Below are 57,671 nucleotides of genomic sequence, written 5' to 3'. Positions count from 1 at the left end.
TTCATGGTGTTCTGGGCGTTGAACCTGTGGGTCGTGATCCGTGGCGCCGAGTCGATCAAGTGGCTGGAAACACTGTCTGCGCCGCTGCTGGTCGCGGTGGGCGTGGGGTTGCTGGTGTGGGCGATGCCGAATGTCTCAATGACCGAATTGCTGGCGATTCCGGCCAAGCGTCCTGAAGGCGCTGGCGTGGCCAGTTACTTCGCCGCCGGGCTGACCGCCATGGTCGGATTCTGGGCCACGCTGTCGCTGAACATTCCTGACTTCAGCCGCTATGCGAAAAGCCAGAAGGACCAGATTGTCGGGCAGATCATCGGCCTGCCGCTGACCATGTTCCTGTTCGCCTCCCTTGGCGTGGTCATGACCGCGGCGTCGGTGAAACTGGTCGGTGTGACGGTTTCCGACCCGGTCACGTTGATCGGCCATATCCAGAGCCCGTTCTGGGTGGCGATCGCCATGGCGCTGATCATCATCGCCACGCTGTCCACCAACACCGCCGCCAACATCGTTTCGCCCACCAATGACTTCCAGAACATCGCGCCCAAACTGATCAATCGCACCACGGCGGTGCTGCTGACCGGCCTGGTGGGGCTGGCGCTGATGGCCCATGAACTGCTGAAAAAACTCGGCTTGATCGTCTCGGACCTCAGCCTGGAAACCGTTTACTCCAACTGGTTGCTCGGTTATTCCAGCCTGCTCGGGCCGATCGCCGGGATCATGGTGGTGGACTATTTCCTGATCAAGAAACAGCAACTGGACCTGGCCGGGCTCTATCGCGATGACGTGTATCCGGCCTGGAACTGGTTCGGGTTTATCGCCTTCGGTGTGCCGGTGGCGTTGACGCTGCTGTCGTTGGGCAGCGATGCGTTCAGCTGGTTTTACAGCTACGGCTGGTTCACCGGGTCGGCGCTGGGCGGGTTGATTTATTACGGGTTGTGCTCGTTTCGGCCTGACCCGTCCGTAGCGAAATCTGCGGTGTGACGGATGGCCTCTTCGCGGGCAAGCCCGCTCCCACAGGGGAATGCATTCCAAATGTGGGAGCGGGCTTGCCCGCGAAGACGGCCTCACCGACACCAATGAAACGTCTGAAGAAACCTATAACAACTGCCTGAGGAGATCACCATGAACGCTGCCGTAGACGTTCTGCAATCCACCCATCAGCACATCAACCGCGACCGCTTGTGGGCCTCACTCATGGAGCTCGCCAAACTCGGCGCCACGGTCAAGGGCGGCGTCTGTCGCCTGGCCCTGACTGACCTCGACCGTCAGGCCCGGGACATCTTCGTCAACTGGTGTGAAGACGCCGGCTGCACCGTCAGCATCGATGCCGTGGGTAACATCTTCGCCCGCCGTCCGGGGCGCAATCCGAACCTGCCACCGGTCATGACCGGCAGCCATATCGACACCCAGCCTACCGGCGGCAAGTTCGATGGCTGCTTCGGCGTCCTGGCCGGCGTCGAAGTGCTGCGCACCCTCAATGACCTGAAGATTGAAACCGAAGCGCCGCTGGAAGTGGTGGTCTGGACCAACGAAGAAGGTTCGCGCTTCGCGCCCTGCATGATGGGTTCTGGCGTCTTCGCCGAAAAATTCACCCTCGAAGAAACCCTGGCCAAAGTCGACGCCGAAGGCATCACCGTCGGCGAAGCGCTGAACGCTATCGGTTACGCAGGCCCGCGTAAGGTCAGTGGCCACGCGGTGGGCGCCTATTTTGAAGCCCACATCGAGCAAGGCCCGATCCTTGAAGACGAACACAAAACCATCGGTGTGGTGATGGGCGCGCTCGGCCAGAAATGGTTCGACCTCAAACTGCGTGGCGTCGAAGCCCACGCCGGCCCGACGCCGATGCACTTGCGCAAGGACGCCCTGGTCGGCGCCGCGGTGATCGTCGGCGCACTCAACCGCGCCGCCCTCAGCCATCAACCTCACGCCTGCGGCACCGTCGGCTGCCTGCAAGCCTATCCCGGCTCACGCAACGTCATCCCCGGCGAAGTGCGCATGACCCTCGACTTCCGCCATCTGGAACCGGCACGCCTGGACTCGATGATCGCCGAAGTTCGCGAGGTGATCGAAAGCACTTGCAAGGCACACGGCCTGACCTTCGAACTCACCCCGACCGCCGACTTCCCGCCGCTGTACTTCGACAAGGGCTGCGTCGAAGCGGTACGCGGCGCGGCGCAAGGGTTGGGCTTGTCGCACATGGACATCGTCAGCGGGGCAGGGCACGACGCGATCTTCCTCGCCGAACTGGGCCCGGCCGGCATGATCTTCGTACCGTGCGAAGGCGGCATCAGCCACAACGAAATCGAAAACGCCGCGCCGGACGATCTGGCGGCCGGGTGTGCGGTGTTGCTGCGGGCGATGCTGGCGGCCTCGGCGGCGATTGCCAAGGGGGAATTGGCGGCCTGAAACGCCTGACGTGCGCTGAGAAAACACAGCGCACGCCACTTGATCGTCTGGCGTCATGTCTGTGATTTCAGTGCTGCAAAGTGCGCCGCGCTGGCCTGGACCGAAGCTATGGCCGTACACAGGTTCTTCGCACGATCCCAGCCCTGTGCGGTCGTAATCTTCACAAAGCGCCGCTGAACGTGTGGAGATCCGATGAGCCAGGACGTCCTGAGCACTGAAACCAATCGTCGCCAGTTGCAGCAAATCATCGCCGGATTGACCGATGGCGTCATTCTGCTGGAACTCGACCAGAGCCTTCTCTGGGCCAATGACGCTGCGCTGGCCATGCACGGTATCGGGCAGATCAGCGAACTGGGTGCCAATGCCCGTGAGTACGCCAAACGCTTCATCTTGCGCTATCGCAACAATCACCCGGTGCCGAAGGAAAACTACCCGATCAACCGTGTCGCCCGGGGTGAAACCTTCAGCGATGTGCTGGTGGAAGTAACGCCGTCCGACGATGAAGAACGCACCTGGGTGCACAACGTGCGCAGCATGGTGCTGGCCGACAGCGCCGGTGAACCGCAATCGCTGGTGTTGATCATCAACGACGTCACCGAGTGGGCCGGCGCCGAGCGGCGTTTCGAAAAAACGTTCAATGCCAACCCGGCTCCGGCCGTGATCTGTCGCCTCAGCGATTTGCGTTACATCAAGGTCAACAGCGGCTTTTTGGATATGACCGGTTTTGCCCGCGATCAGGTCATCGGCGCGTCGGCCTATGAATTGGATGTGCTGGAGGGCGCGGAAAACCGAAACCTAGCGATTGAGCGTTTGCGTGACCAAGCCACGATTCCGCAAATGCAGGCCCAGTTGCGATTGCCTGACGGCGGCAGCAAGCAGGTGATCGTCGCCGGGCAGCCGCTGGAGTTGAACGAAGAAGCCTGCATGCTGTTTTCGTTCGTCGACATGGAGCCTCGGCACAAGGCCGAAACTGCCTTGCGCCAGAGCGAGGAACGTTTCGCCAAGGCTTTTCGCCTGACGCCCGTGCCGACGTTGGTGTGCAGCGCCGAGGATCAGCGAGTGCTCGACGCCAACGAAGCGTTTTATGTGACCTTCGCCTATCCCCGCGAAGAAGTGCTCGGCAAGACCGTGGAGCAACTTGAGTTCTTCGACGACTCGGGCATTGGCACACGCTTGTTTTCGACGCTTGAGAACGCAGGGAGTCTGGACCGGGTCGACGTGAAAATCCGCAAGAAAGATGCGGGGCTGATTGATTGCGCGGTCTCGGCCGACACCGTGAACATTCAGGGCAGTCCTTGCTACCTGCTGGTATTGATGAACATCACTGAGCGTAAACGCACGGAACTTGAACTGGTCACGGCGATCGAGGAGGTGATGAAAGACGCCTCCTGGTTCAGCCGCACGCTGATTGAAAAACTGGCAAACGTGAAAAACGTCAACTCACCCCAGGTCCCTGGCGCGTCTTTCACCGATCTGACGGCCCGGGAGCGCGATGTACTTGGCCTGATCTGCGAAGGGCTGGCTGACAAGGAAATCGCTGCACGGTTGAAGCTGGCACCCAACACGGTGCGCAATCACGTCGCGACGGTGTATTCCAAGCTGAATGTTCACAGTCGCAGCGAGGCGATTGTCTGGGCACGCCAGCGCGGTTTGTTTTCCATTGAGTGGCGGCCCAAGGGCCAGCGCTAGAGTGCAAATGCACTAGTGGAGACAGTGCAAATTCATGTATTGGCGCATGCCTCTCTTTCTTAGGCTGTCAGGGTGCGAAACGGATTTTCAGCCGTTGTCGCATCCACTGCGTAACCGCTTAAGGAACCGTCCCATGTTTCGCCCTTTCAACAGCGTTTCAGTCGATAAACGTGCCCGTCAGCCAGCAGGTGAATCTTGATGATTTATCTGACGCAATTGCGCGATCAACTGGAGCGGCACTTTTCTCCCCGAGCCTGCGAATGCAGTGTGTCAGGCGACAACTCGGTGACGGTCAAGCTGTATCACCCAGCGTCGGGGCAGGTCGATCTGGTGGTCAGCGGGTTGAAGGTCACGAACCTCAGTTCGCCGCAAGCGGTGGCGTTGTTGATTGAAGAGCTGCGTTATGAGTTGGAGAGCAATGGTTTGCATCAACCCGGCGAGAATGCTTAGAAACTGTCGTTTTTTGCGGTAAAAATGAGGCTAAGTGCCTAATTTGCTGGCATTGGCCGGTGAGTGGACTATAAGAAATGCGAGGGTAAAATTTTCTGTGACCGGTCCGCGGCTTCGCGGTGTTCTTGTCGTGTCGCGGAAAGTCTCGATTACTTACCGCGGGTCAGCTTATGAACAGTCTTGGAAAACGTGCTTTTTCGCCGCTGTCGCTCGCTTTCTGCGTAGCGATCCTCAGTGGTTGCTCCAGTCCGCCACCTCCACCACCTCCTTTGCCACCTGTAGAACGCACCTGCGAAACCCTGGACAAGACCGATGTGATGGGGGACGCGAAAGGAGAGGGTGAAGTGACTCGGGTCACCACCACCACCCGCTGCATAACCCAATAGCCCAGGGCGCTTCGGACACCCATGATGAGCTGAAAAACATCCATGAAAAAGGCAGCCCCAAGGCTGCCTTTTTCTCATCCGGCGAATCGAATCAGGACAGGAACCCGCCGTCCACATTCAGCGAAACCCCAGTGGTGTAGCTCGACGCATCGCTCGCCAGGTACAACACGGCACCGGCCATCTCGCTTGGGTCCGCCACACGCTTGAGTGGAATTTGTGCCAGTGCGGTTTTCAGGATCGCATCGTTCTTGACCAGTGCCGAAGCGAACTTGGTGTCGGTCAGGCCTGGCAGCAGGGCATTGCAGCGGATGCCGAATTGCGCGCATTCCTTGGCGAACACTTTGGTCATGTTGATCACGGCCGCCTTGGTCACCGAGTAGATGCCCTGGAAGATGCCGGGCGAAACGCCGTTGATCGAGGCGACGTTGATGATGCTGCCGCCACCGTTTTCGCGCATCAGCTTGCCGGCTTCCACCGACATGAAGAAGTAGCCGCGGATGTTGACGTCGACGGTTTTTTGGAAGGCGCTGAGGTCGGTGTCCAGGACGTTGCAGAACTGTGGGTTGGTTGCCGCATTGTTGACCAGAATGTCGAGGCGGCCAAACTGTTCCTTGATGCCGGCGAAGACCTGGCTGATCTGCTCCATCTCACCAATATGGCAAGCCACGGCGGTGGCTTTGCCGCCGGCGGCGATGATCGCGTCGGCGACGTGCTGGCAACCGTCGAGCTTGCGGCTCGAGACGATGACGTGGGCGCCTTGCTGGGCCAGGAGCTTGGCGATGGCTTCACCGATACCGCGGCTGGCGCCGGAGACGAAAGCGATCTTGCCGTCGAGGTCGAACAACTGAGTCTTGGACATGGGATTCTCTTATGAAAAGTCTTGTTATTGGGCCAGGAGCGTAATCAAAGGCTGGATTTCTGGATGACTTGCAGGCTCATTTGCTCCAGCAGTTTGTTCATGTGAATGAACTGCGAGAAGCGTTTGTCCTGGGTCTGACCATGGAAGAAACGGTAGTAGATCTGCTGCACGATGCCGGCCAGGCGGAACAGGCCATAGGTGTAGTAGAAGTCGAAATTATCAATCTGAATGCCTGCGCGCTCAGCGTAGTAGTCGACGAATTCACGGCGGGTCAGCATGCCCGGTGCGTGACTCGGTTGGCGGCGCATCAGTTGCACCGGTGCCGGGTCGTCAGCCTGAATCCAGTAGGCGAGGGTGTTGCCCAGATCCATCAGCGGGTCGCCCAGGGTTGTGAGTTCCCAGTCGAGCACACCGATGATTTGCATCGGGTTTTGCGGGTCGAGGATCACGTTGTCGAAGCGATAGTCGTTGTGGACGATGCTTGAAGTCGGGTGATCGGCCGGCATCTTGTCGTTGAGCCAGGCTTTGACCGTTTCCCACTGTGGAGCATCTGGCGTCAGGGCTTTCTCGTAGCGGTCGCTCCAGCCTTTGATTTGCCGTGCGACATACCCTTCGGGTTTGCCAAGGTCACCCAGGCCGTAGGCGTTGTAGTCAACGCGGTGCAGTTCAACGAACTTGTCGATGAAGCTTTTGCACAAGGCTTCGGTTTTCGCCGAATCCAGGCCCAGTTCCGGTGGCAGTTCGGAGCGCAGGATGATCCCGTTGACCCGTTCCATCACATAGAACTCGGCGCCGATCACCGATTCGTCGGTGCAGTGCACGTAAGCCTTGGGGCAGTACGGGAAGCCATCGCGCAGTTGATTGAGGATGCGAAATTCGCGGCCCATGTCGTGAGCGGATTTGGCTTTGTGGCCAAACGGCGGCCGGCGCAGGACGAATTCCTGTTCCGGGTATTCCAGCAAGTAAGTGAGGTTCGACGCGCCGCCCGGAAACTGGCTGATCTGTGGCAAACCACTGAGGCCCGGAATGTGCGCCTTGAGATACGGATCGATCAGGCTGGCATCGAGTTCTTCGCCAGAGCGGATACGGGTGGACTGGTCAGTAAGCGCCATGCTTATCCCTTCTGCTTATTTTGGAGGCCAGACATCATTGGCTAATCTAATGGTGCGCCGGGGGAGCCACAAGTGCGGCACGGTCTTATAGGTTAGCGTGTTGCAGGATAATCAGCGTTCCTGATGTGCGGGAACAGGGACGGCGGGCTATGGTTCAGGGGGTACGGTGCTTCCAGGAAGGAGCGTTGAAATGGGCTGTCCGCAAGTCTGTGCCACCGCAACCCTGCAATGCAGTTTCGGCGCGGCACCCGCCGTGCTCAATGTGTTGCCGGTAAATCGCACCCTGACCGCTGGCCTGCCAGCGGCGAATATCATGGACCACATCCCGTTGGTGAATGTCATGCCGTTTGGCATGTGCACGAGCCTGGCCAACCCGATGGTCGCGGCGGCCACTGCGGCGGCACTTGGGGTGCTGACGCCAATGCCCTGCATCCCGGCCACCGCCAGCCCGTGGATCCCCGGCGGTGCGCCAACCGTCCTGCTGGGCAATATGCCGGCGCTCGACGCCAACAGCACCTTGATGTGCAACTGGGCAGGGGTGATCAAAATCGTCATGCCGGGGCAGATGCAGATGCTCATTCCCTGAGTCAGCTACGCCTGCTCCGGATCCGTCCAGCGTCGAAACCACCAGCGCATCCGCGAAATCGGTTTGCCCTCGGCATCCAGCGGTCGCCCGTCACTGGCAAAACCCTGCTCCGGTTCAACCAGTTGCCCATTGAGGTAACGCGCATCAACCGCTGGTTTACCATTGGGATGAAAGCGCTGATAACGCCCCTCGCGTACACCATCGCGGTAAAACTCCGACTCGGCGATCTGCCCATCGGGGAAATAATTAGTCGCCTCACCCTGCAACAAACCCCGGCGGTAGCTGGCCTTGCGCTGCAGCCAGCCTTCAGGCGCATAAAAACTGGCAATGCCCTGCAATTTATCCTGCACATAAGGCAACTGCGCCGATACCTTGCCGTTGGGGTGATACAGCACGCTGGGGCCTTGGAGTTCACCCTGGCTGTAATTCAGATCAGCCTGTGGCCGACCATTTTCCTTGATGTGCAGCGGGCCCTCCAGTCGATCATCGATCAGGCGTCCGTCCATGTGGCTGTCACCACGCTGCAAGTCCACTTTGCTGGATGTCATCGTCATCCGTCTCCTCAGTTGACTTTCACCAGCCCGCCCTTGAGGGTCAGCATGCCACCGCCGTCCACAGTCTGCTCGGCCCCGCCCTTGTTCATCAGACTGACCCCCGCATCGTTGGTCAGCGTGGTGCCGGCCTTGTTGGTCAGTGACGTCCCGGCCTGATTGGTCAGTGCAGTGCCGGCTTTGTGCGTGACGGATGTACTGGCTTCAGCCGCGAAGTCCGCGCCACTCTTCATCGAAAAAGTGCCGCCACTTTCCAGGGTCAGGGTGCCGGTCACTTTGATGGTCAGATTGCCGTCGACCATCAGGCTGTAATTGCCCGTGACCTGGTGCTCGTAGTTGCCGCCGGTGCTGTGCGTCTGGTCGGCGCCGACCTTCACCGTGCGGCTGTCCTTCACGTCGAGCGTGTCGCTGCCGGTCTGGATCGTCACGCTGCGTTTGCCTTTCTCCAACGTCACGGTTTCGTCACCGTCCTTTACCGTGCGTGTGCGAGCGTTCTGCACCGTCAGGGTTTCGTCATGGCCGACCGTGGCGGTGGTGTCGTTGAGCACATTGATCTTGAAATCCTTTTGCGCCTGCAAGAACACCTCTTCGGCGTCTTTCTTGTCCTCAAAGCGCAATTCGTTGAAACCGCCGCCGCCCTTGGATGATTGAGTCTTGATCCCGGACTGGGTCTGATTCGCCGGCAAGGCATAGGGTAGGGCGTTGTCACCGTTGTAGACGCAACCGGTCACCAGCGGCCGATCCGGATCGCCATCGATAAACGTCACGATCACTTCCTGGCCGATACGCGGGACGAACTGCATGCCGAAACCCTTGCCACTCCAGGGCAGCACGACCCGAACCCAGCACGAACTGGTTTCATCGTTCTTGCCGTCGCGATCCCAGGGGAATTGCAACTTGATGCGGCCATATTGATCGGTCCAGATTTCTTCACCGGCCTTGCCGACGACGAGGGCGGTCTGAGGGTGCATGCGGGGTTTGGGTGTCGTGCGTTGCGGGCGGAACGGTGTGGCCTTGGGGATCGCTTCGAAGCGATTCTGGTAGTTTTCGTGACTGGCTTCATGAGTGACCGCCGTCACTACCCAATCGATATTCAGCGTCGAGTCATCATGGCCGGCGAGGGTGAACCAGTGCCCTGGCACCAGCCAGCGACAGTCACTCTCGCCGACAAAACGTTTCTCCTGGCTGCGCAGCCCGTCGACTCGCTGCTTGGTCAACGTATCACCCCGAGCCTTGGCGTTGTAGCTGCCGGGGTGCTCGTACATCGAGCGCGGCCCGGCGACGGCTTCGGCCTGGCTGTAGAGCGACGTGGTCGGCGTCGTGAACTCGTAATCTGTTGCACGAAAAAAGCCGGCTACGGCTTGCATGCACACCTGGCCGGAGCGAATGCCGTGCAGTTCGCGCTCGCCCATTTGCTGGCCGAGGTAGTTGATCTTCGGTCCGTTGGGGATCTGCGCGAAGGCATCGTTGCTGTCCCCCAACACCAGCGTGTGCTTGCCTTCTTCGTGGGTGAAAAACCAGAAGATCCCTTCTTCTTCCAGCAACCGCGAAACGAAGGCGAAATCCGTTTCGCCGTACTGCATGCAGTACTCGCGAGGGGTGTAACTGCCGGTGAGTTTCAGCGCGAAGTCGGTGAAACCGTGAGCCTTGAAAATCGTGGTGACGATGTCTGAGGTGCTGAGGTTCTGGAACACGCGGTTGTTGCTGGCCAGCGTAAGCCACCAGAGCCATGGCCGCAGTACAAGCTGATAACGCTCTGCGGTGGCGTCGGCGGGGAGTTGGCGTATTTCGGCGACCAGTGCGTCGAACGCGCGACTTTGTGCGTCGTTGTGCAGGGTGGTGGTGACATGTGTGGCGACCGCAGAAGCCAGGGGCAGGGCGGAACCGTCGTTGAGGCCGTTGAGGGTTTGCGAGCCGAGCGAGTTGAGCGCTTCTTCGCCGGACAGCGACTCAGGATAAAGCGCCGACAGCGAGGTGGCGGTGAGGGAGAGGGTGGTGTTGCTGTCGGTGGTGCGTGGCATTGAACGCCTCAGCAGTGATCAATTACTTGGATAACCGGCACCGCCAGCAAAGTGTCTTCGATATTAATTATCTAGAGGCCTGTGACGTCGTATCCCTTTGAGATCAGGATGGTTTTTAAGTGGCCGGGGAACTCTTGGATTGCGGTCACTGCTACTTTGTAATAACTGTCATCGCCTTTTCCCGTTCGACTCCAATCGACCTTGTGGGTGACCTGGTTATTAAAAAAAATAATACTGATGGCCCTGAATTTATCTTTGGTGCCATGGCTTCCCATCTCGTCAAAGTTTTTACCTACTTCAAACAGGAAGTTTTGAGTGTGTGCAACGCCGGGCTGGTCGGCAATTTTGGTTGTGGTGGCCGTTCTTGAGCAGGCACCTCCTTCGTCGTAGTAGGGGTTTTTTTTGTCGCTGGCTTCTCTCGGTACTACGTCAACATCCCAGTCGAGTGCGTCAGGTTTGAAATAGCCTTCGATGTCGGTGACATAGTTATCTACTTGAGGGCCTTCCAGCCATTTCATGGTTCTGGACTTGAATTGAATCATCTTGCCGTTGGGGGACTTGATGGTGAATACAATTCCGTTGGTCAACGCCTGACTAAAACTTTGACCTATCGCCGATATATCCTCGTCAACGTCGACTCTCAATTGGGCATCGTCAAATTTCATAGGCATACGTTTGACCTCCATGAATTAATTGCTGTCCATGCCGCGGAGTTTTTCACTGGCGACACTCGGCGGCGAGTGCAGTCGTATCCGGGTTGGATCGGGTTGATTAAATGGGTGACTCGTTATAGCCACCTGGACTGGTCTGGGGATTGGAGCGTTGTTGCCACTCAATGAATGATTCGCCATACACGTCGAGTGACTCAAACAGGTGGCCAACGCCAAATGCTCCTGGCGGGTTCGCCACGCCTGACAAGATGGCGGTTATTGTTGGCTTCAATGCTCCGCCCAGCAGATTGACCCTGGCAGCGAATATTGTGACCCGACGAGGGAGGAAGGACATGGAGGCATAAAACCGCTGATATTCACGTTCGACCCAACGCAGCGCCCTGCATGTCATGAAGTAGATTCTTTCGGGATTCAACATGCTTAAAGCATCTATCAAATCTTGTGAATGCACGCATTGGGCGGGAGGAGTCGTCATGGGGTGGCCAGCTCTCAGAGGAACTTTTATTCCCGCATTTCCATGCCCCATCCAGAACACCAGGTTGGGACCAGGGTAGGTCATGGTCACGGTGCGTATGTGATGGAGTGTGGCTGGTGATATCCGGCTACCAACGAACAGAACATTGATCAGAACGGCCCCGGTACCCGCAAACAGCGCCGGAGCACGGCCACCTTGATCATCCGAATTGTGCAACACGATAACTGCCATGATCCTGAAACTCCTTTGAGGGTGCCTGACGGCACCTGAATAATCATTTACTCAAGCACCCACTCCGCCAACTTCCCCGTCACCTGCGTCATCAACACATTTTCAACATCCCTCGCACCCGCCGCACTGCACTTGGCCAACACTGCCTGGACAATCCCGGCATCAAATTCGAACTGTTTTCCAGTCGCGGCTTTGTATCGGCCACGCAGTTTCTCCAGCTTCGCCAACACAATCCCTTCCAGTGTTGCCTCATCCAGTGGCCGATACGCCACCACCGTCATCCGCGCCAGAAACGCCGGGCGAAATGCTTGCAGCAGCACTTTGTGCAACGCTTCGTTGAAGGCGTCGGTGCCCAGTTGCGCCACGGGTGTGTCGAGCAACAATTCAGCACCGACGTTACTGGTGGCGAGCATCACAGTGTTTTTGAAGTCCACCACCAACCCGGTGCCGTCCTCCATGACGCCTTTGTCGAAGACGTTGTAGAAGGCTTCGAGCACATCCGGGTGGGCCTTTTCAATTTCGTCGAGCAGCACCACCGAATAAGGTTTACGCCGCACCGCTTCGGTGAGCACGCCGCCGCTGCCATAACCAACATAGCCGGGCGGGGCACCTTTGAGTTGGCTGACGGTGTGGGCTTCCTGGTATTCCGAAAGGTTGATGCTGATCAGGTTACGTTCGCCGCCATACAGCGCATCGGCTAGCGCGTAAGCGGTTTCGGTTTTGCCGACACCGGTGGGGCCGACCAGCAGGAACACGCCGACCGGTTTTTGCGGGTCGGTAAGGCCGGCACGGTAGGCCTGCAGACGCTGGGCGATGGTGCCCAGCGCAATGCTCTGGCCCATGACGCGCAAACCCATGCGCTGGCCGAGGGTGCGTACGGCGTGGGCTTCGTCAGCGAGCATTTTTCCGACCGGGATGCCGGTCCAGCCGGCGATGACGGCGGCGACGGTTTTGGTATCGACCTGTTCCGGCACCAGCGGGTCGTCCTGGCGAATGGCATCGAGTCCTGCTTCCAGTCGTACCAGTTCTGCAGCCAGGTGATCGATACGGCTGTCGATGGCTTCGTCCGGTTTGTCGCTGTCGGCGCGCTCGCTCAAGGCCAGCAACTCGCTGCGGGTTTCCAGCAACTCGCGCACGGCGACTCGCTCTTCGTTCCAGCGGGTTTCCAGTTCGCGAATGGCCTGCACATTGCCGGTCGATTCGCTTTCCAGCAGGGTGATGCGCTCACGATGATCGAGTCCGGTCGCCTGTTCGCGGCGTAGGCGTTCGACTTCATCTTTGAGGCTGTTTTGGCGGTGGCGCAGGCTTTCCAGTGGCGGTGGCACGTCGTGCTGGCCGAGGGCGACACGGGCGCACGCGGTGTCGAGCACGCTGATTGCCTTGTCCGGTAACTGGCGTCCGGAGATGTAGCGGTGGGACAGTTTCACCGCTTCGTGAATCGCAGCGTCCAGCACCTGCACACCGTGGTGTTGTTCGAGTTTGGCAGCGACACCACGGAGCATTTCCACGGCGGTGGTTTCGTCCGGTTCTTCGACTTGTACCAGTTGAAAACGCCGGGCAAGGGCCGGGTCCTTCTCGAAGTATTTTTTATACTCAAGCCAGGTGGTCGCGGCGAGGGTGCGCAGTTCGCCTCGGGCGAGCGCCGGTTTGAGAAGGTTGGCGGCGTCGCTGCCGCCTTCGGCACCGCCAGCGCCAATCAGTGTGTGGGCTTCGTCGATGAACAAAATGATCGGTTTCTCGGCGCTGCGCACCGCGTCGATCACGCCTTTGAGGCGTTGCTCGAACTCACCTTTGACCCCGGCGCCGGCCTGCAACAGACCAAGGTCAAGCACCCGCAAACTGACTTCCTGCAACGACGGCGGCACGTCCCCGGCGGCAATGCGCAGGGCCAGGCCTTCGACCACCGCAGTTTTGCCCACGCCCGGTGCACCAACAAGAATCGGGTTGTTCTGTCGGCGGCGCAGGAGGATGTCGATGCATTGGCGGATCTCGCCATCGCGGCCGACGATGGGGTCTATTCGCCCGGCATGAGCGTCGGCGGTAAGGTCCTGGGTGTACTGGTCCAGTACGCCATCGTGTTTTGGCCCCGGGTTGCCAGCCCCTGGAGAACGTACCGCCCCCACGTGTTCCCGAGAGCTTTCGGTCCATTCCAGCAGATTGTTGCGCAGCGCCTCGCGAGGGATTTTCAACAGTGAGGAAGCACTGTTGAGCAGCAGGCTGCGGCGCTCGTCGCGGTCGATCAATGCCAGTAGCAGTAAGCCCGAGCGAATGCTGTCCAGCCCTAGCACGCTGGCTTGCACTACCGCATCTTCGAGCAGGCCGGTGGTGTGCGACGACAATGCCGGGGTGCGTGTGCTGCCGGATTTGAACAGGTCCAGCGCCTTGTTGATTTCCGCCGTCAAGGCATCACGCTCGAGGCCGAAACGCGGCAGCAGATAAGCGAAGTCACCACCCTCGATGTCCAGCAGTTCCAGCAGCAAGTGCTCAATTTCGACGTAGTGATGGCCCCGTTGCAGACAGCGTTGCGCGGCTCGTTCGAGGGCGCGGCGGTTGTCCGGGTTGAGGCGTCCGATCAGGCTGGCCAGTTCCATGTTCAGGTGATCTCCGGCTGACGAAGGCCGATGGTGATCCGTTGCACGGCAAGGCTGGCCTGACGTTGCAGACCGCCATTCCAACTGAGCACTGGAGGCGCTTGACGTCCAAGTTTCATTGGGCCGGCGCCACGTACCAGCAGCACCAGCGTGCAATCCAGATCCGGACCGAAATACAGGGCGCTGAGGCTGGCGAGCGCAGCATGAGATTCGCCATCGGGCAGAAACCGCGCGGCCTGGGCTGACGTCAGCGGGCCGAGGGTCAGGCGATAACCTGCGTGTTCATCCCAGACCCGAGTGCCGGCCACTGCGCTGACGCCCAATTGCAGATTGCGCCCACCCGGTTGCAAGCGGCTGCGACTGGCGGGCGGGATCTCGCGCCAGGCACCTTGAAAGGCACTGAGCTCTACGGGTAGTTCGAACTGCTCACGTATGATCGCGGCAAATCCGGCAAGGGAGCGGCGTCCATCAGTAAACAGGGCGGTGCACGCCAGCACGGCGCAATCGGGGATGGCCTGTCGTTCCTGCAACGCTTTGGGCAGCAGTCCGGTCAGTGCCCGCAATTGCACCTGCACCGGGGAGACTCCGGGTGCGGTGAAACCTGCGGCGATCCGGTGTTTGCGCATCACTTTGTACAGCAGGCTCAGCAGTCGATGCTGGAACAGGTCAAGGAATTCGGCGGGGGCATGATCCTTGGCCCGTGCCCGTTGCTGCAGCCATTCCTGATAGGCGTAGGGCAGGGGGCCGTCGGGGCCACCAAGGCCAAATACCGGTGTGCTCAGGACCGGCTGCTGGCCGGGTTCCTGGGTGAGGCTTTCGATTTCACTGGCCGAGAATAGTGGCGTCAACGGCCCCCGCAAACGCAGTGCTTCCGCTTGCGGGGCGGTGCCGCTGCCCAGCGATTCGGCCTGCGGGTGTTCGCGTTCCAGCAGCAACAACGCCTGCAACAATTCGAACGCCTGGGGTTCCTGACGCAGTCGTTGGCTCAGGCTCAGAGGGACAGCGGCATGCCGGCTTGGGGTTGCCATGCTTTGACCTCCTTGTCTGATTGAACCAGTACCGTGCGCACAAAGCGGTTGGCGGTGGCATAGAGCGAAAAGAATTGCGCCAGTACCGCTGAAAACAACACCGCGCTGCTGCCGACGAAATGCTGCGGATCAAGCTGTAACCGCACTTCAAGTCCATTGCGCCAGCCGCGCCAGGCGTCTTCGCCGACATGGGCGATGACCCGTTCGCAACCGAGGCCACGCAAGCCTTCGATCTGTCGCCAGGCGCTGGCCTCGTCACGCAGGTTGTGCAATTGCAGAATTTCCCTGAGTGCATCCAGAGCCTGTGGCCCTTCGACCAGCGACAAATGATTGAGGCTCAGTTGCGACACCAGCCGCCAACGCGATTCTCCGTCCAGGCGCGGCAAACTCTGTGGGCTTGGAGGATTGCGCAGGCGCGCCCAGGCTACCGGGCCCGGACGCTCAAAGCCTAACGGCGTGCCGGCGGGAAGGCTCTGAGCCAGGTGTCGGTTTGTGCAGAGCAGTTCGGCGGTGAGGCTGTATTCGATGGCGTCCGTCAGCGGGTCGAGTCGGGTATCCACCAGGCTCAGCAACAGGTCAGTGCCGAGGCGATTCGGGGTCATGCCGCTAACGCGCCGGGCGTGCCAGTAACACTGTTTATCGTTTCCGCTGTGCTGGCTGCCGTAATAGGCCGGTACTCGCTGTACGCCCTGGCGGGTGCTGGCCCGCATCGCCCGGATGCTATGGATCTCGACGCTGTTTTCCCGATGACTGTCGGCCACCAGGCGGTATTCGCTGCGGGTGCCGTCCGGACGCAGTGGCTCTGAGGTTCGCGGAAACAGGTTGATCACCGGCGTGCAGCCCAGTGCAAAATCGCTGGCCTGAAGGTGCATTCGATTGCTCGGCGCACGGTCAAAGACGATGTACACATACAGGGCCTGGTGATCGCTGGTGACACCGGCCAGAGGCAAATCAAAGAAGTTGAATTTGTCTGGGAAGGCAAAGTATTCGGCTAACAAGCGCATGCCAGGGTGCACGCCATCCTCGTCTGGTAGCAACACTTCATCGCTGGCAAAACCGACGATGTGTGGCAGCCCCTCAAGCCCCTTCGGCACGCTGCCGATGGGGCCGGCCAGCACCTTCACGGCATGAGCACCGAGCAGGTCATAGAGACAAGCGTTGATCACCGGCGAGGCGCTCAGGTGGATACGCAATTGTTCGATGCCCAGCGTTGACCATTGACTGTCGCCCAGGCAACGCAGGCCCAGACGCAGCGCCGAACGAGCCTGAGCGACGCCCGTCAGGGCCTGGGCTTCTTCGCTGCCCAACATCAATGCTTCATTGATTTCCAATGGCCACAAACGAACCGCCGCAGTGGTGCGAAAATGGATGCTTTCGCCTTTGCTGGTGGTGACGAACAATGGCGTATCGCGGGGCAACGGGTAACCGTCGTCCAGATTGCCTTTGCTGGGGTCCGGTTCGAATTGCACGATGGCGCAAGATGGCAGGGGGCGCATCGCCAATGGATACAGTTGTTCCAGAAGCGCATCGCTGAATTCGGCGTAGTCGTCATCCAGTCGCCGTTGCAGGCGCGCCGCCAGAAGCGCAAAACCCTCCAGCAGCCGTTCGACGTGCGGGTCGGGGCATTCCCCGGGAGACAGCTCCAGGCGCCTGGCAACCTTGGGGTAACGTTCGGCGAAAATACTTCCCGCATGGCGCAACCAGGTCAGTTCCTTCTGGTAATAGTCGAGCAGTTGCGGGTCAATCGAGTCGCTCATGACGCACCTCAAGGCCATCGCTGACCCGCTCGATAAAAAAGGCCACCGGCCAGTGCTGACGGCCACTGCGTAGCTCCCCGACCAACCGAATCCTCAGTTGCTGCGGTTGACCGGGCACTGGCTCGACCTGAACTTCGCCCAGTCGCAGGCGCGGCTCAAAATGGGTAATGGCCTCGCGCACGTCCCGCGCCAACTGACGACGGTCATCGCTGCGTTGCTGTTGCAGGGCGGTCCAGTCAGCGATGCCGTAGTCGAGAATGCTCGGCGGTGAGGTGAGCGCGTGTGGACCGCGTCGGGTGTTGAACAGGCGCAGCAGTTCCGTGCGGACCGAGTCGAGCAGGCCTTGAAGGTCGAACACGCGCAGCGTGTCGACCTCGCTTGAGGCGAGTCGCTCGAACAGCGGCGGGAGGAAGCGGCTGCCAGCCATGGCCGACGCGTGCGCTTACTTGACGAGCTTGTTGGCAGCCAGATCCCAGGTCGAGGCGGCCGTGCCTTCCTTGGTTCCGTCGTCCTTTTGCGCAGTCAGCTCCCATTTGATCTTGGTGAAGTTCAGGGACAGGGTTTCCACCGGTTTGCCACCCGTTCCGCCGCTGACGCTTACGTTGGACAGCACCACGTTGGTCAGGGTGTAGATGATGAACGGCATCAGTTGGCCGCTGCCTTCAGCCGCGTTGCGACCGATGATGACCTTTGCTTCCGGAATCGGTTTGCCGGCGCAGCAATATTCGTTCAGAGACGGAGTCGAGCTGTCGACGAACTTCGTCAACGTGAACTCACCTATGTGTGGCTTGCCGGAAGTCCGTTCCGAGTTGCTGACATCGTTGGTCACCTGCATGGCCACGTTGTGGCTGTAGGACATGACTTCGATCTTGTCCTTATAGCCCTCAAGCAGGCTGTCGCCTTTGATGTCGCCGCCGAGGTCGAGAATGATTGCATCCATCGCATGAAACTCCTGAAGGTTATCGCAATTAAGTGGGGTGAACGCCCATGCCGATCAGTCGAGCCACCGATTGAGCCCCGTGGCGAGGAAGCAAGCCTCCTCGCCACGGGTCAGTGGTCAGGCGGCTACCGGTGGCGGCAGGGTGGCGACCAGGCGGATCGAGGCGGTCAGCTCTTCCAGCTGGAAGTGTGGCCGCAGGAACACCGTGGCCTTGTAGGCGCCCGGCTTGCCGGCGACTTCAGTCACATCCACACGGGCTTCACGCAACGGGTACTGCGCCTTGATTTCTTGCGGCGCGTTATCGTTGATCAGCACGTAATCGGCGATCCAGTTGTTGAGGTAGGTCTGCACGTTGTCACGGGTCATGAAGCTGCCGACCTTGTCGCGCATGATCACCTTCAGGTAGTGCGCGAAACGCGAGGCGGCGAGCACGTAAGGCAACATCGCCGAAATCCGCGCGTTGGCGTTGGCCTCGTTGGTGTTGTACAGCTTGGATTTGTTGGTGGTCTGGCCGCCGAAAAACACCGCCACGTCGCTGTTTTTCTTGTGGCACAAGGCGATGAAACCGAGGTCGTTGAGCTCTTTTTCCCGGCGATCGGTGATTGCCACTTCAGTCGGGCACTTGAGTGACAAGTCGCCGGAGGTGGTGCGGAACGTGTGGGCTGGCAAACCTTCGACTGCGCCACCGCCTTCGGCCCCGCGAATCGCCGCGCACCAGCCGTACTTGGCGAAGGCTTCGGTGATGCGTTGCGACAAGGCCCAGGCGGCGTTGCCCCACAAGTATTTACCGTGGTCGCTGCCGTTGACGTCCTCAACGTAATTGATGCCTTCGACCGGCGAGGTGTCCGGGCCGTACGGCAGGCGCAGCAGGAAATGCGGCAACACCAGCGACACGTAGCGCGAATCTTCGCTTTCACGGAACGAGCGCCATTTGATCAGTTCCTGGCTCTCGAAGACTTTCGACAGGTCACGTGGCACGGCCAGTTCGGTGAAGCTGTTCATGTCGAACAGTCGTGGGCTGGCGGCGGCAATGAACGGGGCGTGCGCCGCTGCGGCGACGTTCGACAGTTTCTCCAGCAGGCCGATGTCCTGCGGGTGACGGCCAAAGGTGTAGTCACCCACCAGCAGGCTGAACGGGTGGCCACCGAAGGTGCCGTATTCTTCTTCGTAGATCTTCTTGAACAGCGCGCTCTGGTCAAACTCGACAGCTTTTTCCAGGTCGTTCTGCAGCTCTTTCTGAGTCACATTCAGCAAGCGCAATTTGAGCCTGGAGCTGGTTTCGGTGTTTTGCACCAACAGGTGCAAGCCGCGCCAGGAGGCTTCGAGTTTCTGTAAGTCGGGGTGGTGCAAGACTTCATTGAGTTGCGCGCTGATCAATTCATCGATCTGGCTGATGCGGTCGTTGATCATCGCCACGGTGTCCTTGTCGATGGCCATGCCTTCGTCGAGAACCTGGGTGGCGAACTCCGCGAGCATGTCGCGGGCATAGTTCTGCTGGCTATCGTCATGGGCCATGCGGCCTTCGGCGATGATGCGGTCGAGCAAGGACAGGCTTTGAGTAGTGCTTTCACTGGTGTTGGCGCTGGCTGAAGCGGGCATGGCGACGTCTCCTTAAGTGAATAAGTGATCAGGCCTGCGGTTGATCGGGGGCATCGCTCGGTGCTTCGCTGTCACCTGCGGGGGGAGCGGTTTCCGGGCGCGCAGACTTGATCTCTTGCAGGCCTTCGGTGTTGGCGATGACGTCGCGCAACAGCTTGTCCAGGTCATCGTTGCCGTCGAGTTTGGTCAGCAGGTCACGCAAACGCTGACGGGCTTCGAACAGACGCCGCAACGGGGTCACTTGCTCGACCACCTTGACCGGGTCGAAGTCGTCGATGTGTTTGAAGTTGAGTTCGATGTTGAGCTTGCTCTCGTCACCGCTGAGCGTGTTGGTGACCTGCAAGGTGGCGCGCGGGGCAATAGAGGCGAGCACTTCGTTGAAGTTGTCGCGGTCGATCTCGGTGAAGCGCCGTTCGTTCAACTTGGGAAGTGGCTCGAGTGGTTTGCCGGAAAGGTCGGCCAGAATTCCGACGACCAACGGCAATTCTTTTTTCTCGATGGCGTTGCCGATTTCGACGTCGTAGGTGATTTGCACCCTTGGCGGGCGGACCCTGTCGAGCTTGTGCTGAGTACTTTCTGCCATGTTGGCTGACTCCGATGCATGAGCGGGCGCAATGCATCGGGAGGCCCGTTCATCGCTTTCCCTTGCTGGACCGTAGGTTAGAAAGGGTGGCAGATGGACCTGTCGTTCCTTTGACAAACCTTCCACATTCGGCATAGGGGGGCCGAACTACCCAAGACGCTAGAACAGGTCTATAAAAAAGCAAGCGAAAAACAATCTTGGACCGCCTCGAGAAAAGGACAATTCACTTTGTTTGCACGTTTTTTTGCTTTCGCCCTGTTCCTGACCCTATCCGGGTGCTCGTTTTTCGGGCCTCGGGTGGACCTCGACAACCTGACCCTGGACGTCGCGCCCAAGGCCAACGACGACACTCCGATCGCTGTGGATTTCATCGCCGTGAACGACCCGGACTTGCTCAAGCAGTTGTCCGGCATCACGGCGCGGCAGTGGTTTGCCGAGCGTGATCAATATCAACGCGACTATCGGCAGTTGATAACGGTGTGGGGGCTGGAGCTGGTCCCCGGCCAGTTCATCGACAAACAACCCTTCCCGCTGGGGGGCAAGCGGGCGACTGGACTTTTGGTCTTCGCCAGCTATAACACTCCCGGAGCACACCGATTACGGCTCGATGATCAGAGCGATGCCTGGCTCAAGTTCGACAGCCGCGAGATGACGCTGGTCAACAACACTGCGCAGTGAACCCATTGTCAGTGCGCCGTTTTGCGCGGTGATGTAGACGTCGAAGGGAGTCGTATGAGCCTGTTACCTGACGCGGTTTGTTGGCACGAAGGCATGCAGTTGCTGCCCCAGCATTTCCAGTTGCAAGGGTTGCGCGCCGAAGCGTTGGTGGCGCACTTTGCCCAGGCCTGCAATCCGTGGTTCTGGGGGGTGAGCCGGGTGGAATTCGACCCCGGTGCACTGAGTGCCGGGTTGGTGCGCCTGGTCAGTCTGCAAGCGACGATGCCGGACGGCCTGCCGGTCAATGTGCAGGTGGGTGTCGGGCCGACACTGGAGCTCGATATAAGCGAAGCGGTCAACGCCTCGCAGAACGCCACGGTGACGGTGTATCTCGCCGTCAGCCCATTGTGGCGTGCCGGGCAGTTGTTGCCGCTCAAAGGGCGACTGCAATCGGTGGTCGGCGATGCGTTGCCGGATTTGACCAGCGGCGAGTACCCCGAGTCGATCACGGTGTGGCGGCCGAACCCGCGTTTGTGCACGCAGTTGAACAAGGCCGATTCCGTTTGCTTGCCTCTGCTGAAAATTCGCAAGGAGGGCGGTGGTTTTCTGTCCTTGCCCTACACGCCGCCCACGCCATGCCTGTCGCCGGAATCGGTGTTGGGTCGCCGGGTCGCCGGGCTGTGCGCCAGGACGCGAGAGAAATGCATGTTCCTCGCCGGCCGTTTGCGCCAGGCGCAACAGGCCGGAAATCAGGACGATGCGATGGAAATTCGTCGCCAGTTGACGGCGCTTTGGGCGCGTCTGCCGGAGGTCGAAGGAACGTTGAACAGCCGACTGGCATCGCCACAGGCGTTATACGGGGTGTTGCTCGGGCTGGCGGGAGCCTGGTCGGCCCTGGACCCGCTGGCGGGCGTGCCGCCCTTTGCCCCGCTGGACTTTCTGGAGCTGCAACAAGGCTATGAGCCGGTCCTCGACTGGCTCGACAGAACCCTGGAACTGATTCGCGCCGGCTATCGCAGTGTGCCGTTTGAACGCAGCGAACAGAGCTTCTCGATTCAACTGCCCGACGATCAGCCGAGCCAGCGTCTGGTCATCGGTTTGCGCATGCCCAACGGTGCCAGCGAGCAGGCGGCCAGCGAATGGCTGAGTGGGGCGATCATTGCCTCGGCGCCGCATATTACGTTGTTGAGCCGGCAACGCATGAGCGGTTTGCCCCACCAGGCCATGAGCCGCAACGAGCAAGTGGCCTACAGCGTCGGCGAGGACACGCGATTGTTTGTGGTGACGGCCGATGGCCAATGGTTCGACGGGCAATTGCCGTTACTGATTGCCGCGCCGGCCTCAAAACCGGCGAGCAGTCCATGGCAAGTGGTGTTGTTTGTGGCCCAGGCGAGTGAAGGTGCTTGATCCAGGAAGGGGCGTCGAATGTCTGAGGGAAATGCCGGGACGGGCACACGGAGCCTTCGTGAGGCGCCACTGAGCAGCGCCTTTCGCGAGGCCTGGTTGCAATGGTCCCAGGAATGGAATCAGTTGCCCAAGGACAGCGACGATGACGCGCTGGTGGAAGCGGTGGTCGATCTGTCGACGCAAATCTCCCAGCGGCTGTGGCGAACGGCATACGCCCGGGTCGGTGATGCGGCGACCGACCAGGTCAAGGCGCTGGTCTATGCCTTTGTCGCGTTGATCGACGAAACGCTGTTGTTTACACCCTGGCCGGGCCAGTCCGTGTGGCAGGAGAAGCCGCTGGAATCGCGGATGTACGCCAGCCGTCAGGCCGGTGAAAAATTGCCGCTGGCGATCAAGGCTCTGCTGGACGAACAGATTCCCGCTACCCGCGATCTGGCCAATGTCTATTTGCAGTGCCTGGTGTTGGGATTTGAGGGGCGCATGCGTGGTGAGCTGGGGCAATCGCGGCATGAAAAACTGCGTCTGGCGTTGTTTACCTTTGCCTGGCAGCACGAACCTGATTATGCCGATGTCAGCGCCCGGCTTCAGCAACCCTCTGCGGTGCCACCGGTGCAGTTGCCGGTACGTCAATCGTTACCGGATGGTTTTCGGCTTGGCGTGGGGATTCTCGCCATGGTCCTGATACTGACAGGGCTGGGGCAGTTTTTCTGGCGTGACATCCGCCAGGAGCTTGATCCGGTGTTGCAGATGACCGACTCGGTCAGCACCTCGGAGCAAGACTCATGAGCGCGTTGGGGTGGGTGAGTCTGATCATTGGGTTGCTGTTGCTGCTGATTATCATCGGGGCCGTGGTCTGGTGGTTGCGCACCCAGAGCGGGGCGGCGGTCCGCAGTTTTTATACCTCGGTCCGCCATATGGAGCAGGAGCAGGGCGCTCAGGACCGGTATCAGATCCCGTGGTTACTGATGCTCGGCGACGAAACCCAGGGCACTCAATTGTGCAGCCAGTGGCGTCTGCAACCAACCGACAAACCCGCCTGGTTCGGGCGCTGGTGGTCGGACCCCGAAGGTGCGGTGTTGGTGGTGCCACAGGCGCTGTTTTTGCCGGAAGAAGGCATGAACCTGCAACGAGGCGGCTGGTGGCGTTTGCTGGGATTGATCTTGCGCTTGCGCAGCAAACGACCACTGGACGGGGTGATCTGGACGGTCCCGGTCAGTCGATTGGGCAATGTCGAGTTGGCCGCGAGCCTCGGTCTGGCGGCCCGTCGGCGCTTCATCGACGTGCTGCAACGATTCGGCCTGAGCTTGCCGGTGTATGTCGTGATCACCGGTATGGAAGAGCTGCCCGGGTTTCAGGAGCTGATCACGGCACTGCCCGTTGATGCCCGCGAACGCACGCTGGGCTGGTCGACACCGTTTGGCCCCGAGTCAGCCTGGCAGGCGCAATGGAGCGATCAGGCGCTGGATCAGGTTAACCGTGCCTTGGCGGAATCGATCATCGAAATCGGCACATTGTCGGGCCATTTGAAGGGCGAGCTGTTCGGGTTGCCGGAACGTATCGAGGCGCTGAGGCGCAATCTGCAAACGGTGCTGGAGCCGGTGTTCCAAGGCAATGCCCAAGGTGAGGCGCCGCGTTTTCGTGGCGTTTATTTCACCGCTAACCAACCGACGCAAGACACGCCGGACGGATTTTCAGCCTACGACACCGGGTTGCAACAAAGTGCATTCGCCCGCCAATTGTGGCAGCGCCGGGTAGTCGCCGAGCGGGGATTGTCGCAAGTGGTACCGCGCCTGTTGCGCTTGCGTCAGCGTTGGCAGCGATTGACGGGGGTGGTGGCGCTGGTGGTCGGTGTGGTGTGGGCCGCGAGCATGCTCTGGGTCTGGCAGGACTCTGTCAAAGATGCGCATGAGCTGTCGCGTCTGTTGCAAGGTGCGCAGAAAAACTACCTGACGGTTACCGACGAGTCGCATCGGCTGGAGTCGACACGACGCAACGTCCAGGGATTCTGGCGGGTGTTGGAAAAGGCCCCGCGCTGGACCTTTACTTCCGTAGCGTTTCCCACGTCCTGGTTTTCTTCACTGGATGTGCAGCTGGAAAACCAACTGCGCCTGACCGCCCAGAGCCACTTATTGGAGCCCTTGCACGACTTGCTGAATGCGGAGCTGGTGAAACTCAAGGGCATCCGCAACACCGAGCGCCGTGGCAACGTCGAAAGTGAGGACCCGGCCCAATGGCAAAACTACGTCAAAGCCAAAGACCTGGTGGAGCGCGCGGTGCGCCTTGAGCAGCAGAATCAATGGTTCAATCAGGCGCTGAACAACCCCAAGGCCCCACTCGAAGACCTGGCGTTGCTGAGCAACAACGCCTTGTCCCTGAACCTCAATGTCGGCAGCTTGCCCCGTGCCGGTTTTTACAACCGGATGTTGCTCGATGCCAATGCTGGCGACTTGAAACCGCTGGACCTGGCCATGGAGCGGCAAGTCATCGAGGAAAATTTTTCCGGGCTGATGGAGCGTTGGCTTGACCAGTATTTTCTCGCTGACAATTTTGTCCGCCAGGCCGGTTACCTCAAGTTGCATCTGGAACGGTTGGAGGCAGGCAGCGGCAACTCCCTGACGGAGCTTGAGGATTTGCGCGCATTGATCGATGACCTGCAAGCGCTGGTCGGCCTGACCAACTCCGCCTGGAGCCGCGGTAAGGGGCAGGACCTGGTGCCGGGTTATCGCGAGATGATGGATAAAGTGCGCCAGAGCAGCTTGCTCGGCCCGCAGGTTGAACAACAGCTGGATCAGCAAGCGTCCAAGTTGCAGCAAAGCTTTCGTGACCAATGGATCGCGCAGGCAGGGGCCAGAGGCAACTTGCTGGTCCAGCAAGGCAGTGGGCAGCTGGCGTTGCAAGTGCATGTCAGCCAGTTGAACAACGCGGTGCAGGCGCTGTTCAAACGCGATTTCGTGGCCATCGCCTTGCGCGCAGACAAGACCGCCGATGCCATTGAGGGGCAAAGCGTTGATGGCGATGACCTCAGCACGGCGCTGAACTATTTTGCCAGCTACAAGAGTTATGCCGCCGAAGAGCTGCCGCGTATCCCGCCGGCGTATCGCGATGCATTGGTTCAGGCGGCAGAAGCGGCGGCAGCCAAGGCCATGTGGTTGAGTCTCAAGGATCAAAACGACCGCCCCCGTGGCGACGGTGTTTTCAATGTGCTTGCACCGCAAGCAGTGGCCCTGCAAAAAGCCTTCGCCGAAGTGCACCGCAATGATTTGGCGATGCGAGTGCAAAACGCATTAAACCGCCGCGCTATCGCTCAGGTTGTCGACGGTCTTGCGGAGATCACCGCGCAGCCATTGTTCGGCGGGCGCAGTGAAATCAGTCAGTGGGATGGCTCGAAAAACCTCGGCTTGCAATTGTACGGCGCCAGCGATGTGCAGGATTTGAAGCTGAGCCTCAAGCAGCAATTCAACACCATGCTCGGGATTACCGAGCGGCGCACCTCAGCACTGGAATGGTTGAAGACTCAGCAACAGAATCTCTCGGCGCTGGACTACGAGCGCGTTACCCAATTCAGTGCGCTCAACGAAGAGCTGCTCAAGTACAAGGACCAGAATCCTGCCAGCTCGCCGGCCCAGATCGAGCAGCTGGTGAGCCGCGATTTCATCGAAATGGACGCCACGTCCTGCGGTCAGATTTTGCAAACTGCCAACCTGTCCGGTGGGCGTGGGACCTTGGCATTACGTGCGCTGGACCTGCAACAAAGCGCCATGCAACGCTGTCAGCTCCTGCAGCAACAGCAAGCGGCAGCGGCATGGAACGACCTGGCCAATTATTTCAATCAGTACCTGGCCGAGCGCTTCCCGTTTGCCAATGGCGTGCAAGCCACCGACGCCGACCCGGCCCGGGTCCAGCATTTTCTCGAGTTGATCGACAAGCGTCTGCCCGTGGCTCAAGCCGGATTGCAGCTCAGCCAGACGCCGGAACGGGTGGCCGCCGAAGATTTTCTCAACCGTCTGAAGCAGGCCAGTACATGGTTAAACCCGCTGTTTGTGCGAGACAAGAGCGGCATCATTGGCGTTGAAATGGACGTGCGCTGGCGAACCGATCGCGAGGAGGAACGGGGCGCCGATCAAGTGATTGCCTGGGGTTTGAATGCCGGCAATCAACAGATCAATTACCCGGGCGAAACCCAGCCGAACCTGCGCTGGATGGTCGGGCAACCGGTCCGGCTGACCTTGCGCTGGGCCAGAAACGGCTCGCAACGTCCGGCCAACGATCCCTTGCAGCCCAATCTGATGGTGCGTGACTTTGAGGCCGATTGGGAATATGGCGGCCCGTGGTCATTGCTGCGCTTGATCCGTGCGCACCAGTCCGTGCAGCGCCAGCCCAATATGGATTTCACCGATTTTCCACTGGCTTTGCGCCTGCCGGTGACCGCGCAGACCAGCACGGCGCAACAGACGCTGATGTTTATGCGCCTGTCATTAATGAGCCAGGGTGCGAAGCTGCCGTTGTCTATTCCACCGCTGCCCACCCGGGCCCCGCGTTCTCCATTCATGCAAACCAGGTCGACCGCGTCCGCGACGGTCATGACTGAGGAGGAGGGGTTTTGAATCAGATTTCACCACCGTTGCCGGAACTGATTGTCCGACTGCTCGAACCCATTAGCGAGCAAGCACCTTGCGGCGAGGACTTGCGCTACGAGCGCGAGTTCGACCAGGCGCGTGAACTGCGTCGCGAGGACGACACCAGTCTGCCTACGGGCGTCTGGCAGTCGTCGATCAAGCGGGCGCAGTGGCCGGAACTGGAAAAACTGACGTCCACGTTGCTGTTGGAGCGCAGCAAGGACTTGATGCTGTGTGCCTGGCTCGGTGAGGCCTGGTTACATCAGGAGGGTCTGGACGGATTGCCGGGCAGCCTCGCGCTGGTCGCCGGTTTATGTGAGCGCTATCCCGAGCACCTTCATCCTCTGGCCGAAGACGGTGATCAGTCGTGGCGGGTGATTCCGCTTGAATGGCTGGCGCGACGCTACAGTGAGGTGTTGCTGACGCGCACGCCGTTGCTCGAACCGCGAAGTGGTGAATTCGACGGTTACTGCCTGGATGCCTGGCGGCGATTGCAGTTGCAACAGGTACTGGCCAATGACAGCAAGGCGGCCAAAACATCAGCGGAAACAGCACGCAGCGAACAGAAAAAACTCACTGGACTGATTCGTGCCACGCCGCTGTCCCACTGGTTGCGCCGTGAGGACAGTCTGTTGTCGAGCTTGCGACATCTGCAACGGCTCGACACATGGTGCAATGCCTATCTGGGAAACCAGGCGCCGGGCTTCAAAGTCTTGCAAGACGTGATCGAGGCGTTGTTGACACTGGTTCAGGAGTTCATTGCCATGCAGCCACGCCCGTTAACCGATGCGCCGCTGGAGGTACAGCCCGTGGCGGCGTCCGGACATGACGACGCGCCGCAAGCGGCACCGGTGCCCCAGGTGTTTCGTGAACCGTTGAGTCGCGACGAGGCCTACCGTCAGTTGCTGTTGATTGCCGAGTACCTGGCACGTACCGAACCCCACAGTCCCGTCCCTTATTTGATCCGGCGCGGTGTGGAGTGGGGCAACAAGCCATTGAGCGAGTTGCTGGGCGAGTTGATCTCGGCGGATGCCGAGTCTCGTCGCCTCTGGACGCTGTTGGGCGTCCTTTAGTCAGCGACTCAGCAGGTGGCGACAGGCAGAGGCAGGGCAATTGGTGTCAGTACCGGCTGGTTGCTGAAGAAAGCCACCAGATTTTTCCCGACCAGTTCAACGGTGCCCTGGGTGGCCTCCGGTGAAAGCCCGGCCACGTGCGGGGTCAGGATCACGTTGGTCAACGATTTGAGCGTATGGGGCACGTGCGGCTCTGCGTCGAACACGTCCAGGGCGGCGCCGGCAATGCGTCGTTGCTCAAGCGCGCTGACCAGGTCGGTGGTGACAATCACGCTGGCGCGGGCGATGTTGACGAGGAACCCGTTGGGTCCCAAGGCGTCGAGGACGGATTTGTTGACCAGGTGTTTGGTGCCCAGTCCTCCAGGTGCCGCGATAACCAGAAAGTCCGAGTTGCGCGCCAGTTCAGTAGGGGTGGAGCAAAAGGTGTACGGCACATCGCTGCGATGCTGGCGGTTGTGGTAACTCACCGTCATGTCGAAGCCATTGGCAGCGCGTTTGGCGATGGCCATGCCGACGGCGCCAAGGCCGAGAATGCCCAGGCGCTTGCCGGCCAGGGAGGGGCGCATGATCTTCGGCCACTCACCACGGCGCACGGCTGCATCGCAACGGGGAATGTCGCGCACCAGTGCCAGCAGCATCGCCATGGCGTGGTCAGCGACAGATGACGCATTGACGCCGGCACCATTAGTGACCGTGATGCCACGGTCGGCGGCGGCTTGCAAATCGACGTGTTCATAACCGGCGCCGATGACGCAGATGATCTTGAGGTTGGGCAGGGCGCTGATTTCATCGGCGTACAGGCCCAATGGCCCACGGGTCAGCACCGCATCGATCTGACCTCCATGCCGGCCAATGGCAGCAGCGCGCTCGGCTGGAGTCGGGGCAAGAATCAGATGAAAACCCTGATTTTCGAGAATCGGCAAGTAATCATTGATGGTTTCAACCAGTACCAGAACGGTTGCGGGCATGCTGCGCTCCTTTGGGCATCGGAATGTCGGGGTTCGAATGTCGCTTCAGATTGCTGATTCCCCGACAGTTTAGCAATGGCCGAGGATCGCCATGGGGTTGTTCAGTTTGATGCACGCTTTGCAGTCAGAAACGTGCTGGCGGCGTCGAGAATTTCATCCGACACCGTATCGCCCCGACTGGCGCGAGCGAGGGTCAGGGCGCCGAGCATCAGCGAATACTCCACCAGCGCCTGTTGCCGATCGGCTTGGGCATCGCCTGAATCCAACAGTGTGCCGTAGGCGTTCAACAACCGGTTGAGCCCCTCCATGAAGGTCTGACGCAAACCACTGTCGGCCGCTTCGTGGCACATGTCCCCGGCGAAGGCGGCCACCGGGCAACTGTCACCCGGATTGTCGCGGCTGTCCTGCGACAGGTAAGGCTCGATCAGCGCACGGCGTGCGGCGTCCTTGTCGTCTTTGTGATCGCTGATTCGCTCCCGCCAGCGCTCCGCCGATTGTTCAAACGCTCGGCCACTGGCCTCCTGCGCCAGCGCTTCCTTGGACTCGAAATGCCCGTAGAAGCCGCCGTGGGTGAGGCCTGCCGCCCCCATGACATCGACGACACTGATGCCATGCAGTCCTCGTTCGCGAAACAGCCGCGTGGCTGCCTCGACGATGATTTCGCGGTTGAGGTCGGCTTGCTTGCGGGAAACTCGGGGCATCAGTGGCTCACAGGTATAAAAGGTTTAATCAAAGGGCGTACTGGGCAATCCCGTTACCGAACGACCAGTTCTCTTTTTTCACTTCCACCAGATTAATGAAAACATCTTCCAGGCGCACGGCCAGTTCGCGATTCAGACTCTCGGCGATGGTTTTGTAGAGCAGTTTTTTCTTCTCGTCCGAACGGCCTTCGCTCAGCGTGATCTGGATGATGATCAGATTGTCGGTGCGTTGGATGCCCAGGTATTGGGGGTCGAAGATGAAATGGTGTTCATCGTGCTCCGCCAGAATCTGGAAATTATCGTTCTCCGGTACGGCAATGGCGCTGTGCATGGCAGCGTAAATCAGTTGTCCAACACGTTTGGCGAATGTGGGGTCTTGGTGCTTTTTGATGTCGACGCGAACCAGTGGCATGGGGTGTCTCCAGATAGACAGCCGGTCAATTGAAAATACATGACAGGTGTCCTTTATCAAGGGAAAGCTGCTATTTGGCGATGAAACACCCATGTAGCTTTCAGGAAGTAACACAGAGTGTCTTTAAGCACGGAAGTTAAACAGGTGAGCGCTTCTAAATAATCGAGGAAAATTCCGACAATTTTTGGAGGGTGAAATGGCCTCCCGCGTCCACGGATTCGGATGCTTTCAGTTGCCTGTTTCAGATTAAGGCCACAGTGGCCGACGGATATTGCCGCAGATTAATAGGGCGCCCGGAAACTATGGTCCTCCCGTTGCATGTCTCGCCGCTTGCGTGGGCCGTCAGATCAGAAGCTTCAAGTAACCCTTGGGCGAACACCCTGTCCGCTCCTTGAAACACCGATAAAAAGTCGACAATGAGTTAAACCCCGCAGCACTGGCAATCTCGTCGATCCGCGCCGCATGACGTTGCTCGTTCAACCGGCCCAACGCCTCCTCAAGCCGCAACTCATTGAGAAATGTATAAAATGTCTGACCTCGAACCTGATTCAGAAAAAACGAAATCTGGTTACGTGTATAACCCGTCGACGCTGCGACAAGCGACAGATCAAGTCGCGGATCGAGATAAGGCTTCGATCGCTCGAAGTACTGCTGCAGGTCATTGGCCAGCGCGCCGACCTGACGAGCCGATAACCCCAACCGGCTGACGGCGTCAGCGCTGTACGCCGGGCGAATGACCATTGGCGCCTGGGTGACCAGCACCGCGTGCTCGTTGACTTTGACAATCAACCCGTCCTTCACCGTCAGTGCTTCAACCGTACTGAATGAAACCAGGCCATCGCTGCCATTGAGCGTCACCCGGTACTGCAGGAACGCGGTGTTGCCATCGATGCGCAGGCGATCGGTGTAGGTCTGCAACTCTTCTGATCCTGACGGCATGCTTGCGCCGAGGTAGTCGCGCAGCTGTGCATAGTCGATGGTGCGGTTCTGGAAAAAATCGTGGTATTCGACGTCGGGGTGATACAGCGCCATCACACCGTCCAGATCGCATCGCTTCCAGGCCTGGTGATAACGCACAGTCACTTCATGAGTTTGCACACTCGACGGGTCCGCAAGGAAGGTGGGGGTGGTGGGTAAATCAGGTACTTCCACGACGGACTCCATGGCGAAGATCAGGACGAAGCCAAGAGTATTCCAGAAACCCCGGTTTTCCTCCCGTGTCCGCTGCGAGGTTTGCGCCTGTGAAAGCGTCGGCCATTGCTTTAGCGTCGGCCCATGAATTTTCTGGAGCAGGCGTGCATGACATTACCGATTGAAAACCGCTCTCTGGCTGAAGCCCGGCCTTACCCTGTCTGGCAGGAAACCCGGACGGATGCACCCGCCGCGCCAAGACAGACCGGCGAGTTATCGTGTGATATTGCCATTGTGGGCGGCGGGTTTGTCGGGTTATGGACTGCATTGATTGCCCGTCAGCGCTGGCCCGACGCGACGATCGTGGTGCTGGAAGCCGGGCAGTGTGGCGGTGAAGCCAGTGGTCGTAATGGCGGGTTCTGCGCGCCGAGCATCTCCCATGGCGTATCCAATGCACTGAAACGCTGGCCCAGGGAAGCAGAGCAACTGGTTCGGCTGGGTCGGGAAAACCTTGTGGCATTCGAGGAGGATTTGCAGTGTTATGGCATGGACGCAAGCTTCGAGCGTTCGGGAAAGTTGAACGTGGCGAGTCAGCCTTGGCAGGTCGATGGGCTGAAATCGATGCAGCGCAACTATGCGCGTTTTGGTATCGCCTGCGAGTATCTGGAAGGCAGTGAACTCAAGTCGTATCTCGATTCTCCGGTCTATGTCGCAGGGGTTTTCGAACCCAATTATGCGTTGCTGAACCCGGTGAAAATGGTCGCGGAACTGCGCCGCGTGTGCCTCGCACACGGGGTGCAGTTGTTCGAGCATTCGCCGGTGTCGACCTTGCGCGAGGACGGTCTTCATCAAGTACTGGAAACCGGTCTGGGGACCATCAAGGCAGCGAAGGTCGCACTGGGCACCAACATCGCGCCACCGTTGCTGGGCTCGCTGAAGTCCAAGGTCATCCCTATTTATGACTATGCCCTGGCAACCCGGCCCCTCGACGATGCTCAATTGCGCGCCATCGGTTGGGTCGGGCGCTACGGTATTGCCGACAGCGGCAATCAGTTTCATTACCTGCGAAAGACCGAGGACAACCGGATTCTCTGGGGCGGTTACGACGCCATCTATCACTTTGGCAGCCGACGTGATGAGGCATTGACGCAGCGTCCCGAGAGCTTCGCGACACTGGCGCAACAATTTCAATCGGCGTTCCCGGCATTGGCGGATGTCACGTTCAGTCATGCCTGGGGCGGCATCATCGACACCTCGGCGCGCACCACTATGTTCTGCGGCACCTCGCCAAACGGGCGCATTGCCTATGCCCAGGGCTTCACTGGACAGGGCGTGTCGGCCAGCCGTTTCGCAGCCTTGACCCTGCTCGACCTGCTGGAAGGCAAAGCCACTGAACGCACAAAACTGGCGATGACCTCGACCGCGCCGTTTCCGTTTCCCCCCGAACCCTTGCGTTACGTGGGCGTGTCGCTGGCGCAGCGCTCGCTGGCCCGCGAAGACCTGACTGGGCACCGCGACTGGCTGCTCAAAGGGTTTGACGCGCTGGGCATCGGTTTCGATTCTTGATCTGGAGTGACAATGACCATGAGTAAACCCGAACACGTCATCGACTTTGCCAACCCCGATTTGCCCGTCGTCGAGCTGGAAACCAGTGATCCCGCGCTGGTCGACGTGCCCTTTCGCAGCCGGAGCTGGCGGCATTTCGTGGACCCGCAAAAAAAGGCCACCGGTGGCATCTGGGAGGCGCCCGAACATCTGGAGCGTTGTGAGTGTGATTACGACGAGCTCTGCCATTTGCTCGAGGGGCATGTGCGTTTGACCGACAGCCACGGCATCAGCCAGGAGTTCAAGGCCGGCGCCACATTTGTCGTCGCCGCAGGGTTCAAGGGAACGTGGGAAAACCTGACACCGGTGCGCAAGGTGTTCATGATTCTCAGGGATTAAGCCTCCGTCCACCCGCGCAATCATTTCCGGTTCCCGCATCAGCCAGTCTGCAAGCGGTGGGTCAGGCGTTGGGCAGCGCCAAGATTGCCCGTGCGGCGATGTCAGTACCGCGAGTCGCCTGCATGTTTTTGCTGAAGGCTTCGAGGCGTTGCTTCATCGATTGATCGCTCAGCAACTGTTCGAGGGCCGCCGGTAATGCCGACAACGGATCGGCGAACCGTGGCAGGTAGCGGCCGACGCCGACTTCCTCGGCACGTGCGGCGTTGTCGTGGCCGTCCCAGCAGTAAGGAATAATCAAAGACGGCAAGCCGAAGTACAGCGCCTCGCAGAAACTGTTGTTGCCGCCGTGGTGGATGAACAGCTGACATTCCTTGAGCACGGCCGGTTGCGGAAACCAGCTGTCCAGGTACACGTTGTCGGGCACGGTGGTGTACGTGTCCCGATAGGCACCGACGTTGATCAGGAAGCGATAGGGCAGGTGTTCGATAGTGCCAATCAGGCGCTTGATCATGCCGGTGTCGGCAGCCCCGAGGCTACCGAAGCTGATGTAGATCAGCGGTGCGTCGTTGTGCCGCGGAAAGCCTGGAACGATGTAAGGCGCCTCGCGCCGCACACAGCCGTCGAGGTAGACATAGCGCTGCGAGTCCAGCGGCAACAGGCGTTCATAACGCACCGGCGTCGGCGACAGCAGCAGGTTGAGCCATGGCGAATCGACAAGAAACTGGCCAGGCGGGCAAGGCGCTGTGCCGTTGCTCGCGAGAAATTGCAAAAAGCGTTCATGGGCCGGCGCGACAACTTTCTGGTAATGCTCGGTAAACCGCTCACGGCCGTCCCTGTCGCTGGCCAGGCAGCCCGACAGATACGGCGGTACGGCGGCATCCGGCAGCTCGGTTTCGGCGCAGGACACCATGCGCACCCAAGGGCAGCCGGCGTTGGCGATGGCGGGGAACATGACCACGTTGTCGAGGACGATGACGTCCGGCTTCAGTCGACCGAGCAACTGTTGCAGCGGTTTTTCCGCTTCGATGGCGGTGTCGATGATCGCTTCCCAGGCCGGCGCCACATAGCTGTCGATCTGTGCCAGTGGCGTCTGGTCGAAGTAAGGAATGTTGCGCTCTATGAACCGTTCCCAGTAATGCTGATGTTCCGCCGCCGACAGTGGGCTGGCTTGCGGGATCGGGTACTCGTCGAAGCCGTACTCGGCGAAGAGTCCCTGAAAGTGTTCGTGGCAGATGAAGACCGGTTTTGCTCCCTGCTCACGCAGCGATTGGGCGATCCCAATGCAGTTCAAGGCCGCGCCGAAACTGGCTTCCGGAAACATGGCGATAAGTTTTTGTGTGTGCATGGCGGAGGTATTCCATGGCGGGTAACGCCCGCCGATCCTGAAGATGTCTGGATGCTGTCTTATTTTATAAAAAAAATCATCCTATTTTTTGAAACTCAACGGCGCCCGAATGACTGGCCCTGCGGGATGCCGCGATTAGCCGTTTGCGGGCGCTGCGCGGCGCTCAGGCGCAGGTGCAGGCGCAGCACGTCGGCCGCGATCTCCAGTTGTCCGCGTTCGATGTGCGCAATGATTTGCAGGTGTTCGCGCAGGGCTTCTTGCAGGCGATGCACGCTGACGGTCGGCAGCAGATTCGGCAGGCGCCGCAGGCTCTGATGCTGGAGCAGGGCATCGCCGATAAAGCGGTTGCCGCAACTCTGGGCGATCAGTTCATGAAAGCTGATGTCCAGCTCGCGAAACTGTTGGATATCGAAGTGCTCAACCGGGCTCGCGAGCAACAACTGCATGGCGCTGCGCAAAAGGGACAGACGTTGCGGGTCGGCGTTGAAGTTGGGGTTGAGCAGCGCTTCCGGCTCCAGGATCAGGCGGAACTTGAGGCTTTCTTCGAGTGCGGCGAGGTTGTTCAGCGAAGGGCGAAACAGCCAGGACTGGCCGGGGCCGCGCTCGATGGCCTGGCTTTCACTGAGTTGCGCCAGTGCTTTTTGCGCCGCCGGCCGGCCGATGTCGTAGCGGCGCATCAGTTCGCTGATGCTGATGCTGTCCCCAAGGCGGCCGGCCATGCGGTCGCGCAGGACCGAGGTTGCCAGTTCCTCTTCCTCGGCTTGCGGCAATGCGGCGTTGAAGTGCTGGCCGGTCGGCAGTGCGGCCAGTCGGTAGCCTTTGCCGGCTTCATGGCTCAGCAGGTTTTCTTCCAGCAGCACTTTCAGTGCGCCACGAATCAGTGTGCGCGACACCTGAAAAGTACGGGCCAGTGCTTGTTCTGCCACCGGGGCGCCGGCCACCAGGCCGGTTTCCTGGGTGTGTTCCAGGATGCGCCGGGCGAGTTCGAGGTGATTGGTGCGAGGTTTTTTCTCGGGTGTTGTGCTCAAGCTTCTTATCTCTTTTGGTCGCTTCGACTCAGGTGCTCATCTTATGCCATGCACCACAAAAACGTCAGGCGCGAAAAAACCGTTGACATAAAACCATGCTGGTCCTAATTTCTAAAAAAAAACACCAATACTGTTTCTCTTTTTGCCGTACTGCCTTCGAACACAAAAATAAACAATCGTCGGGTGAGTATTATGAGAAAGCTGAAAGGCCTTATGTGTCTGGGATTAAGTGTTTCCCTGGCGATCGCATCACAGGCTGCAAGTGCAAAAGATATGGTGATTTCCATCTGGGACGGTTACATGGCCCCGGATGCGCTGGACAAGTTCAAAGCGGCCAGTGGCGTTGACATCGACAAGGCTTTGCACGCGACCAACGAAGAAATCATGGGCAAGCTGATGGCGTCTGGCGGTGAAGGCTATGACGTTGTGTTTGTCTCCTCACCGTTCGCCGAAGTCCTGCACAAGCAGGGTCTGCTGGCGGATATCGATCCGGTCAAGGTTCCCAACCTCAAGAACCTCTATCCCGAAGCCACCCAGCTGGAATATGACCCGGGCAACCATTTCTCGGTGCCGTATACCTGGGGCACGACCGGTATCTGCTATCGCTCCGACAAAGTGACGCCGGCGCCCACCAGCTGGAATGAGCTGCTCAACCCAAGCGATGCGCTCAAAGGCAAAGTGACGATGCTTGCCACTGACCGCTGGATGCTCGGCGCCGCTTTCCTGGCCAAGGGCTGGTCGGTCAACGACAACGACGCAAGCCACGTCGCCGCCGTCCGCGACCAGTTGATCGCTACCAAGAAACGCATCCTCGCCTTCGACGACACCACCTTCTACTCGAAACTCGCTTCCGGCGAATCGCTGATGGCCCACGCCTGGGATGGCTGGTGCAACTACGGGACCCAGGCCAACGCGGCGATCAAATTCGTCGTGCCCAAAGAAGGTTCCGATCTGTGGGTGGACACCATGGTCGTGCTGAAAAGCTCGAAGCATCAGGAGGAGGCGTTCAAATTCCTCAACTTCATGCTCGCCAAGGAAAACCACGTATGGGTTGCGGAAAACATCCTCTACAAAATCCCCAACCAGGCCGCAATGGCCGGTTTGTCCGCTGACCTGCTCAAGCAATATCCCAACTTGACCATCGCCCCGAGCGAGTTGTTGAAGATGGAGCAATTGCGCGATCTGGGCGGCACCACCCAGAAAGCCTACACCCGGGCCGTCACCGAAATCATGGCGGCGCAGAACTAAGCCTCAACAACCGTAAGCCGCATCAAACCGAGGCATGCCTGCATGCCTCGCCACGCTCGCAAGCCGCCTCTGTTCCGGGGCGGGAGGATATGGGTAATGAGTGCTTTGCATGCTGACAGGCGTTTGTCGGCCTGGCTTCTTGCGCCCGGCTTTGGCTGGCTGCTGATATTTCTGGTGGTGCCGTGCATTCTGGTGCTGGTCTACAGCTTCGTCGAACGCGGTGCCTACGGCGGCATCGACTGGCTGTTCACCTGGGAAAACTACCAACGCGCATTCGATCCGTTGTACCTCGGGATCCTGCTCAAGTCAGCCAAAATCGCCGGCCTGGCGACACTGTTTGCGGTGCTGATCGGCTATCCGGCGGCCTACGCGATTGCCCGCGCTCCGCGGCGCCATCAAGCGGTGTTTCTGTTTCTGGTAATGCTGCCGTTCTGGAGCAACTACCTGATCCGCACCTATGCGTGGATCGTCCTGCTCAATCGCGAAGGCCTGATCAACCGCATGCTGCAGTTGTTCGGCTATAGCGGTGAACCGATCAGCCTGCTGTACACCGAAGCGTCGGTGGTGCTGGGGCTGGTCTACAACTACATCCCGTTTGTGATCCTGGCGATTTTCTCCTCGTTGTCGCGCATCAATAACGAACTCTGGGACGCCTCGAAAGACCTTGGTGCTTCGGGCTGGATGACCTTTCGCCGGATCATCCTGCCGTTGAGCGTGCCCGGTGTGGCGGCTGGCGCGGTGTTTGTATTCGTCCTGAGCATCGGCAACTTCATCACCGCCGACCTGTTGGGCGGCAAGCAAGTGCAGATGGTCGGCAACCTGATCTACTCGCAATTCCTCACGGCGCGGGACTGGCCGTTCGGCGCTGCGCTAAGTTTCTTCCTGATCGCGATCATGCTGATTCTGTTGTTCGTGCAGGCGCTGGTTGCTCGTCGCGCAGAAGGAGATCGCGCATGAGCCAGTCTCGTTCCGTAAGCGGCACCGTACTCAGTACGCACCTGGGGTTGGTGTATGCCTTCCTTTATGTACCGATCCTGGTATTGATTCTGCTGTCGTTCAACAAGTCCGGATTACCGACGGCCTGGGGCGGCGTATCGCTGAAGTGGTATGTGGCGCTGGCGCATAACTCGGCGATTTTGTCGGCGGCGCTCAACACCCTGATCGTGGCCCTCTCGGCGACCTTCATTGCCTGTGTGCTAGGGACATTCCTCGCGCTCGGCATCGAACTGCGCCGCAAGGGCAACGACAAGGGGCAAGTGGTCGACACGCTGCTGATGGCGCCCATGATCATTCCCGACATCGTCCTGGCCATTGCGCTGCTGAGCTTCTTCAACCTGCTCAAAGTCGGGCTGGGCTTGCACTCGATCATCATCAGCCACGCCGTGTTCAACATCGCCTTCGTCTGCGCGGTCGTGCGCACGCGCCTCAAACACTTCGACTATTCGATCCTCGAAGCTTCGATCGATCTCGGCGCGAGCTGGGCCACCACGTTTCGCCGGGTGTTGTTGCCGGCGATTTTTCCCGGCGTGCTGGCGGGCGGTTTGCTCTCGTTCACCTTGTCGGTGGACGAATTCATCATCGCCTTTTTCAACTCCGGGTCCGGCCAGGCTTCCACCACGTTGCCGATGCAGATCTACGCCATGATCCGTTTTGGCGTCACCCCGGAAATCAATGCTCTGGCGACGTTGGTGATGCTGGTCAGCATTACCGCGCTGCTGGCTTCGCAGCGTCTCAACAAGGCTCCTCGCACCCATGAATAACTCATCTGCGGTACTGATCCTGGACAAGGTCAGCAAGTCTTATGGCAACGGTCTGGCGGTCGACGAGGTGTCACTGAACATCCGCGAGAACGAGTTCTTTGCGTTGCTCGGGCCGTCCGGCTGCGGCAAGACCACCCTGTTGCGCATGCTCGCCGGTTTCGAGACGCCCAGCGCCGGTTGCATTTATCTGGACGGCAAGGACATCTCGCCGCTGCCGGCCAACAAGCGTCCACTGAACCTGATGTTCCAGTCCTATGCGCTGTTTCCCAACATGACGGTGCGCAAGAACATTGCGTACGGCCTGGAGATGGAGCGTTTGCCGGAAGCGGAAATCCGTCGCCGGGTCGATGAAGTGCTGAGCACGGCGCAGCTGGGCGAGTTGGCCGAGCGCAAGCCGGATCAACTTTCCGGTGGTCAACGCCAGCGCGTCGCCCTGGCGCGGGCGCTGGTCAAACGCCCACGGGTGTTGCTGCTCGACGAACCGTTGGGCGCACTGGATAAAAAACTCCGGGAAAAAATGCAGCTTGAACTCAAGCGCTTGCAACTCGAGAGCGGCATCACCTTCATCATCGTTACCCACGACCAGGAAGAAGCCCTGGTGATGTCGGACCGCATGGCCGTACTCGATGGCGGGAAGGTCTGCCAGTGCGGCAGTCCGACTGAACTCTACGAAAACCCCAACAGCCGGTTTGTCGCCAATTTCATTGGCGTCAGCAACCTGTTTGAAGGCGTGCGCTCTGGTGCACACACGGTGCGCGTCAACGGCCAGGAGCTGGCTGTCGAAACCGTTGAACCGTTGATTCCAGGGCAGAAAGTCGCTGTCGTCGTGCGCCCGGAACGTTTGCAGGTGCTGCCTGCGGAGGGGGGCGACTGCGCCAATCAGGTCACCGGAAAAATCGTCGAAATCGCTTATCACGGCCTCGACACCAACGTGCATGTGCTGACGGCGCTCAGCGACAAGGCGCTGATCGTCCGCGTGCCGTCCTCGCAGTTCGAATTTGCTCATTTTGCTATCGGCATGAACATCCGGTTGGGCTGGCAGGCCCGCCATGCCCGCGTATTGACGCGCTGAACAATAAAAAAGACCAGGCAGGAGTACCTCTCGATGAAACAGAAAGTGATCGCCTTTTTTCCGGAAGCCGCTTATGGCCCGGCACTGAACTCCGTCGGTATTGCCCAGGCATGCGAAGCCCTTGGCCACAAAGCGGTATTCCTCACCGACCCGGGCATGAGCGGCGTGTATGCCGGTTACGGGTTTGAAGAACACATGGTCAACATGTCGGCACCGATGCCGGCCGAAGAAATGGCCCGCTATTGGGTCGATTTCATCAACGGCCACATTCCCAATTTCCGTAAAACCCCTCTGGATCAAATCGACAACTACGTGAAGGAATGCTGGGCGGCCATCGTTGAAACCGCGAAATGGGCGCAAAAGGACCTGCCGGCCGTTCTGGACAAGGTCAAGCCTGACCTGATCTGCGTCGACAACGTGATCCTGTTCCCGGCGATCAAGCAATACGGCAAGCCATGGGTGCGGATCATTTCCTGCTCGGAAAACGAGATCGAAGACCCGGAAATCCCGCCGCACCTGTCAGGCATGAGCGTTCACGACAAGGCTGGCCATGCTGAATTTCGCCGGCGCTTCGAAGAGGCGGTCGGGCCGATCCATGAGGACTTCAACCACTTCCTGCAAGCCCATGGCGAGCAGCCGTACCCGCTCGGTACGTTCTTCGAAGCCTCGCCGTACATGAACCTGTTGCTGTACCCGGACGCCGTCAAGTTCGAGCGCCGTCATCCATTGCCGGCGGAGCGTTTTCACTATCTGCAAGGGTGCGTGCGGCAGGACACGACCTACGAGATTCCGCCGTTCAAGGCCAACAACGACAAGCCTTTGCTGTATGTCAGTTTCGGCAGCCTGGGTTCCGGCGATGTCGATCTGCTCCAGCGTCTGATCACGGCAGTAGGCAAGCTGCCTTATCGCGCATTGTTCAACGTCGGTGAGCATCTTGATGAATACCCGAACCTGCCGGACAACGTGCTGATCTCCAACTGGTTCCCACAGCCTTCGGTGATTGCCCAGGTCGATGCGGTGATTCACCACGGCGGCAACAACAGTTTCACCGAATGCCTGTTTTTCGGTAAGCCGGCGATTGTCATGTCCTACGTCTGGGACGGTCACGACAACGCCATGCGCGCCGAAGAAAGCGGCCATGGTTTCAAGCTCGATCGCTACGAGTGGAATGAAACGCAATTGGCGGAAAAACTCGCCGCGTGTCTCAACGACCAGACGATGCGCCAACGCCTGCAAATCACCAGCACACACATGCAATCACGCAAAGGGCCTGCGGACGCGGCCGCCATTCTCGACAAGGTGCTTGACAATGCCTGAGCAAAACACCACGGCGGGTATCACGCCGTACCTCGAATCCGTCAGCAGTCGCACCGATCTGGTGGACTGGGGCGTACAGAGCGACGCCGTCGAAGGCATTTCGCATTCCAGCGGACGGCTACTGTTCAAAGGGCCGAATAACAGTCCCGAAACCGGGCTCTGGGTGTGCACGCCCGGGCGCTGGCGACTGTCGATTCCCCGCGATGAGCTGTGCCACTTCCTTGCCGGCGATGCCACTTATCGCAATGACAACGGCGAAGTCATCGAAGTCCGCGCCAACACCCTGGTGCTGTTCCCGGCCGGCTGGACCGGCGAATGCCACGTCCGGGAAACCCTGCGTAACGTCTACATGCTGGCTTGAACCTGCAGGCTGACACTGACTTTTATCTGGAGAACCACAATGACTACCCCGTTTCTGTACAACCCGTTGCAAATCACCGACGTCAAGGACTGGGGCGTGATCCCGACCATGCTCGAAGGTGAGTCCCACATCTCTGGCGTGGTGCTGCACAAAGGCCCTGAAGGCCAGTCCGAGTGCGGCGTGTGGATCTGCACGCCGGGCAAATGGTTTTGCCACGTCACCAGCGACGAGTTCTGCCATTTCCTCGAAGGTCGCTGCACCTACGTTCACGAGTCCGGCGAAGTGATCGAGATCAAACCCGACACCGCGGCCTTTTTCCGCAAGGACTGGAAAGGCGTATGCACCGTCCATGAGACGGTGAAAAAGGTCTACATGATCCGGTGATTGCCATGACTGACACACGTGCGTCATCGCCCGATCGTGAAAGCCAGCGCGCAGCCTTTCTGGCGCGTGCCGGCTTCGCCAGGGCGCCACTGATCGCATTGCCGGCGGATGCCTCGACCCGGCGCTATTTTCGCTTGAGCGGTGAAGGCTTGCTGCTGATGGATTCGCCACCGCACAGCGAGCCGATCGGTCCGTTTGTGCAGGTTGCCCGCCACTTGCACGGGCTGGGGCTTTCCGCTCCGGCCTTGCGACAGGTCGACGAAGCGGCGGGGCTGGCACTGATCGAAGATTTCGGTCACGACACCTACACCCGATTGCTGGCCGCGGGGCATCCGGAAGGCGCGTTGTATCACCTGGCGGTCGATGCGCTGGTGGCATTGCATCGCGCGCCGCCAGCGGCAGACATGGCGCCTTACGATGCCCGGCAGTTGAGAAACGAGTATGCGTTGCTGATCGACTGGTACATCCCGCTGCTGATTGGCAGGGACGCCGCGCTGGCACTGCGTGAGTCGTTTCTGAACCTGTTTGCCGAGGCCTGTGAAGAGGTCGCACAGCGTCGCGAAGCGTTGGTGCTGCGCGATTTTCACGTCGACAACCTGATGTTGCTCGAAGGTCGCGAAGGTATTGCAGCCTGCGGTCTGCTGGATTTCCAGGACGCTTTGCTCGGTTCGGCGGCCTATGACTTGATGTCGTTGCTCGAAGACGCACGTCGCAATGTACCCGAAGCATTACGCGTGGCGCTGATGACGCATTACCTGATGCAACGCCCGGAGCTCGACGCACCACGCTTTCTCGATGACTACCGGCGACTGGCCGCCCAACGCCATGCCAAGGTGCTGGGGATTTTCGTGCGCCTGGCCGGGCGCGACGGCAAACACGGTTACCTGGCGCACCTGCCGCGCACCCTCGGTCTGTTTGTGCGAGCACTGGAGGCAGACGCCTTTGCGCCCCTGCGCGCATGGCTAAACGAACACGTGCCGGGCTGGCGCGATGAACTGCCGCCCACCACCCTCGCCGCGTTGCGCGAGACCCCTTATCGATTGGTTCAAGGATCCTCCCATGGCCACCTTTAACACTGATACCGCACTGCGCTTCATCAACGCCGACTATGTGCCGCTGACCGATGCCCGAGAGCGTGAAGTGCTCGACCCGGCGACACTGCAACCGGTCGGCAAGGTTGGCGTGTGTGGCGAATTCGACGTGCAAGCCGCCGTCGATACCGCCACCGCCGCGCAGAAACAATGGCGACTGATCGATGCGAAAAGCCGCGCCGCGCGCTTGCATCAACTGGCCAATGCCATCGAACAGAACGTTGCCTGCAACCGCGAAGTCGCTCGCTTGATGACCCTGGAAATGGGCAAGCCATTCCCCGAAGCGATGGGCGAACTCGCCAACTGCGCGCCGATCTTTCGCTACTACGCGGAAATGGCCCGGGACGACGCCGGCAAGGTCGCCGGCACCACGCAGATCGGTTCGTTCCAGCATGTGCGTTATGAGCCGTATGGCGTCAGCGTGCACATCATGCCGTTCAACTTTCCGATACTGCTGATGTGCTGGACGGTCGCTGCGTCGCTGGCGGCGGGTAACGCTTGCATCATCAAACCGGCGGAAGCCACGACCCTGTGCACGCTCAAATTCATGGAGCACTTCACTGCGCTGCTGCCGGGCCTGGTGTCTTGTGTGCCGGGTGATGCGGTGACCGCACAGTTGCTGGTGCAATCCACCGGCACCCACGCCGTTGCGTTCACCGGAAGTGTGGCGGCGGGCAAAGCGGTGGCGATGGCCTGTGCCGAACAGATGAAACCGTGCGTGATCGAGGCCGGTGGCAGCGACCCGTTGATCATTTCGAAACACGCGCCGCTTGAAGTGGCTGCGGCAGGTGCGGTGACCGCTGCGTTCCACCTGAGCGGACAGATCTGTACCTCGGCTGAACGCTTCTATGTGGTCGATGAGATCCACGATGAGTTCGTCGCGAAGTTCGCCGAACGCACCCGTGCCCTGCGCATCGGTCATGGTCTGGAACATACGGAAATCGGGCCGATGGTCAGCGAAGCAGCGCGCAACAAGGTCATGCGCCTGGTCGACGACGCGCTGGCCAAAGGCGCGACGCTGGTCTGTGGCGGGCGGATTCCGCCGCAACACACCGTGGGCTGGTTCTACGAACCGACCATCCTTACCGGCGTCACCACCGACATGGCGATTCTTCAGGAAGAGTGTTTCGGACCGGTCGCAGCGATCTGCCGTGTCAGTGACTTTGACGAAGCGGTACGCAAGGCCAATGACTCGCCATTCGGCCTGGGCGCCTCGCTGTTCTCCACCGACCTTGCCGAAGCCATGGAGGCTGCCGAGCGTCTCGAAGCCGGGATGGTCTGGGTCAACAACCCACTGATCGACAACGACGCACTGCCGTTTGGCGGCTGGAAGATGTCCGGTCTGGGGCGTGAACTCGGGCGTCAGGGCCTGGAAGCGTTCCGTCGCTCGAAGATGGTCATCATCGATCACCAGCCCAAGATTCAGGACTGGTGGTATCCCTACGCCGACGACGTGTTCTATCGCGATCAGGTTTAACTCATTTGTAATCGGGAGGGTCGCAATGGGCGACAACATTTCCTGGCCAACCCTGGCGGTGATTCTCGCCGCCGGGCAGGGCACTCGCATGCGTTCGCCGTTGCCGAAGGTCATGCATCTGGTGGACGACCGGCCGTTGCTCGGTCACGTGCTGGCGGCGGTCGGGGCAGCGGATATCGAGCATTGCGCGGTGGTGGTGGGCGCTGGCAGTCGGGTGGTGGCCGATTATGTGAAGCAGGCCGCACCCAGCGTGCGCACGTTTACCCAGAATGAACAGCTGGGCACGGCACACGCGCTGCTCGCCGCCCGGCCCGCGTTGCAGGCCCATGAGCAGGGCTGCGTGCTGGTACTGTTTGGCGATTCACCGTTGATAAGCCCGCAGACGTTGTTGCAGCTGCGTCAGGCGCTGATCGAGGGCGCTGCCGTGGCGGTCGCCGGGTTTCACACCGAACGGCCAGGGCCTTACGGGCGACTGCTGGTAGAAAGAGGGCGTTTGCTGGCGATTCGCGAAGCCAGGGACGCCAACCCACAAGAACTTGAGGTCAATTTTTGCAACGGCGGGGTGATGGGTTTGCGCGCCGACACGTGCCTCTGGCTGCTCGACCGGATCGGCAATCAGAATGCCCAGGGCGAGTATTACCTCACCGATGCGGTGGCCGTGGCCAACAGTGCCGGCCTGCCCGTCACGGCGGTGGAGGTGGATGAGGCCGAGGTGCTCGGTGTCAATGATCGCGAACAATTGCAGGCAGCCGAACAGCTTTTCCAGCAGCGTCGACGCGGCCAATGAAGGAGTCTGTCATGGGGAATTATCAACGGCTGTACATCGGTGGTGAGTGGATCGCGCCGGTCCAGCGCGGAGTGTTCGAGACGCTCGACCCGGGCGACGAGTCGGTGCTGGCGCAGGTCGCTGCCGCTACGGCAGAAGACATCGACCTGGCCGTCGCCGCCGCACGCCTGGCCTTCGACGAAGGCGACTGGCCGCGTTGGACGGGCGCGCAACGCGCACACGTGCTGCGGCGAATCGCCGACGGCATCCGTGCGCGACAGGACGAACTGGCCGCGATTGAAGTACACGACAACGGCAAGCCGCTGCCGGAAGCGCAGTGGGACATCGCCGACACCGCCGGTTGTTTCGATTTCTATGCCGGACTCGCCGAAGGCTCGGATCAACACGGCGAACAGTCAATCAGCGTGCCGGATGAGCGCTTCAACTCCTCGGTGATCAAGGAGCCGGTAGGCGTGGTCGCCGCGATCATCCCGTGGAATTTCCCGATGCTGATGGCCTCGTGGAAAGTCGCCCCTGCGCTGGCAGCCGGCTGCACCGTGGTGCTCAAACCTTCGGAGCTGACGCCGCTGACCGCCATTGAACTGGCACGCATTGCCGATCAGGCCGGCTTGCCGGCCGGGGTGTTGAACATCGTCAGCGGGCTCGGGCGAGAGGCGGGCGCGTCGCTGGCTGAACACCCGGATGTGGACAAGATCGCCTTCACCGGCAGTGTGCCGACCGGGCGCAAGATCATGCAAGCCGCGGCCGCCGAGATCAAAAATATCAGCCTGGAACTGGGCGGCAAATCGCCGTTCGTGATCTTCGCCGACAGCGACCTCGATGCCGCAGTGGAATGGATTCTGTTCGGGATTTTCTGGAACCAGGGCCAGGTCTGTTCGGCCACTTCGCGGGTGTTGGTGGAGCGCGCATTGTACCCGGCGCTGCTGGCGCGTCTGATCGTGGCTACCGAGCAGATCCAGATCGGCGAGGGCTTCACCGAGGGTGTGAAGCTTGGGCCGCTGGTCAGTCAGGGGCAACTGGACAAAGTCCTCGAGGCGATTGCGGTCGGCCAGCGAGAAGGCGCGCGCCTGGTGTACGGAGGGACGCGTCCGGCGCACTTGCAGAAGGGGTACTTCCTGACGCCGGCGATTTTCGCCGATGTGCCGCAAGACAGCTCGGTGTGGCGCGAAGAGATCTTCGGCCCGGTGGTGTGTCTGCGTGCATTTGATACCGAGGCCGAAGCGATACACCTGGCCAATGACTCGCCGTTCGGTCTGGCGGCGGCCGTCATGTCCCGTGATATTCCACGTTGCGAACGCGTGGCTCGACGTTTTCGCGCCGGTATCGTGTGGGTCAACTGCTCGCAGCCGACCTTTGTCGAAGCGCCGTGGGGCGGTTACAAGCAGAGCGGTATCGGCCGAGAGCTGGGGGAGTGGGGCTACAACAATTACCTCGAGACCAAGCAAATCACCCGGTACAACGGCGAGGCGTGGGGCTGGTATCTGAACTGAGAAAGGCGCTGCAGGAACCGGCTAGCCGGTTCCTGCCTGCGGATCCGAGAGCGACTATTTCAGGTACCAGCCCCACTTCTGATCACTGATGTACTCGGTGACTTGCTTCACCTCCAGGTAATTGTGCAGTCCCCACTGGCCCAACTCGCGGCCAATCCCGCTGTGTTTCATCCCGCCCCACGGGGCTTCGACGAAGGTCGGCTGCGAGCAGTTGACCCAGATGATTCCCGCGCGTAACTGGTTGGCGACGCGGGCGGTGCGTTGCAAATCAGCGCTCATTACCGCGGCGGCGAGGCCGAAGCGGCTGGCGTTGGCCATTTGCACCGCTTGCTCTTCGGTCTTGAAACGCTTGATGCACAGTACCGGGCCGAACACCTCTTCGCGCCAGAGAATGCTGCTGTGCCCGGGCTCGTCGAAGATCGCCGGTTCAATAAAGTAACCTTTAGGGAGATGCGCCGGCCGCCGACCACCGATGAGCAGACGGGCACCGCTGGCGAGGCCTTGATCAATGAAACCAAGGACCTTGTCATGCTGGCTTTGACTGACCAGTGGGCCGAGCAGGACACCGGGTTCCATGCCCGGGCCGATACTGATCTTGCGGGTTTCCTCCACCAGACGTTCGATCAATCGCGGGGCAATGTTTTCCTGCACCAGCAGGCGTGACGTGGCGCTGCACACCTGGCCCTGGTTCCAGAAAATCCCGAACAGAATCCATTCCACCGCCGCCTCGACATCGGCGTCGTCGAATACGATGAATGCAGATTTTCCGCCCAGTTCGAGGCTGATGTTCTTGATGTCGCGGGCGGCCGCCGACATGATTTTCGCTCCGGTGGGCACGCTGCCGGTGAAGGCCAGTTTGTCCACGCCGGGATGTTCGGTGAGCGGGCTGCCGGCGTCGGCACCGAGGCCGGTGACCACGTTCAATACCCCGGCGGGCAAGCCGATACGGTCGGCGGCAGCGGCCAGCTCCAGTGCTGTGAGAGGCGTCAGCTCGGACGGTTTCAACACCACCGTGGCACCTGCAGCCAAGGCCGGCGCGACTTTCCACGCCGCCATCAACAATGGGTAGTTCCAGGGAATGATCTGCCCGGCGACGCCAATCGGCTCATGACGGATACGGCAGCGAAAGCGTGCGTCCGGCAACGCCAGCGGTTGATCCTGCTGCTGATCCAGTTCGCGGGCCAGGCCGGCGTAATAACGGAAACAACCAATGGCATCGCCGACGTCCCACTGCGCTTCGGGCAATGGTTTGCCGTTGTCACGCACTTCCAGTTCGGCCAAGACCGGTTGGCTGTTTTCCAGTTCATCAGCCAATGCCTCCAGCCATTGCGCGCGTTCGGCGCCGGTGGTCTGGCTCCAGCCGTTATCAAAGGCTCTGCGTGCGGCGCGCACCGCGTGATCGACGTCTTCTTCGGTGCCTGCGGCTACCCGATGGAAAACCGCTTCGGTGGCCGGGTCGATGACGTCCAGATAACCGCCCAGGTCCGGGCTGACCCACTCTCCGTTGATGTAAAGCTGATCACGCATGGTTTGACTCCTGGACGCCGGTACGGCGGTTTTGCAGAGAGCGGGAAGTGAATAGCAGGGCCAGTGAGGCGCAGATAATGACGGTCGAGACCGCGTTGATTTCTGGCGTCACGCCGCGGCGGATCGATGAAAAGATGTAGATCGGCAACGTCGTTTCGGAACCGGCAACGAAGAACGCGATAATGAAGTCGTCGAAGCTGAAGGTGAACGCCAGCAGGAATCCGGCCATGATTGCCGGGCTGATCTGCGGCAGGGTGACCCGCCAGAACGTTTGCATGGGTGGGGCATAGAGGTCCGCTGAAGCTTCGAGCAAGGCCTTGTCCAGCGAGTCGACGCGGCTGCGCACGATCACCATGACCAGCGCCATGGTAAACAGCGAATGCGCAGCAATCACCGTGGAAAAACCCATGTTCAGACGCGGCACATTGGGTATCCAGCTTGCCAGCAGCGGATTGATCAGGTCGAACAGGGTAATGAACGCAATCAGCGTCGAGATGCCGATGACGATGCCCGGCACGATGATCGCGCAATAGGTCAGTGCATCGAACAACAGGCGTACTTTTTTACCCGCGCGTTGCAAGCCGAACACTGCCAGGGTGCCGAACAATGTGGCGATCACTGCCGACGTGAAGGCGATGAACGCACTGTGCCCCAGCGCTTCCATGATGAACGGGTTGCCGAAGGCGCGACCAAACCATTGCACCGAACAGCATTCGAATGCCAGGCCACTGCGCCCGGCGTTGAAACTGAACAGCACGATCAACGCGATCGGCGCGTAGAGAAACAGGTACAGCGAGGTTGAATAGCTGCGCAGCCACATGTCACAACCCTCCATCGGCAGGGCGGCCGCCGTAGCGCGCCACCAGTTTCAAATACACGCCGATGATCAGCAGCATCATCGCCACCAGCGTCATTGCCAGGGCACTGCCGAACGGCCAGTTGCGCGACTGCAGGAACAAGTCGACCAGCGCGTTGCCGACGAAGAACACTTTGCCGCCGCCGAGAATCGCCGGGATCAGGAACTCGCCCATCAACAGGATGAACACCAGCATCACGCCGGTGATGATTCCCGGCGCGGACAGCGGCAAGGTGATCCGCCGGAAGCTCTCGAATGCGCTGGCACCGAGATCGGCAGAGGCTTCGAGCAGGCGTTTGTCGAGTTTTTCGAGGCTGACGTAAATCGGAAACACCATCAGTGGCAGGTAGCCGTAGACGATACCGATCAGCACCGCCCACGGCGTGTTGATCAGCCGCACGTCTTCCAGGCCAAGACTGGCGAGCAGGGCGGGGATGCCCTTGCCGCTGAGGATGAAGATCCAGGCGTAGGTACGGATGAGGAAACTGGTCCAGAACGGTACGATCACCAGCGTCAGCAACAGCGAGCGGTTACGGGTGACCTTGACCGCCAGAAAGTACGCCAGCGGGTAGGCCGCGACCAGGCACACCAGGGTGCCCAGTGGCGCCAGCATCAGCGTGTTACTGAATGCCGCGCCACGCGAGCCCAGGTTCAGGTAGTTGGCCAGGGTGAAGCCACCGGCGTAGCCGCCCACGGCACTGCGCTCGCCGAAACTGAAGACCAGTATGATGACCAGCGGCATCAATAACAGCAGCAGGAACCACAAGGTCGAAGGCAAGAGCATCAGCAGGGTGATCCGCCGACCGAGGCTGCGCCGTTGACGTACCTCGATTGACAGGGCATTGCCTGGCTGCACCGTTTGCGGGTGGGCGGCAGCATTCATGGGTGACTCCTCATTGGCCATGGTCAGGCGATCAGGCGGACTTGAAACGCGCCATCAGTTCGGCGCGCGCCGGGCTGGTGAGCGTTGCAGCGGCGCCGAACTCCAGTGGGCTGAGTGCTTCGGCTGCCGGGTACATGATCGGATCGTCAAGCATCGCGGTGGGAAGCAGCGCATCGACCCGTTTGTCGCCGCTCGGATAGCCGTGACTCAACACTTCGAGCTTGTTGTGCTGCGGGTCGAGCAGGTAATTGATGAAGGCGTAGGCCGCGTCCTTGTGCTCCGAGCTTTTCGGGATGGCAAAAAAATCACTCCACAGTTCGCCACCTTCCTTGCCCAGTTCGAACTGCATCTGCGCGTTGTCGCGGTGCAACTGCGAGGCGTCGCCGGTCCACGACATCGCGAGCCAGGCATCGCCGCTGCGCATTGACGGCTGAATGTCGGAGTTGATGGCGAACAGGTGCGGCTTGACCTCGATCAACAGTTTTTCCGCGTCGGCCAGTTCTTTTGGGTCGAGGGAGTTAAAGCTGTAGCCGAAGCTTTTGAGGGCGTTGCCGATGGCGGTCAACTGGTAATCGTGAACCATCGTCCGGCCGCTGGCAGGGCCTTGGGCGGCGGCCCAGAACTCTTTCCAGCTGCTCGGCCCGTTCTTCAGTTTTCCGGCGTCGAAGAGCATTCCGGTGGTGCCCCAGTTTTTCGGCACGGCGTACACCTTGCCGTCCACGGTGCCTTGGGCCATGAATTTTTGCTGGAATGCCGAGGCATCGAAGTTGGGAATGCGCGACAGGTCCAGCGGCTCGATCAAGCCCAGACCGACGTAGGTGCTGATGGTGTAGTTGGTCGGTACCAATACGTCCCAGCCACTGCCACCGGCTTGCAACTTGGCGAGCATTTCTTCGTTGGAACCGAACACGCTCATTGAGACGCGGGCGCCGGTGGTTTTGCCGAAGGTGTCGAGGTTCTCCTGGCTGTGGTAGTTCGGCCACGTCGCCAGTGACAGGCGATCACCCAGCTTGGCCTGTTCGGCCGCTTCTGCGTTGGACGTCAGCAGGCCGGGCATGTTGGTGGCGACCACGGCGGCGGCAATCCCCAGGCCGGTGCGGCCAAGAAATTCGCGACGACTGATCGAGCCGTTCTGCCAACTGCGCAGGGTTTTGATAAACGTCTTCTGGTCCATAGCACGCTCCACATCCGGTTGATGAATCGAGTCGATGATTTACAACGCCATGGCCAGGCCATTGGCGTGATCCCAGCCGACGCTCACTGCAGCGCCGTGTTCGAATGCATTGGCGCCGTGATCCTGCTGGCGGGGAACCCGCACACAGACCACGCCAAAGGCCTGGGTGCGCACGCGGTATTCGGTGGAATTACCGAGGTAGATGCGGTCTTCCACGCAGCCTTGCAGTTTCACTTCACGGGCCAGATCGGCGTGGGCGCCGGCAATGCTGATCAACTCGGGGCGCACCGCGATGCAACCGGCGGCGTCGGCGCTCAGGGCCTTGCCGGTTGGCGTCAGCGGGCTGGTCAGCTCCAGGCCTTGCTCGGTACGCAGCACCACCGAATTGCCGTGCAGGTGGCGTACGGTGCCGTTGAACAGATTGGATTCGCCGATGAAGTCGGCGACGTAACGGCTGGCCGGAGCTTCGTACAGTTGTTCCGGGGTGGCCGTCTGGATGATCGAACCGTTGTGCATCACGCTGATGCTGTCACTCATCGACAAGGCTTCTTCCTGGTCGTGGGTGACCAGCACGAAAGTGATGCCGACTTCGCGCTGCAGGCGCAGCAGTTCGGATTGCATTTCCTTGCGCAACTTGCGGTCGAGCGCCGCCAGTGGCTCGTCGAGCAATAGCACGGTCGGTTTGTTGACCAGCGCCCGGGCGAGGGCGACACGTTGCTGTTGGCCGCCGGAGAGTTCGCTCGGTTTACGCTGGCCGAAGCCGCTGAGGCGAACCATTTCCAGGGCCTCATCGGCCATGCGCAATTGGGTTTTCTTATCCGGGCGCGGCGTGCGATAACGCAAGCCATAGGCAATGTTCTGCGCCACCGTGAGGTGCGGGAACAGGGCGTAATGCTGGAACACCATGTTCACCGGCCGTTCGAACGCCGGTATGCCGGCGACGTTTTTGCCGGCCAGGCGTACTTCGCCGCTGGTCGGTTGTTCGAAGCCTGCAATCATGCGCAGGGTCGTGGTTTTGCCGCAGCCCGAGCCACCGAGGAAAGAGTGGAATGAGCCACGACGCACGGCGAAATTCAGGCCATTGACGGCCGCCACCTCGCCATAGCGTTTGACCACATTGCAGAATTCGATATCGCTTGGCTGGTTGTCATTCACGGTGCGGCTCCCCTTGCAGTGATCAATCATTGCGTCGGGAGCCAAACTAGCAATCGCGGTTTTGCGCTGTATATATCCCTTGGGGGATAGAGTCGTTTTCAGGTGTCAGGCTTCGGCGAGCAGTTCCTGGCCGGTGAGATCGCGGATAAACAGCCCGAGCAACTCGGACTGGCTGCCGATGCCGAGCTTGGCGTAGATGTTCTTGCGGTGAATCTTCACCGTGCCGGGGCTGATGCTCAGTTGCTCGGCCACCGAGGCACTGGAGTGACCGCGCAGCAGCAACTGCACCACTTCCTGTTCGCGGCAAGTAAGGATGTGCGCGCCGAACTGATCGAACGCTTCGCGGATCTTGAAGTCGAGGTCTTGTGCCGGGCGCGGCTGTTGCGCCTGACGCAAGCGCCAGGCTTCGTTGACGACTTGTTCGACGACGGCCTGTGCGCATTCGATCAACTGCATTTCGTCACGACTGAACGCGCAACTGGCAGAGGAGCGCATCAGCGATAGAACGGCCATGGCGCCGTCGCCGAGCTCGACAAAAAAAGCCACTTCTTCGGCCAGTCCGGTCTGCTGGTAATAAGTCAGGTAGTACTCGCCGAGGTAGAAGTGGTCGGGCGCGAACTGGCGCAAGCGCCACAGTCCCGCCGCTTGTCCGCGGGTGCAGGCGAGGTAGAACGGATCGAGCAGATACGGACCGCACTGGTAGTCATCGACATACACCGCACGCTTGTCGGCGGCAAAGGTGTCGAACAGCGCCAACGGTCGGTGATTGCCTTCGTAGACGAACAGGACGAAATGATCGACCGGACACACCTGGCGCAACCAATGGCTTAACGCCGATAACCGCGCATGCCCTGCAGGCAGGTCGAGCAGGTGGGCGACACCGGTGGTCCAGAGTTTCAGTTCCTTGGGGCGCATGGCGGTTTCAGACAGGAGTGGAATGCGATTGGATGCACAAACTACGCCATGGTGGGTTGCGCCTTGCCGCGCGGGACGCACGCCCGTACGTCAGGGAAAAGACGCACCGCAACAGGGCTGGATGTTACCGAGTGCTACACGGTTGGTAGCAGAAACGATCGTATCGGCACACAGCCCTGTTTGCTCCTGTATAGCCTCCTGAACACTGATCCGCACTACCATTCTTCAGCTAAGTCTTTGCTTCTGTTGATTAATCCCGGACAATCGCGCCCCTGTTTCGGCCAGGGCGCTGCCTGTCGGATTTTTCCGACTCGTCCTGACCGGGTAGCAACTGACCGGAATGCGGAGATCCCACCGGATGAATGATCAGGCCAATAGCGTCGACAAACGCTATGTAGCGGCGACACCAGCAACGCTTTCGAGCTGGAATCGCCATGACACCACCTGGATGCTCGGCCTGTTTGGCACGGCCATCGGGGCGGGCACGTTGTTTCTGCCGATCAACGCAGGGCTGGGCGGCTTTTGGCCGTTGCTGGTTCTGGCGGTACTGGCGTTCCCCATGACCTTCTACGCACACCGCGGCCTGACCCGCTTCGTGCTGTCCGGACGCGAAGGCGCCGACATCACCGAAGTGGTGGAAGAGCACTTCGGTATCAAGGCCGGTGCGCTGATCACTTTGCTGTACTTCTTTGCGATCTTCCCGATCCTGCTGATCTACAGCGTGGCGCTGACCAACACTGTGGGCAGTTTCCTTGAGCATCAACTTCACATCATGCCGCCACCGCGCGCGGTGCTGTCGCTGGTGCTGATCCTCGGCCTGCTGGCGGTGGTGCGTTGCGGTGAGCAACTGATCGTCAAGGCCATGAGCCTGATGGTCTACCCGTTCATCGTCGCACTGCTGTTTTTGGGGGTGTACCTGATTCCGCACTGGAACGGCGGCATCCTGAGCACCGCCAGCACGGTGCCGGAACCATCGGCGCTGCTGCACACCCTGTGGCTGGCGATTCCGGTGATGGTGTTCTCCTTCAACCATTCACCGATCATCTCGGCGTTTGCGGTCGACCAGAAGCGCCGTTACGGCGATCACGCCGAAGAGCGCAGCTCGCAGATCCTGTCCCGCGCTCACCTGTTGATGGTGATAATGGTGCTGTTCTTCGTCTTCAGTTGCGTGCTGACCTTGTCGCCGGCGCAATTGGCTGAAGCCAAAGCGCAGAACCTGTCGATCTTGTCGTACCTGGCCAACCACTTCAGCAACCCGACCATCGCCTTCGCGGCGCCGTTGATTGCCTTCGTGGCCATCTCCAAGTCGTTCCTGGGCCACTACATCGGTGCCAGCGAAGGTCTTAAAGGCCTGATCGTCAAAAGCGGCAAGCGCCCGGCGCCGAAGACCCTCGACCGTATGACCGCTGCGTTCATGCTCGTGGTGTGCTGGATCGTTGCGACGCTGAACCCGAGCATTCTGGGGATGATTGAAACCCTCGGTGGCCCGGTCATCGCGTCGATTCTGTTCCTGATGCCGATGTACGCGATCCGCAAGGTGCCGGCGATGGCGCGTTATCGTGGGCAGGCGTCCAATGTCTTCGTGACGGCGGTGGGCCTGGTGGCGATTACAGCGTTGATCTACTCGCTGACAGCGTGATCGTTCGGCCTGCTCGCGCAGCGCCGGATTGACAGCTACAGTGGCCGCTGCGCGTGATGCGCGCAGCGGTTTTTTTTCGCCTGGAGACATTGGATTGTCGAGCGCCTCTCCCCGAAATCCCACCGGACAACCCAACCGCTGGCAAGACTTGCTGGCCGGGTTGTCTATTGCTGGCCTGTTGTTGCCCGAAGCGGTCGCCTATTCAAGTATTGCGGCCGTGGCGCCTCAGGCCGGGGTGATCGCCTTGTTTGCCGGTTTGCTGTGCTATGGACTGTTAGGCACCAGCCGCTTCGCCATTGTCTCTGCGACGTCTTCGTCGGCAGCGGTGCTGGCCGCTGCGACCGCGACGCTGGCCAACGGCGATCCGCATTTGCGCTCGACTCTGGCCATTGGACTGGTGCTGATGACCGGCGTGTTCTTCCTGCTGGCCGGGCTGTTCAAACTCGGCAGCGTGACGTCGTTCATTGCCAAGCCGGTGCTGCGCGGCTTTGCCTTTGGTCTGGCGTTGACCATCATCCTCAAACAAGTGGCCAGTGTGGTCGGTGTGCATTTGAGCGACGCCAACCTGGTCCGGTTTCTACCGCAATTGCTGGAACAACTACCGCAGTGGAACTGGGTGGCGGCGGGTGTCGCGGCGGTGGCATTGGCCTTGTTGACGCTGTTCGGGCGGCTGCGTCGTTTGCCGGGCGGCTTACTGGTCGTGGTGATTGGTATTGTGGCCGGTCAATGGCTGAACCTGCCGGTGTATGGCGTGAAGTTGATTGGCGTGATCGATCTGAGCCTGGAAGTGCCCCAACTACCGGTATTGCCCTTCAGTGACTGGTTGCGCCTGGGTGAGCTGGCCGTTGCCATGGTGATGATCCTGTACGCGGAGTCATACGGCTCGATCAGTGCCTACGCGCTCAAGCACGGCGACCGTATTTCATCGAACCGCGATCTGCTCGCGTTGGGTGCGTCCAATCTGTTGTCCGGGTTGTTTCATGGCATGCCGGCGGGGGCAGGGTATTCGGCGACGTCGGCCAATGAAGCGGCGGGCGCCACGTCGCGACTGGCCGGTGGCGTGGCGGCGCTGGTGGTGTTGCTGATCGTTTTGACGGTGTTGCCTTACATTGCCCTGACGCCGGAGCCGATTTTAGCCGCCATCGTCATCCATGCCCTGGCCCGAGGCTTGAGCCTGCAACCGTTGGGGCGGTACTTCATTTGGCGACGTGACCGCGTGCTGGTGATCTGCGCGGTGGCCGCCGTGCTGGTGTTGGGTGTGCTGGACGGTTTACTGCTGGCGGTGGCGATCAGTGTGGTGCTGATGCTCAAGCAAATGTCGGCGGCCGACATTCAGGTCCTGGGGCGGATTGACGGCGGTCACGACTTTGTCGACCTGCAACGCCATCCGACGGCGCAAACGGTGCCAGGGGTGTTGATTGTTCGACCGGGTGAGGCGTTGTTCTTTGCCAACGTCGAGCGTGTTCTGGGGAGTACGTTGCGGTTGATCCGCCATTCTGAGGCGCCGATTCACTCGGTCATTCTCAGCCTTGAGGAATCGCCCGATCTGGATGGCACCAGCATTGAGGCGTTGCAGGAATTTTTTGTGCGGGTGCATCACGAAGGCAAGCAGCTGGTGCTGGCACGGCTCAAGGATTCGGCGCAAACCGCGTTGGCGGCATTGCCGGAAGTGAAGGATACACAGGTGATCCTCAGCGGCTTGAGCGTAGATGGCGCGGTACAACAAGCCCTCACTTCTACAGAGGGATTTGTGTAAGGGCATAGTCATGTTGCAGGCATAAAAAAAACGCCGCCCCTCTCACGAAGGGCGGCGTTTTCTATGGCGTTGTAACGTTACGCTTGAACGACCGGGATCTTGGCGTTCGCAGCGACTTCACGGAACTCGGCGATCTGGTCGAAGGACAGGTAGCGGTAGACATCGGCCGCCATGCTGTCGATCTTGCCCGCGTATTCCATGTACTCCTCGACGGTCGGCAGGCGACCCAGGATGGAAGCAACAGACGCCAGCTCAGCCGAAGCCAGGTAGACGTTCGCGCCGTCACCCAGACGGTTCGGGAAGTTACGGGTCGAGGTCGACACTACAGTGGAGTTCGGCTCAACGCGGGCCTGGTTACCCATGCACAGCGAGCAACCTGGCATTTCCATGCGTGCGCCGGCCTTGCCGTAGATGCCGTAGTAGCCTTCTTCGGTCAGCTGGTGAGCGTCCATTTTGGTCGGCGGCGACAGCCACAGACGGGTTGGCAGCTGACCCTTGACCTGATCCAGCAACTTGCCGGCAGCGCGGAAGTGACCAATGTTGGTCATGCACGAACCGATGAACACTTCGTCGATCTTCTCGCCAGCAACGCTGGACAGCAGACGGGCGTCGTCCGGATCGTTTGGCGCGCAGAGCACAGGCTCTTTGATGTCGGCCAGATCGATTTCGATGATTTCAGCGTATTCGGCGTCAGCATCGGCAACCATCAACTCAGGGTTGGCGATCCAGGCTTCCATCGCTTGAGCACGACGTTCCAGGGTACGCACGTCACCGTAGCCTTCGCCGATCATCCAGCGCAGCAGGGTGATGTTGGAGCTCAGGTATTCGGTGATCGACTCTTTCGACAGCTTGATGGTGCAACCGGCAGCCGAACGTTCGGCCGAGGCGTCGGACAGTTCGAAAGCCTGTTCGATGCTCAGGTTGTCCAGGCCTTCGATTTCCAGGATGCGGCCGGAGAAGGCGTTCTTCTTGCCTTTCTTCTCGACGGTCAGCAGGCCAGCCTGGATCGCGAAGTAAGGAATGGCGTGAACCAGGTCACGCAGGGTGACGCCCGGTTGCATCTTGCCTTTGAAGCGCACCAGGATCGATTCCGGCATGTCCAGCGGCATGACGCCGGTGGCAGCGGCGAACGCGACCAGACCGGAACCGGCCGGGAACGAGATGCCCATCGGGAAACGGGTGTGCGAGTCACCACCGGTACCGACGGTGTCTGGCAGCAGCATGCGGTTCAGCCACGAGTGGATGATGCCGTCGCCCGGACGCAGCGAAACGCCGCCACGGGTCATGATGAAGTCAGGCAGGGTGTGGTGGGTGGTCACGTCGATCGGCTTTGGATACGCCGCGGTGTGGCAGAACGACTGCATCACCAGATCAGCCGAGAAGCCCAGGCACGCCAGGTCTTTCAGTTCGTCACGGGTCATTGGACCGGTGGTGTCCTGAGAGCCTACGGTGGTCATCTTCGGTTCGCAGTAGGTGCCAGGACGCACACCGGCTACGCCGCAAGCCTTGCCGACCATTTTCTGCGCCAGGGTGTAACCCTTGGTGCTTTCAGCCGGGGCTTCCGG

51 protein-coding genes (1 of these 51 running past the window's edge) are annotated in these 57,671 nt (G+C 60.0%); 25 read left to right on the top strand and 26 right to left on the bottom strand.

Annotated features, from left to right (window positions below):
- The 4 genes from C7534_RS14205 to C7534_RS14185 all read left to right on the top strand — a co-directional run.
- Window positions 1-978, top strand: the 3' portion of a protein-coding gene (locus C7534_RS14205) for an NCS1 family nucleobase:cation symporter-1 (RefSeq protein WP_046031406.1). 507 nt of this gene lie to the left of the window's left edge; 978 of the gene's 1,485 nt are visible here — the last part of the coding sequence; the start codon falls outside the window, past its left edge; its stop codon occupies window positions 976-978.
- Between the two features lie 141 nt (window positions 979-1,119).
- Window positions 1,120-2,403, top strand: a complete 1,284-nt coding sequence (locus C7534_RS14200; RefSeq protein ID WP_109786130.1) for a Zn-dependent hydrolase — start codon at window positions 1,120-1,122, stop codon at window positions 2,401-2,403.
- Between the two features lie 192 nt (window positions 2,404-2,595).
- Window positions 2,596-4,092: a helix-turn-helix transcriptional regulator gene (locus tag C7534_RS14190; protein ID WP_046031404.1), complete on the top strand. Its 1,497-nt coding sequence runs from the start codon at window positions 2,596-2,598 to the stop codon at window positions 4,090-4,092.
- A 198-nt stretch (window positions 4,093-4,290) separates the two neighbouring features.
- Complete coding sequence (locus tag C7534_RS14185) at window positions 4,291-4,542, top strand: DUF1652 domain-containing protein (RefSeq protein WP_109786129.1); 252 nt, start codon at window positions 4,291-4,293, stop codon at window positions 4,540-4,542.
- Between the two features lie 477 nt (window positions 4,543-5,019).
- Here the strand turns inward: C7534_RS14185 and C7534_RS14180 are convergent, their stop codons facing one another.
- Window positions 5,020-5,787, bottom strand: coding sequence for an SDR family oxidoreductase (locus C7534_RS14180; RefSeq protein ID WP_046031402.1), 768 nt, complete (start codon window positions 5,785-5,787; stop codon window positions 5,020-5,022).
- 44 nt (window positions 5,788-5,831) lie between these two features.
- Window positions 5,832-6,899, bottom strand: coding sequence for a phosphotransferase family protein (locus C7534_RS14175; protein WP_046031401.1), 1,068 nt, complete (start codon window positions 6,897-6,899; stop codon window positions 5,832-5,834).
- Between the two features lie 190 nt (window positions 6,900-7,089).
- Between C7534_RS14175 and C7534_RS14170 the strand changes: the two genes are divergently transcribed.
- On the top strand, window positions 7,090-7,485 hold the full coding sequence (locus C7534_RS14170; protein WP_046031400.1) for a DUF4280 domain-containing protein: 396 nt from the start codon (window positions 7,090-7,092) through the stop codon (window positions 7,483-7,485).
- A 5-nt stretch (window positions 7,486-7,490) separates the two neighbouring features.
- On the opposite strand, the gene C7534_RS14165 is transcribed toward C7534_RS14170, so the two are convergent.
- The 11 genes from C7534_RS14165 to tssB all read right to left on the bottom strand — a co-directional run bounded on the left by C7534_RS14165 (window position 7,491) and on the right by tssB (window position 19,932).
- Window positions 7,491-8,033, bottom strand: coding sequence for a toxin-antitoxin system YwqK family antitoxin (locus tag C7534_RS14165; protein ID WP_109786254.1), 543 nt, complete (start codon window positions 8,031-8,033; stop codon window positions 7,491-7,493).
- A gap of 14 nt (window positions 8,034-8,047) precedes the next feature.
- Window positions 8,048-10,057 (bottom strand): type VI secretion system Vgr family protein, encoded by a 2,010-nt coding sequence (tssI, locus tag C7534_RS14160; protein WP_109786128.1) that lies wholly within the window; start codon window positions 10,055-10,057, stop codon window positions 8,048-8,050.
- Between the two features lie 71 nt (window positions 10,058-10,128).
- The gene (locus C7534_RS14155) at window positions 10,129-10,728 is read right to left on the bottom strand and encodes a hypothetical protein (protein ID WP_109786127.1); all 600 of its coding nucleotides are present in this window, start codon (window positions 10,726-10,728) and stop codon (window positions 10,129-10,131) included.
- A 100-nt stretch (window positions 10,729-10,828) separates the two neighbouring features.
- The gene (locus tag C7534_RS14150; RefSeq protein WP_046031397.1) at window positions 10,829-11,434 is read right to left on the bottom strand and encodes a hypothetical protein; all 606 of its coding nucleotides are present in this window, start codon (window positions 11,432-11,434) and stop codon (window positions 10,829-10,831) included.
- Between the two features lie 47 nt (window positions 11,435-11,481).
- The gene (gene tssH / locus C7534_RS14145) at window positions 11,482-14,025 is read right to left on the bottom strand and encodes a type VI secretion system ATPase TssH (RefSeq protein WP_109786126.1); all 2,544 of its coding nucleotides are present in this window, start codon (window positions 14,023-14,025) and stop codon (window positions 11,482-11,484) included.
- A gap of 2 nt (window positions 14,026-14,027) precedes the next feature.
- A complete protein-coding gene (gene tssG / locus C7534_RS14140) occupies window positions 14,028-15,053 on the bottom strand; it encodes a type VI secretion system baseplate subunit TssG (protein ID WP_077432035.1) in 1,026 nt (341 codons plus the stop codon).
- A complete protein-coding gene (gene tssF / locus C7534_RS14135; RefSeq protein ID WP_109786125.1) occupies window positions 15,017-16,810 on the bottom strand; it encodes a type VI secretion system baseplate subunit TssF in 1,794 nt (597 codons plus the stop codon). The genes tssG and tssF overlap by 37 nt, the downstream gene beginning before the upstream one ends.
- Window positions 16,794-17,237, bottom strand: a complete 444-nt coding sequence (gene tssE, locus C7534_RS14130; RefSeq protein WP_109786124.1) for a type VI secretion system baseplate subunit TssE — start codon at window positions 17,235-17,237, stop codon at window positions 16,794-16,796. Before tssE ends, tssF begins: the two co-directional genes overlap by 17 nt.
- A gap of 15 nt (window positions 17,238-17,252) precedes the next feature.
- Window positions 17,253-17,750: an Hcp family type VI secretion system effector gene (locus C7534_RS14125; protein ID WP_046031392.1), complete on the bottom strand. Its 498-nt coding sequence runs from the start codon at window positions 17,748-17,750 to the stop codon at window positions 17,253-17,255.
- 117 nt (window positions 17,751-17,867) lie between these two features.
- Window positions 17,868-19,349: a type VI secretion system contractile sheath large subunit gene (tssC, locus tag C7534_RS14120; RefSeq protein WP_109786123.1), complete on the bottom strand. Its 1,482-nt coding sequence runs from the start codon at window positions 19,347-19,349 to the stop codon at window positions 17,868-17,870.
- Window positions 19,350-19,377: 28 nt separating this feature from the next.
- Complete coding sequence (tssB, locus tag C7534_RS14115) at window positions 19,378-19,932, bottom strand: type VI secretion system contractile sheath small subunit (RefSeq protein ID WP_046031390.1); 555 nt, start codon at window positions 19,930-19,932, stop codon at window positions 19,378-19,380.
- Between the two features lie 228 nt (window positions 19,933-20,160).
- Here tssB and C7534_RS14110 point away from each other — a divergent pair, with 228 nt between their 5' ends.
- From C7534_RS14110 to tssA, 5 genes are read left to right on the top strand one after another with little or no spacing between them, the layout of a single operon-like run.
- Window positions 20,161-20,610 (top strand): hypothetical protein, encoded by a 450-nt coding sequence (locus tag C7534_RS14110; protein WP_046031389.1) that lies wholly within the window; start codon window positions 20,161-20,163, stop codon window positions 20,608-20,610.
- 54 nt (window positions 20,611-20,664) lie between these two features.
- A complete protein-coding gene (gene tssK / locus C7534_RS14105; protein WP_046031388.1) occupies window positions 20,665-21,996 on the top strand; it encodes a type VI secretion system baseplate subunit TssK in 1,332 nt (443 codons plus the stop codon).
- Window positions 21,997-22,014: 18 nt separating this feature from the next.
- Window positions 22,015-22,782 carry a DotU family type IV/VI secretion system protein gene (locus C7534_RS14100; RefSeq protein ID WP_109786122.1) on the top strand — a complete coding sequence of 256 codons (768 nt, stop codon included), beginning with the start codon at window positions 22,015-22,017 and terminating at the stop codon, window positions 22,780-22,782.
- Window positions 22,779-26,600 carry a type VI secretion system protein gene (locus tag C7534_RS14095; RefSeq protein WP_109786121.1) on the top strand — a complete coding sequence of 1,274 codons (3,822 nt, stop codon included), beginning with the start codon at window positions 22,779-22,781 and terminating at the stop codon, window positions 26,598-26,600. The genes C7534_RS14100 and C7534_RS14095 overlap by 4 nt, the downstream gene beginning before the upstream one ends.
- Entirely contained in the window at window positions 26,597-27,685 is a 1,089-nt protein-coding gene (tssA, locus tag C7534_RS14090; RefSeq protein WP_109786120.1) for a type VI secretion system protein TssA, read from the top strand. The genes C7534_RS14095 and tssA overlap by 4 nt, the downstream gene beginning before the upstream one ends.
- 8 nt (window positions 27,686-27,693) lie before the next feature.
- Here the strand turns inward: tssA and C7534_RS14085 are convergent, their stop codons facing one another.
- The 4 genes from C7534_RS14085 to C7534_RS14070 all read right to left on the bottom strand — a co-directional run bounded on the left by C7534_RS14085 (window position 27,694) and on the right by C7534_RS14070 (window position 30,918).
- Window positions 27,694-28,653, bottom strand: a complete 960-nt coding sequence (locus tag C7534_RS14085) for a 2-hydroxyacid dehydrogenase (RefSeq protein WP_046031384.1) — start codon at window positions 28,651-28,653, stop codon at window positions 27,694-27,696.
- 101 nt (window positions 28,654-28,754) lie between these two features.
- Window positions 28,755-29,354, bottom strand: a complete 600-nt coding sequence (locus C7534_RS14080; RefSeq protein ID WP_046031383.1) for a TetR/AcrR family transcriptional regulator — start codon at window positions 29,352-29,354, stop codon at window positions 28,755-28,757.
- 28 nt (window positions 29,355-29,382) lie between these two features.
- Complete coding sequence (locus C7534_RS14075) at window positions 29,383-29,766, bottom strand: tautomerase family protein (protein ID WP_046031382.1); 384 nt, start codon at window positions 29,764-29,766, stop codon at window positions 29,383-29,385.
- A gap of 342 nt (window positions 29,767-30,108) precedes the next feature.
- Complete coding sequence (locus tag C7534_RS14070; RefSeq protein ID WP_109786253.1) at window positions 30,109-30,918, bottom strand: nuclear transport factor 2 family protein; 810 nt, start codon at window positions 30,916-30,918, stop codon at window positions 30,109-30,111.
- 147 nt (window positions 30,919-31,065) lie between these two features.
- Here C7534_RS14070 and C7534_RS14065 point away from each other — a divergent pair, with 147 nt between their 5' ends.
- Both C7534_RS14065 and C7534_RS14060 read left to right on the top strand, forming a co-directional pair.
- Window positions 31,066-32,463 carry an NAD(P)/FAD-dependent oxidoreductase gene (locus tag C7534_RS14065; RefSeq protein ID WP_109786119.1) on the top strand — a complete coding sequence of 466 codons (1,398 nt, stop codon included), beginning with the start codon at window positions 31,066-31,068 and terminating at the stop codon, window positions 32,461-32,463.
- 18 nt (window positions 32,464-32,481) lie between these two features.
- On the top strand, window positions 32,482-32,841 hold the full coding sequence (locus C7534_RS14060; RefSeq protein WP_256594769.1) for a cupin domain-containing protein: 360 nt from the start codon (window positions 32,482-32,484) through the stop codon (window positions 32,839-32,841).
- 61 nt (window positions 32,842-32,902) lie between these two features.
- Here the strand turns inward: C7534_RS14060 and C7534_RS14055 are convergent, their stop codons facing one another.
- Together C7534_RS14055 and C7534_RS14050 are read right to left on the bottom strand one after the other, a co-directional pair.
- The gene (locus C7534_RS14055; protein WP_109786117.1) at window positions 32,903-34,186 is read right to left on the bottom strand and encodes a nucleotide disphospho-sugar-binding domain-containing protein; all 1,284 of its coding nucleotides are present in this window, start codon (window positions 34,184-34,186) and stop codon (window positions 32,903-32,905) included.
- Window positions 34,187-34,281: 95 nt separating this feature from the next.
- Entirely contained in the window at window positions 34,282-35,214 is a 933-nt protein-coding gene (locus C7534_RS14050; protein WP_109786116.1) for a GntR family transcriptional regulator, read from the bottom strand.
- 273 nt (window positions 35,215-35,487) lie between these two features.
- Between C7534_RS14050 and C7534_RS14045 the strand changes: the two genes are divergently transcribed.
- The 11 genes from C7534_RS14045 to C7534_RS13995 all read left to right on the top strand — a co-directional run bounded on the left by C7534_RS14045 (window position 35,488) and on the right by C7534_RS13995 (window position 46,201).
- Window positions 35,488-36,462: a polyamine ABC transporter substrate-binding protein gene (locus tag C7534_RS14045; protein WP_223525239.1), complete on the top strand. Its 975-nt coding sequence runs from the start codon at window positions 35,488-35,490 to the stop codon at window positions 36,460-36,462.
- A 96-nt stretch (window positions 36,463-36,558) separates the two neighbouring features.
- Window positions 36,559-37,419 (top strand): ABC transporter permease, encoded by an 861-nt coding sequence (locus C7534_RS14040; RefSeq protein ID WP_109786114.1) that lies wholly within the window; start codon window positions 36,559-36,561, stop codon window positions 37,417-37,419.
- Entirely contained in the window at window positions 37,416-38,222 is an 807-nt protein-coding gene (locus C7534_RS14035) for an ABC transporter permease (protein ID WP_109786113.1), read from the top strand. The genes C7534_RS14040 and C7534_RS14035 overlap by 4 nt, the downstream gene beginning before the upstream one ends.
- Entirely contained in the window at window positions 38,215-39,294 is a 1,080-nt protein-coding gene (locus tag C7534_RS14030) for an ABC transporter ATP-binding protein (protein ID WP_109786112.1), read from the top strand. The genes C7534_RS14035 and C7534_RS14030 overlap by 8 nt, the downstream gene beginning before the upstream one ends.
- 33 nt (window positions 39,295-39,327) lie before the next feature.
- A complete protein-coding gene (locus tag C7534_RS14025) occupies window positions 39,328-40,611 on the top strand; it encodes a nucleotide disphospho-sugar-binding domain-containing protein (RefSeq protein ID WP_109786111.1) in 1,284 nt (427 codons plus the stop codon).
- Window positions 40,604-40,972: a cupin domain-containing protein gene (locus C7534_RS14020; protein WP_109786110.1), complete on the top strand. Its 369-nt coding sequence runs from the start codon at window positions 40,604-40,606 to the stop codon at window positions 40,970-40,972. Before C7534_RS14025 ends, C7534_RS14020 begins: the two co-directional genes overlap by 8 nt.
- Before the next feature lie 39 nt (window positions 40,973-41,011).
- Complete coding sequence (locus C7534_RS14015; RefSeq protein WP_109786109.1) at window positions 41,012-41,356, top strand: cupin domain-containing protein; 345 nt, start codon at window positions 41,012-41,014, stop codon at window positions 41,354-41,356.
- Between the two features lie 5 nt (window positions 41,357-41,361).
- Complete coding sequence (locus C7534_RS14010) at window positions 41,362-42,429, top strand: aminoglycoside phosphotransferase family protein (protein WP_109786252.1); 1,068 nt, start codon at window positions 41,362-41,364, stop codon at window positions 42,427-42,429.
- Entirely contained in the window at window positions 42,416-43,924 is a 1,509-nt protein-coding gene (locus C7534_RS14005) for an aldehyde dehydrogenase family protein (RefSeq protein ID WP_109786108.1), read from the top strand. The genes C7534_RS14010 and C7534_RS14005 overlap by 14 nt, the downstream gene beginning before the upstream one ends.
- 25 nt (window positions 43,925-43,949) lie before the next feature.
- A complete protein-coding gene (locus tag C7534_RS14000; protein WP_109786107.1) occupies window positions 43,950-44,711 on the top strand; it encodes an NTP transferase domain-containing protein in 762 nt (253 codons plus the stop codon).
- 11 nt (window positions 44,712-44,722) lie between these two features.
- The gene (locus C7534_RS13995; RefSeq protein ID WP_109786106.1) at window positions 44,723-46,201 is read left to right on the top strand and encodes an aldehyde dehydrogenase family protein; all 1,479 of its coding nucleotides are present in this window, start codon (window positions 44,723-44,725) and stop codon (window positions 46,199-46,201) included.
- A 54-nt stretch (window positions 46,202-46,255) separates the two neighbouring features.
- Here the strand turns inward: C7534_RS13995 and C7534_RS13990 are convergent, their stop codons facing one another.
- The 6 genes from C7534_RS13990 to C7534_RS13965 form a co-directional block, all read right to left on the bottom strand.
- Window positions 46,256-47,728, bottom strand: coding sequence for an aldehyde dehydrogenase family protein (locus tag C7534_RS13990; RefSeq protein WP_109786105.1), 1,473 nt, complete (start codon window positions 47,726-47,728; stop codon window positions 46,256-46,258).
- Window positions 47,721-48,548, bottom strand: coding sequence for an ABC transporter permease (locus tag C7534_RS13985; RefSeq protein ID WP_046031380.1), 828 nt, complete (start codon window positions 48,546-48,548; stop codon window positions 47,721-47,723). Before C7534_RS13985 ends, C7534_RS13990 begins: the two co-directional genes overlap by 8 nt.
- A 1-nt stretch (window position 48,549) precedes the next feature.
- The gene (locus C7534_RS13980) at window positions 48,550-49,467 is read right to left on the bottom strand and encodes an ABC transporter permease (RefSeq protein ID WP_046031379.1); all 918 of its coding nucleotides are present in this window, start codon (window positions 49,465-49,467) and stop codon (window positions 48,550-48,552) included.
- A 31-nt stretch (window positions 49,468-49,498) separates the two neighbouring features.
- Window positions 49,499-50,641, bottom strand: coding sequence for an ABC transporter substrate-binding protein (locus C7534_RS13975; protein WP_109786104.1), 1,143 nt, complete (start codon window positions 50,639-50,641; stop codon window positions 49,499-49,501).
- A gap of 39 nt (window positions 50,642-50,680) precedes the next feature.
- Entirely contained in the window at window positions 50,681-51,796 is a 1,116-nt protein-coding gene (locus tag C7534_RS13970; protein ID WP_046031809.1) for an ABC transporter ATP-binding protein, read from the bottom strand.
- Between the two features lie 105 nt (window positions 51,797-51,901).
- A complete protein-coding gene (locus C7534_RS13965) occupies window positions 51,902-52,711 on the bottom strand; it encodes a response regulator transcription factor (RefSeq protein ID WP_109786103.1) in 810 nt (269 codons plus the stop codon).
- 358 nt (window positions 52,712-53,069) lie between these two features.
- Here C7534_RS13965 and C7534_RS13960 point away from each other — a divergent pair, with 358 nt between their 5' ends.
- Complete coding sequence (locus tag C7534_RS13960; RefSeq protein ID WP_109786102.1) at window positions 53,070-54,350, top strand: serine/threonine transporter; 1,281 nt, start codon at window positions 53,070-53,072, stop codon at window positions 54,348-54,350.
- Window positions 54,351-54,444: 94 nt separating this feature from the next.
- On the top strand, window positions 54,445-56,106 hold the full coding sequence (locus C7534_RS13955) for a SulP family inorganic anion transporter (protein ID WP_109786251.1): 1,662 nt from the start codon (window positions 54,445-54,447) through the stop codon (window positions 56,104-56,106).
- 77 nt (window positions 56,107-56,183) lie between these two features.
- On the opposite strand, the gene C7534_RS13950 is transcribed toward C7534_RS13955, so the two are convergent.
- The coding region (locus C7534_RS13950) for a bifunctional aconitate hydratase 2/2-methylisocitrate dehydratase (protein WP_109786101.1) at window positions 56,184-57,671 on the bottom strand (1,488 nt) is incomplete at its 5' end.

The organism is Pseudomonas sp. OV226, from assembly GCF_003148705.1.
Taxonomy (GTDB): domain Bacteria; phylum Pseudomonadota; class Gammaproteobacteria; order Pseudomonadales; family Pseudomonadaceae; genus Aquipseudomonas.
The sequence above is the reverse complement of the archived record's forward strand: the minus strand, read 5'-3'. Positions and strand labels throughout refer to the sequence as shown.

Excerpts from the sequence above, each read along its gene's own strand:
- C7534_RS14200 (WP_109786130.1), top strand. The coding sequence starts at position 1,120 with ATGAACGCTGCCGTAGACGTTCTGCAATCCACCCATCAGCACATCAAC.
- C7534_RS14190 (WP_046031404.1), top strand. The coding sequence starts at position 2,596 with ATGAGCCAGGACGTCCTGAGCACTGAAACCAATCGTCGCCAGTTGCAG.
- C7534_RS14185 (WP_109786129.1), top strand. The coding sequence starts at position 4,291 with ATGATTTATCTGACGCAATTGCGCGATCAACTGGAGCGGCACTTTTCT.
- C7534_RS14180 (WP_046031402.1), bottom strand. The coding sequence starts at position 5,787 with ATGTCCAAGACTCAGTTGTTCGACCTCGACGGCAAGATCGCTTTCGTC.
- C7534_RS14175 (WP_046031401.1), bottom strand. The coding sequence starts at position 6,899 with ATGGCGCTTACTGACCAGTCCACCCGTATCCGCTCTGGCGAAGAACTC.
- C7534_RS14170 (WP_046031400.1), top strand. The coding sequence starts at position 7,090 with ATGGGCTGTCCGCAAGTCTGTGCCACCGCAACCCTGCAATGCAGTTTC.
- C7534_RS14165 (WP_109786254.1), bottom strand. The coding sequence starts at position 8,033 with ATGACATCCAGCAAAGTGGACTTGCAGCGTGGTGACAGCCACATGGAC.
- tssI (WP_109786128.1), bottom strand. The coding sequence starts at position 10,057 with ATGCCACGCACCACCGACAGCAACACCACCCTCTCCCTCACCGCCACC.
- C7534_RS14155 (WP_109786127.1), bottom strand. The coding sequence starts at position 10,728 with ATGCCTATGAAATTTGACGATGCCCAATTGAGAGTCGACGTTGACGAG.
- C7534_RS14150 (WP_046031397.1), bottom strand. The coding sequence starts at position 11,434 with ATGGCAGTTATCGTGTTGCACAATTCGGATGATCAAGGTGGCCGTGCT.
- tssH (WP_109786126.1), bottom strand. The coding sequence starts at position 14,025 with ATGGAACTGGCCAGCCTGATCGGACGCCTCAACCCGGACAACCGCCGC.
- tssG (WP_077432035.1), bottom strand. The coding sequence starts at position 15,053 with ATGGCAACCCCAAGCCGGCATGCCGCTGTCCCTCTGAGCCTGAGCCAA.
- tssF (WP_109786125.1), bottom strand. The coding sequence starts at position 16,810 with ATGAGCGACTCGATTGACCCGCAACTGCTCGACTATTACCAGAAGGAA.
- tssE (WP_109786124.1), bottom strand. The coding sequence starts at position 17,237 with ATGGCTGGCAGCCGCTTCCTCCCGCCGCTGTTCGAGCGACTCGCCTCA.
- C7534_RS14125 (WP_046031392.1), bottom strand. The coding sequence starts at position 17,750 with ATGGATGCAATCATTCTCGACCTCGGCGGCGACATCAAAGGCGACAGC.
- tssC (WP_109786123.1), bottom strand. The coding sequence starts at position 19,349 with ATGCCCGCTTCAGCCAGCGCCAACACCAGTGAAAGCACTACTCAAAGC.
- tssB (WP_046031390.1), bottom strand. The coding sequence starts at position 19,932 with ATGGCAGAAAGTACTCAGCACAAGCTCGACAGGGTCCGCCCGCCAAGG.
- tssK (WP_046031388.1), top strand. The coding sequence starts at position 20,665 with ATGAGCCTGTTACCTGACGCGGTTTGTTGGCACGAAGGCATGCAGTTG.
- C7534_RS14100 (WP_109786122.1), top strand. The coding sequence starts at position 22,015 with ATGTCTGAGGGAAATGCCGGGACGGGCACACGGAGCCTTCGTGAGGCG.
- C7534_RS14095 (WP_109786121.1), top strand. The coding sequence starts at position 22,779 with ATGAGCGCGTTGGGGTGGGTGAGTCTGATCATTGGGTTGCTGTTGCTG.
- C7534_RS14085 (WP_046031384.1), bottom strand. The coding sequence starts at position 28,653 with ATGCCCGCAACCGTTCTGGTACTGGTTGAAACCATCAATGATTACTTG.
- C7534_RS14080 (WP_046031383.1), bottom strand. The coding sequence starts at position 29,354 with ATGCCCCGAGTTTCCCGCAAGCAAGCCGACCTCAACCGCGAAATCATC.
- C7534_RS14075 (WP_046031382.1), bottom strand. The coding sequence starts at position 29,766 with ATGCCACTGGTTCGCGTCGACATCAAAAAGCACCAAGACCCCACATTC.
- C7534_RS14065 (WP_109786119.1), top strand. The coding sequence starts at position 31,066 with ATGACATTACCGATTGAAAACCGCTCTCTGGCTGAAGCCCGGCCTTAC.
- C7534_RS14060 (WP_256594769.1), top strand. The coding sequence starts at position 32,482 with ATGAGTAAACCCGAACACGTCATCGACTTTGCCAACCCCGATTTGCCC.
- C7534_RS14055 (WP_109786117.1), bottom strand. The coding sequence starts at position 34,186 with ATGCACACACAAAAACTTATCGCCATGTTTCCGGAAGCCAGTTTCGGC.
- C7534_RS14045 (WP_223525239.1), top strand. The coding sequence starts at position 35,488 with ATGGTGATTTCCATCTGGGACGGTTACATGGCCCCGGATGCGCTGGAC.
- C7534_RS14040 (WP_109786114.1), top strand. The coding sequence starts at position 36,559 with ATGAGTGCTTTGCATGCTGACAGGCGTTTGTCGGCCTGGCTTCTTGCG.
- C7534_RS14035 (WP_109786113.1), top strand. The coding sequence starts at position 37,416 with ATGAGCCAGTCTCGTTCCGTAAGCGGCACCGTACTCAGTACGCACCTG.
- C7534_RS14030 (WP_109786112.1), top strand. The coding sequence starts at position 38,215 with ATGAATAACTCATCTGCGGTACTGATCCTGGACAAGGTCAGCAAGTCT.
- C7534_RS14025 (WP_109786111.1), top strand. The coding sequence starts at position 39,328 with ATGAAACAGAAAGTGATCGCCTTTTTTCCGGAAGCCGCTTATGGCCCG.
- C7534_RS14020 (WP_109786110.1), top strand. The coding sequence starts at position 40,604 with ATGCCTGAGCAAAACACCACGGCGGGTATCACGCCGTACCTCGAATCC.
- C7534_RS14015 (WP_109786109.1), top strand. The coding sequence starts at position 41,012 with ATGACTACCCCGTTTCTGTACAACCCGTTGCAAATCACCGACGTCAAG.
- C7534_RS14010 (WP_109786252.1), top strand. The coding sequence starts at position 41,362 with ATGACTGACACACGTGCGTCATCGCCCGATCGTGAAAGCCAGCGCGCA.
- C7534_RS14005 (WP_109786108.1), top strand. The coding sequence starts at position 42,416 with ATGGCCACCTTTAACACTGATACCGCACTGCGCTTCATCAACGCCGAC.
- C7534_RS14000 (WP_109786107.1), top strand. The coding sequence starts at position 43,950 with ATGGGCGACAACATTTCCTGGCCAACCCTGGCGGTGATTCTCGCCGCC.
- C7534_RS13995 (WP_109786106.1), top strand. The coding sequence starts at position 44,723 with ATGGGGAATTATCAACGGCTGTACATCGGTGGTGAGTGGATCGCGCCG.
- C7534_RS13990 (WP_109786105.1), bottom strand. The coding sequence starts at position 47,728 with ATGCGTGATCAGCTTTACATCAACGGAGAGTGGGTCAGCCCGGACCTG.
- C7534_RS13985 (WP_046031380.1), bottom strand. The coding sequence starts at position 48,548 with ATGTGGCTGCGCAGCTATTCAACCTCGCTGTACCTGTTTCTCTACGCG.
- C7534_RS13980 (WP_046031379.1), bottom strand. The coding sequence starts at position 49,467 with ATGAATGCTGCCGCCCACCCGCAAACGGTGCAGCCAGGCAATGCCCTG.
- C7534_RS13975 (WP_109786104.1), bottom strand. The coding sequence starts at position 50,641 with ATGGACCAGAAGACGTTTATCAAAACCCTGCGCAGTTGGCAGAACGGC.
- C7534_RS13965 (WP_109786103.1), bottom strand. The coding sequence starts at position 52,711 with ATGCGCCCCAAGGAACTGAAACTCTGGACCACCGGTGTCGCCCACCTG.
- C7534_RS13960 (WP_109786102.1), top strand. The coding sequence starts at position 53,070 with ATGAATGATCAGGCCAATAGCGTCGACAAACGCTATGTAGCGGCGACA.